This window comes from Thermococcus sp. 21S9 (assembly GCF_012027635.1).
Lineage (GTDB): Archaea > Methanobacteriota_B > Thermococci > Thermococcales > Thermococcaceae > Thermococcus.
Genome location: NZ_SNUS01000001.1, coordinates 1,144,599 through 1,201,451, shown reverse-complemented (window position 1 = coordinate 1,201,451; position 56,853 = coordinate 1,144,599). Strand labels below are relative to the sequence as shown.

The 56,853-nt window shown below is 54.8% G+C and carries 53 protein-coding genes and 4 tRNA genes (2 of these 57 running past the window's edge); 25 read left to right on the top strand and 32 right to left on the bottom strand.

The genetic code is table 11. The features are described from left to right. Positions 1–1,055 carry the 5' portion of a cell division protein FtsZ gene (gene ftsZ, locus E3E28_RS06835; RefSeq protein ID WP_042688716.1) on the bottom strand. The gene continues 67 nt to the left of window position 1, outside the view, so the window shows 1,055 of its 1,122 coding nt (coding positions 1–1,055); the start codon lies at positions 1,053–1,055; the stop codon falls past the left edge of the window. A gap of 115 nt (positions 1,056–1,170) precedes the next feature. Further along, positions 1,171–1,989 carry a D-aminoacyl-tRNA deacylase gene (locus E3E28_RS06830; protein WP_167915286.1) on the bottom strand — a complete coding sequence of 273 codons (819 nt, stop codon included), beginning with the start codon at positions 1,987–1,989 and terminating at the stop codon, positions 1,171–1,173. A gap of 228 nt (positions 1,990–2,217) precedes the next feature. Here E3E28_RS06830 and E3E28_RS06825 point away from each other — a divergent pair, with 228 nt between their 5' ends. From E3E28_RS06825 to E3E28_RS06815, 3 genes are all read left to right on the top strand, one after another. Further along, positions 2,218–3,255, top strand: a complete 1,038-nt coding sequence (locus E3E28_RS06825; RefSeq protein WP_167914517.1) for a TAXI family TRAP transporter solute-binding subunit — start codon at positions 2,218–2,220, stop codon at positions 3,253–3,255. A gap of 74 nt (positions 3,256–3,329) precedes the next feature. Then, entirely contained in the window at positions 3,330–3,707 is a 378-nt protein-coding gene (locus E3E28_RS06820) for a DUF1850 domain-containing protein (RefSeq protein WP_342764476.1), read from the top strand. A 2-nt stretch (positions 3,708–3,709) separates the two neighbouring features. Then, positions 3,710–5,989, top strand: coding sequence for a TRAP transporter fused permease subunit (locus tag E3E28_RS06815; protein WP_240921660.1), 2,280 nt, complete (start codon positions 3,710–3,712; stop codon positions 5,987–5,989). Here E3E28_RS06815 and E3E28_RS06810 read toward each other — a convergent pair. Together E3E28_RS06810 and E3E28_RS06805 are read right to left on the bottom strand one after the other, a co-directional pair. Beyond that, entirely contained in the window at positions 5,980–6,156 is a 177-nt protein-coding gene (locus E3E28_RS06810) for a class III signal peptide (protein WP_167915283.1), read from the bottom strand. The genes E3E28_RS06815 and E3E28_RS06810 overlap by 10 nt on opposite strands. Before the next feature lie 69 nt (positions 6,157–6,225). Continuing rightward, positions 6,226–7,434, bottom strand: a complete 1,209-nt coding sequence (locus E3E28_RS06805; protein WP_167914516.1) for a hypothetical protein — start codon at positions 7,432–7,434, stop codon at positions 6,226–6,228. A gap of 58 nt (positions 7,435–7,492) precedes the next feature. Here E3E28_RS06805 and E3E28_RS06800 point away from each other — a divergent pair, with 58 nt between their 5' ends. Together E3E28_RS06800 and E3E28_RS06795 are read left to right on the top strand one after the other, a co-directional pair. Further along, positions 7,493–8,086 carry an RNA ligase partner protein gene (locus tag E3E28_RS06800; protein WP_167728999.1) on the top strand — a complete coding sequence of 198 codons (594 nt, stop codon included), beginning with the start codon at positions 7,493–7,495 and terminating at the stop codon, positions 8,084–8,086. Between the two features lie 31 nt (positions 8,087–8,117). After that, positions 8,118–8,194 (top strand) — tRNA-Thr (locus tag E3E28_RS06795). Between the two features lie 560 nt (positions 8,195–8,754). Here E3E28_RS06795 and E3E28_RS06790 read toward each other — a convergent pair. The 5 genes from E3E28_RS06790 to psmB form a co-directional block, all read right to left on the bottom strand. Beyond that, positions 8,755–8,842 (bottom strand) — tRNA-Leu (locus E3E28_RS06790). A 52-nt stretch (positions 8,843–8,894) separates the two neighbouring features. Continuing rightward, positions 8,895–9,584 carry a ribose-5-phosphate isomerase RpiA gene (gene rpiA, locus E3E28_RS06785; RefSeq protein ID WP_167914515.1) on the bottom strand — a complete coding sequence of 230 codons (690 nt, stop codon included), beginning with the start codon at positions 9,582–9,584 and terminating at the stop codon, positions 8,895–8,897. A 4-nt stretch (positions 9,585–9,588) separates the two neighbouring features. Further along, positions 9,589–9,960, bottom strand: coding sequence for a hypothetical protein (locus E3E28_RS06780; RefSeq protein WP_167914514.1), 372 nt, complete (start codon positions 9,958–9,960; stop codon positions 9,589–9,591). Between the two features lie 74 nt (positions 9,961–10,034). After that, on the bottom strand, positions 10,035–11,981 hold the full coding sequence (locus E3E28_RS06775) for a beta-CASP ribonuclease aCPSF1 (protein ID WP_099209908.1): 1,947 nt from the start codon (positions 11,979–11,981) through the stop codon (positions 10,035–10,037). Between the two features lie 10 nt (positions 11,982–11,991). Continuing rightward, entirely contained in the window at positions 11,992–12,600 is a 609-nt protein-coding gene (psmB, locus tag E3E28_RS06770; protein ID WP_042693020.1) for an archaeal proteasome endopeptidase complex subunit beta, read from the bottom strand. Between the two features lie 102 nt (positions 12,601–12,702). Here psmB and E3E28_RS06765 point away from each other — a divergent pair, with 102 nt between their 5' ends. Next, positions 12,703–13,869 carry an AAA family ATPase gene (locus tag E3E28_RS06765; RefSeq protein ID WP_167915282.1) on the top strand — a complete coding sequence of 389 codons (1,167 nt, stop codon included), beginning with the start codon at positions 12,703–12,705 and terminating at the stop codon, positions 13,867–13,869. Between the two features lie 86 nt (positions 13,870–13,955). On the opposite strand, the gene gdhA is transcribed toward E3E28_RS06765, so the two are convergent. Then, complete coding sequence (gdhA, locus tag E3E28_RS06760; protein ID WP_167915281.1) at positions 13,956–15,218, bottom strand: glutamate dehydrogenase; 1,263 nt, start codon at positions 15,216–15,218, stop codon at positions 13,956–13,958. Between the two features lie 597 nt (positions 15,219–15,815). Here gdhA and E3E28_RS06755 point away from each other — a divergent pair. Next, positions 15,816–17,375, top strand: coding sequence for a sodium-dependent transporter (locus E3E28_RS06755; RefSeq protein WP_167914513.1), 1,560 nt, complete (start codon positions 15,816–15,818; stop codon positions 17,373–17,375). Between the two features lie 154 nt (positions 17,376–17,529). Further along, on the top strand, positions 17,530–18,264 hold the full coding sequence (locus E3E28_RS06750; RefSeq protein ID WP_167914512.1) for an alpha-glucosidase: 735 nt from the start codon (positions 17,530–17,532) through the stop codon (positions 18,262–18,264). Here the strand turns inward: E3E28_RS06750 and E3E28_RS06745 are convergent. Further along, positions 18,261–20,366, bottom strand: a complete 2,106-nt coding sequence (locus E3E28_RS06745; RefSeq protein WP_167915280.1) for a 1,4-alpha-glucan branching protein — start codon at positions 20,364–20,366, stop codon at positions 18,261–18,263. The genes E3E28_RS06750 and E3E28_RS06745 overlap by 4 nt on opposite strands. Before the next feature lie 125 nt (positions 20,367–20,491). Between E3E28_RS06745 and E3E28_RS06740 the strand changes: the two genes are divergently transcribed. Together E3E28_RS06740 and rqcH are read left to right on the top strand one after the other, a co-directional pair. Then, on the top strand, positions 20,492–20,752 hold the full coding sequence (locus E3E28_RS06740; RefSeq protein ID WP_167914511.1) for a hypothetical protein: 261 nt from the start codon (positions 20,492–20,494) through the stop codon (positions 20,750–20,752). A 39-nt stretch (positions 20,753–20,791) separates the two neighbouring features. Further along, positions 20,792–22,744 carry a ribosome rescue protein RqcH gene (gene rqcH / locus E3E28_RS06735; protein WP_167914510.1) on the top strand — a complete coding sequence of 651 codons (1,953 nt, stop codon included), beginning with the start codon at positions 20,792–20,794 and terminating at the stop codon, positions 22,742–22,744. Here rqcH and nikR read toward each other — a convergent pair. Next, positions 22,741–23,157, bottom strand: a complete 417-nt coding sequence (gene nikR / locus E3E28_RS06730) for a nickel-responsive transcriptional regulator NikR (protein WP_099209899.1) — start codon at positions 23,155–23,157, stop codon at positions 22,741–22,743. The two genes, rqcH and nikR, sit on opposite strands and share 4 nt — an antisense overlap. An 81-nt stretch (positions 23,158–23,238) precedes the next feature. On the opposite strand from nikR, the gene E3E28_RS06725 reads away from it, so the two are divergent. The 5 genes from E3E28_RS06725 (at position 23,239) to E3E28_RS06705 (ending at position 27,885) form a co-directional block, all read left to right on the top strand. Next, complete coding sequence (locus tag E3E28_RS06725) at positions 23,239–23,682, top strand: hypothetical protein (protein ID WP_167914509.1); 444 nt, start codon at positions 23,239–23,241, stop codon at positions 23,680–23,682. Between the two features lie 9 nt (positions 23,683–23,691). After that, entirely contained in the window at positions 23,692–24,468 is a 777-nt protein-coding gene (locus tag E3E28_RS06720; RefSeq protein ID WP_167914508.1) for a hypothetical protein, read from the top strand. Continuing rightward, positions 24,468–25,250, top strand: a complete 783-nt coding sequence (locus tag E3E28_RS06715; RefSeq protein WP_167914507.1) for a hypothetical protein — start codon at positions 24,468–24,470, stop codon at positions 25,248–25,250. Before E3E28_RS06720 ends, E3E28_RS06715 begins: the two co-directional genes overlap by 1 nt. A gap of 315 nt (positions 25,251–25,565) precedes the next feature. Next, on the top strand, positions 25,566–26,900 hold the full coding sequence (locus E3E28_RS06710; RefSeq protein WP_167914506.1) for a TrpB-like pyridoxal phosphate-dependent enzyme: 1,335 nt from the start codon (positions 25,566–25,568) through the stop codon (positions 26,898–26,900). Positions 26,901–27,021: 121 nt separating this feature from the next. Beyond that, entirely contained in the window at positions 27,022–27,885 is an 864-nt protein-coding gene (locus E3E28_RS06705; protein ID WP_167914505.1) for a hypothetical protein, read from the top strand. Between the two features lie 9 nt (positions 27,886–27,894). Here the strand turns inward: E3E28_RS06705 and E3E28_RS06700 are convergent, their stop codons facing one another. The 4 genes from E3E28_RS06700 to E3E28_RS06685 all read right to left on the bottom strand — a co-directional run bounded on the left by E3E28_RS06700 (position 27,895) and on the right by E3E28_RS06685 (position 30,722). Continuing rightward, the gene (locus tag E3E28_RS06700; RefSeq protein ID WP_167915279.1) at positions 27,895–28,896 is read right to left on the bottom strand and encodes a TIGR00341 family protein; all 1,002 of its coding nucleotides are present in this window, start codon (positions 28,894–28,896) and stop codon (positions 27,895–27,897) included. A gap of 9 nt (positions 28,897–28,905) precedes the next feature. Then, positions 28,906–29,553, bottom strand: coding sequence for a Ribonuclease P protein component 3 (locus E3E28_RS06695; protein ID WP_167914504.1), 648 nt, complete (start codon positions 29,551–29,553; stop codon positions 28,906–28,908). After that, a complete protein-coding gene (locus E3E28_RS06690; protein ID WP_167914503.1) occupies positions 29,550–30,008 on the bottom strand; it encodes an RNA-binding protein in 459 nt (152 codons plus the stop codon). The genes E3E28_RS06695 and E3E28_RS06690 overlap by 4 nt, the downstream gene beginning before the upstream one ends. A gap of 129 nt (positions 30,009–30,137) precedes the next feature. Then, positions 30,138–30,722 carry a 50S ribosomal protein L15e gene (locus E3E28_RS06685; protein WP_167914502.1) on the bottom strand — a complete coding sequence of 195 codons (585 nt, stop codon included), beginning with the start codon at positions 30,720–30,722 and terminating at the stop codon, positions 30,138–30,140. Positions 30,723–30,838: 116 nt separating this feature from the next. Between E3E28_RS06685 and E3E28_RS06680 the strand changes: the two genes are divergently transcribed. After that, a complete protein-coding gene (locus E3E28_RS06680) occupies positions 30,839–31,468 on the top strand; it encodes a phosphatase PAP2 family protein (RefSeq protein ID WP_167914501.1) in 630 nt (209 codons plus the stop codon). 31 nt (positions 31,469–31,499) lie between these two features. Then, positions 31,500–32,567, top strand: coding sequence for a Xaa-Pro peptidase family protein (locus E3E28_RS06675; RefSeq protein WP_167914500.1), 1,068 nt, complete (start codon positions 31,500–31,502; stop codon positions 32,565–32,567). A gap of 29 nt (positions 32,568–32,596) precedes the next feature. Here the strand turns inward: E3E28_RS06675 and E3E28_RS06670 are convergent, their stop codons facing one another. Then, positions 32,597–33,613 carry a DUF835 domain-containing protein gene (locus tag E3E28_RS06670; RefSeq protein WP_240921658.1) on the bottom strand — a complete coding sequence of 339 codons (1,017 nt, stop codon included), beginning with the start codon at positions 33,611–33,613 and terminating at the stop codon, positions 32,597–32,599. 193 nt (positions 33,614–33,806) lie between these two features. On the opposite strand from E3E28_RS06670, the gene leuS reads away from it, so the two are divergent. Then, entirely contained in the window at positions 33,807–36,704 is a 2,898-nt protein-coding gene (gene leuS, locus E3E28_RS06665) for a leucine--tRNA ligase (protein WP_167914499.1), read from the top strand. Here leuS and E3E28_RS06660 read toward each other — a convergent pair. Then, entirely contained in the window at positions 36,692–37,075 is a 384-nt protein-coding gene (locus E3E28_RS06660; RefSeq protein ID WP_167914498.1) for a hypothetical protein, read from the bottom strand. The two genes, leuS and E3E28_RS06660, sit on opposite strands and share 13 nt — an antisense overlap. Before the next feature lie 205 nt (positions 37,076–37,280). On the opposite strand from E3E28_RS06660, the gene E3E28_RS06655 reads away from it, so the two are divergent. Then, positions 37,281–37,994 carry a class I SAM-dependent methyltransferase gene (locus E3E28_RS06655; RefSeq protein WP_240921657.1) on the top strand — a complete coding sequence of 238 codons (714 nt, stop codon included), beginning with the start codon at positions 37,281–37,283 and terminating at the stop codon, positions 37,992–37,994. Between the two features lies 1 nt (position 37,995). Here the strand turns inward: E3E28_RS06655 and E3E28_RS06650 are convergent, their stop codons facing one another. The 8 genes from E3E28_RS06650 to E3E28_RS06615 form a co-directional block, all read right to left on the bottom strand. Continuing rightward, positions 37,996–39,027, bottom strand: coding sequence for a polyprenyl synthetase family protein (locus tag E3E28_RS06650; RefSeq protein ID WP_167914497.1), 1,032 nt, complete (start codon positions 39,025–39,027; stop codon positions 37,996–37,998). 67 nt (positions 39,028–39,094) lie between these two features. After that, positions 39,095–40,438, bottom strand: coding sequence for an RNase J family beta-CASP ribonuclease (locus tag E3E28_RS06645; RefSeq protein ID WP_167915276.1), 1,344 nt, complete (start codon positions 40,436–40,438; stop codon positions 39,095–39,097). Between the two features lie 999 nt (positions 40,439–41,437). Continuing rightward, positions 41,438–42,559 carry a type 2 isopentenyl-diphosphate Delta-isomerase gene (fni, locus tag E3E28_RS06640; RefSeq protein WP_167915275.1) on the bottom strand — a complete coding sequence of 374 codons (1,122 nt, stop codon included), beginning with the start codon at positions 42,557–42,559 and terminating at the stop codon, positions 41,438–41,440. Between the two features lie 33 nt (positions 42,560–42,592). After that, the gene (locus E3E28_RS06635; protein WP_167914496.1) at positions 42,593–43,387 is read right to left on the bottom strand and encodes an isopentenyl phosphate kinase; all 795 of its coding nucleotides are present in this window, start codon (positions 43,385–43,387) and stop codon (positions 42,593–42,595) included. Beyond that, on the bottom strand, positions 43,384–44,388 hold the full coding sequence (locus E3E28_RS06630; protein WP_167914495.1) for a mevalonate kinase: 1,005 nt from the start codon (positions 44,386–44,388) through the stop codon (positions 43,384–43,386). Before E3E28_RS06630 ends, E3E28_RS06635 begins: the two co-directional genes overlap by 4 nt. A gap of 22 nt (positions 44,389–44,410) precedes the next feature. Beyond that, on the bottom strand, positions 44,411–44,686 hold the full coding sequence (locus E3E28_RS06625; protein ID WP_167914494.1) for a nucleotidyltransferase family protein: 276 nt from the start codon (positions 44,684–44,686) through the stop codon (positions 44,411–44,413). A gap of 31 nt (positions 44,687–44,717) precedes the next feature. Next, positions 44,718–45,593 (bottom strand): MEMO1 family protein, encoded by an 876-nt coding sequence (locus E3E28_RS06620; RefSeq protein WP_167915274.1) that lies wholly within the window; start codon positions 45,591–45,593, stop codon positions 44,718–44,720. A gap of 34 nt (positions 45,594–45,627) precedes the next feature. Further along, the gene (locus E3E28_RS06615; protein ID WP_167914493.1) at positions 45,628–46,680 is read right to left on the bottom strand and encodes a pyridoxal-phosphate dependent enzyme; all 1,053 of its coding nucleotides are present in this window, start codon (positions 46,678–46,680) and stop codon (positions 45,628–45,630) included. Positions 46,681–46,743: 63 nt separating this feature from the next. On the opposite strand from E3E28_RS06615, the gene udp reads away from it, so the two are divergent. Beyond that, complete coding sequence (udp, locus tag E3E28_RS06610) at positions 46,744–47,577, top strand: uridine phosphorylase (protein WP_167914492.1); 834 nt, start codon at positions 46,744–46,746, stop codon at positions 47,575–47,577. A 1-nt stretch (position 47,578) separates the two neighbouring features. Next, positions 47,579–48,649, top strand: coding sequence for a hypothetical protein (locus E3E28_RS06605; protein ID WP_167914491.1), 1,071 nt, complete (start codon positions 47,579–47,581; stop codon positions 48,647–48,649). Positions 48,650–48,725: 76 nt separating this feature from the next. Here E3E28_RS06605 and E3E28_RS06600 read toward each other — a convergent pair. Then, positions 48,726–48,802 (bottom strand) — tRNA-Gly (locus E3E28_RS06600). 101 nt (positions 48,803–48,903) lie between these two features. On the opposite strand from E3E28_RS06600, the gene E3E28_RS06595 reads away from it, so the two are divergent. Then, positions 48,904–48,981, top strand: a tRNA-Arg gene (locus E3E28_RS06595). A 634-nt stretch (positions 48,982–49,615) separates the two neighbouring features. Here the strand turns inward: E3E28_RS06595 and E3E28_RS06590 are convergent. The 5 genes from E3E28_RS06590 to E3E28_RS06570 all read right to left on the bottom strand — a co-directional run bounded on the left by E3E28_RS06590 (position 49,616) and on the right by E3E28_RS06570 (position 54,429). Beyond that, positions 49,616–50,959: an FAD-dependent oxidoreductase gene (locus E3E28_RS06590; RefSeq protein WP_240921723.1), complete on the bottom strand. Its 1,344-nt coding sequence runs from the start codon at positions 50,957–50,959 to the stop codon at positions 49,616–49,618. 98 nt (positions 50,960–51,057) lie between these two features. Further along, positions 51,058–51,861 (bottom strand): S-methyl-5'-thioadenosine phosphorylase, encoded by an 804-nt coding sequence (gene mtnP / locus E3E28_RS06585; protein WP_167914490.1) that lies wholly within the window; start codon positions 51,859–51,861, stop codon positions 51,058–51,060. A 42-nt stretch (positions 51,862–51,903) separates the two neighbouring features. Next, a complete protein-coding gene (locus E3E28_RS06580; protein WP_167914489.1) occupies positions 51,904–53,205 on the bottom strand; it encodes a hypothetical protein in 1,302 nt (433 codons plus the stop codon). A gap of 80 nt (positions 53,206–53,285) precedes the next feature. Then, on the bottom strand, positions 53,286–53,495 hold the full coding sequence (locus tag E3E28_RS06575) for a hypothetical protein (protein WP_167914488.1): 210 nt from the start codon (positions 53,493–53,495) through the stop codon (positions 53,286–53,288). A 79-nt stretch (positions 53,496–53,574) separates the two neighbouring features. Next, the gene (locus E3E28_RS06570; protein ID WP_167914487.1) at positions 53,575–54,429 is read right to left on the bottom strand and encodes a damage-control phosphatase; all 855 of its coding nucleotides are present in this window, start codon (positions 54,427–54,429) and stop codon (positions 53,575–53,577) included. A 412-nt stretch (positions 54,430–54,841) separates the two neighbouring features. Between E3E28_RS06570 and E3E28_RS06565 the strand changes: the two genes are divergently transcribed. The 3 genes in view from E3E28_RS06565 to E3E28_RS06555 are tightly spaced (at most 4 nt apart) and all read left to right on the top strand, a layout consistent with a single transcriptional unit that may run on beyond the window. Further along, entirely contained in the window at positions 54,842–56,188 is a 1,347-nt protein-coding gene (locus E3E28_RS06565) for a signal recognition particle protein Srp54 (RefSeq protein ID WP_167914486.1), read from the top strand. Next, the gene (locus tag E3E28_RS06560; RefSeq protein WP_167914485.1) at positions 56,185–56,424 is read left to right on the top strand and encodes an Lrp/AsnC family transcriptional regulator; all 240 of its coding nucleotides are present in this window, start codon (positions 56,185–56,187) and stop codon (positions 56,422–56,424) included. The genes E3E28_RS06565 and E3E28_RS06560 overlap by 4 nt, the downstream gene beginning before the upstream one ends. Positions 56,425–56,428: 4 nt before the next feature. Further along, a protein-coding gene (locus E3E28_RS06555) for a YkgJ family cysteine cluster protein (RefSeq protein WP_167914484.1) crosses the window boundary here: on the top strand, positions 56,429–56,853 show its 5' portion. 61 nt of this gene lie beyond the right edge of the window; 425 of the gene's 486 nt are visible here — the first part of the coding sequence; its start codon is at positions 56,429–56,431; its stop codon lies beyond the right edge, outside the window.

Sequence of the window (56,853 nt, the reverse complement as noted above, 5' to 3'; positions counted from 1 at the left end):
TCTTCGGCAACGGCGTACGGCGAGCTAACGCCGGTGACAACGAGGAGGATTCTAATCATCTTGCCGAGCTCCTCGTCGAGCTGGATACCCCAGATGACTTGCGCCTCGGGGTCGAGCTTGCTGGTGACGAGCTCAATAATCTGCTGGGCCTCCTCGAGCTTGACGTCGCTTCCGCTGATGCTTATCAGAGCGCCCTTGGCACCGCTGATGTCAACGTCAAGGAGCGGGCTGTTGAGTGCCTGCTGTGCAGCTTCCAGGGCGCGCTTCTCGCTGTCGCTCTCGCCGATACCTATCATAGCAACACCGCCGTCCTTCATGACGGCCCTTACATCGTTGAAGTCGAGGTTAACGAGACCGGGCTTGGTGATGAGCTCGGTGATGCCCTTGACGGCCTGGACGAGTATCTCGTCTGCGACCTTGAAGGCCATGTGAATCGGCAGGTTCGGGGCAACCTCCATGAGCTTGTCATTCGGAATCACGATAACGGTGTCGGTGTTCTTCCTGAGCCTTTCAAGACCATACTCAGCGTTCTTTATGCGCCTTATGCCCTCAACGGTGAATGGAAGGGTAACCACTGCAACTGTGAGCGCACCCATCTTCTTGGCTATCTCCGCTACGACCGGCGCGGCACCGGTTCCGGTTCCTCCACCGAGACCGCAGGTGATGAAGACCATGTCTGCGCCTTCGAGAGCCTCTCTGATTTCCCTCTCGCTCTCCTTTGCGGCTTCCTCACCCATCTTGGGGTTGTTGCCTGCACCAAGGCCCCTGGTAAGCTCTTTTCCGATGAGTATCTTCTTGTGGGCCCTAATCTTGAGAAGGTCCTGCGCATCGGTGTTGATTGCGATTATCTTAGCGCCCTCGATTCCAACCTGCATCATCCTGTTAACGGTGTTACAACCGGCACCGCCGACACCGACAACGTATATCTTGGCCTGAATCTGCTCAAGGAGCTTCTTAAGCTCCTCATCTATGTCCGACTGGGGCTGAACCTCCGGAACGGCCTTGGGTTGGGCCGCCGAGGTTCTCTCAATGGCGTCCTCAATCAGCTTCAGCATCTTTTCACCCTCCGAAGAGTTTGACACCCTTTGGAGTTTGTATGGGAGTGGTATATAAACTTAGCTAACCCGAAACTGAACTTAACTGGCCCGTAGTCTCTTTAAAGGTTTCGGCTCAGTCCCTGATGAACTCAAGGCCGAGCTCCTCCGCCAGCGACCTCGCGAGTTGCCTCGTCTCACCCTTGCTTCCCTTCCAGTCAACGTATATCGCCTCAACTTTCTCGGCGGTTCTCTCGATGGCCTTCAGGAACATCTCCCTGGAGAGGGGATGGGCGTACTTCGGGGCTATGTGGCCGAAGGCGATATCCGTTTCGAGGGCGCGCTTCGTCTGCTTCGGTGCGTAGTGACCACCACCTATTCCAAGGGCAACCTTGAACTTAGCTTTTTCGTAGTTCTCGAGGACGTAAACGATTGTCTCAGCTATTATCTCGCCCGCCCTGTCGTTGGCCCACTCCTCCTCGCTGGAGCCAATCTCTATGAAGAAGCTCGGAACCTCGAGCTCGCTCGGCCCGTGGTGAGTTGCCTCATAGCAGACGGTCCAGCCAAGGTCGTTCAGCTCGTTCATCTTAAGGAGAGCAAGCTTCATGGCACTCGGCAGTGCTATCGCTAAACTCTCGTCTTTCCCGCCGTACATGGCCTTTCCCCAGTTGCCGGTCACGTGAGTCGTTAGGGCAGGCAACTTCTGCTTGCTTGAATGCCTGGAGGCGAAGGCTATTATCTCCGGCCTAAAGCCGAGCTGGCGCTCTATGGCCTTGTCAAGGTTATCGTAGTAAATCATCTCGTCATTGGTTGTGAGTATCAGCGTTTCCCCGTTCCTGTAAACGGGATTATCGTCGAAGACCATGTCGGTTTCATTGAACCCGAAGTTCTCGATGAGCTTCTCCATTATGTTCATCGAAGCCCTGTCGATTTTCGTAGTCATGATGACTTTCATGGCTTCCACCGGAGCCAGGTTGGAGGGGAGGTTATAAAACGTTATGGCGATAGCCATAGAAGTGTTCAAATTAATAGGGCACTTGGCCGAAAATTGAGTAATCAAAATAAAACATTCCTCGCATGTTTTTCGAAGTTGTAACGCAAACTATTTAAAAAGAGAAAGTACACTAATAGACTAATATGGCCATATAGCCATATTGTGCACATTGATGTGGAGGTGAGTGGATTGAAGAGGTTAACAACACTGGCCCTTGTGGCCGTTTTGGTTCTCTCGATGTTTGTTGCCGGGTGTATCGGCGGACAGACCAGCACCACGACAGGTACCCAATCCGGTACTTCTGAGACATCTCCAGCCACATACAGTGGCACGATAACAATCTACACCGGAGGAACCAGCGGAGTTTACTATCCACTGGGCTCCAAGTACGCGGAACTCCTTAACAAGGCTGGCATAAAGGCCAAGGCCGTCACGAGCGGTGCGAGCGTTTCCAACGCCAAGGCAATCGGAGACGGCAACGCCCAGGCAGCAATTATGCAGAACGACGTAGCTTACTACGCCTACAACGGCCTTTACATGTTCGAGGGCAAGCCCATAAAGAACCTCCGCGGTGTTGCGGCGCTCTATCCAGAGACCGTCCAGTTCGTAGTTAAGGCTGACAGCGACATAAAGAGCCTCCAGGACCTCGCCGGCAAGAAGGTCGCCATAGGAGCTCCCGGAAGTGGAACCGCCGTTGCGGCGGAGCAGATTCTCAAGGCCGCTGGGGTTTGGGACAAGATTCAGAAGGTTAACCAGGACTTCAGCCAGGCCGCCCAGGCCCTCAAGCTCGGCCAGATTGACGCAGCGGTCATAGTTTCCGGAGCTCCGACCCCAGCCATCACCCAGATAGCCGTTACGACTCCGGTAAGGGTCGTTCCAATTTCAGATGACGTTCTCAACAAGCTCAAGAGCGAGGGCTACATCTTCTACGTCAGGCAGGTTCTCCCGAAGGACACCTACAAGGGAATGACCGAGGACACCCCAACGCTGGCCGTCAAGGCAATCCTCGTCGTCAGCGCCGACCTTCCAGAGAGCGTCGTCTACGAGATGACGAAGGTCCTCTTCGACAACGTTGACCAGCTCCGCGCAGTCCACCAGAAGGCCAAGTACATAAGCCTCGACACGGCCCTCGACGGTATGAGCATACCGCTCCACCCAGGTGCCTACAAGTACTACGAGGAGAAAGGCCTCAACGTCCCCGACAACATCAAGCCACCGAGCGGGTGAGGGTCTTGAAAAGGACCCTTTTCTTTTTTGCCATCATACTCCTTGCCACAGCCGTTTTTCCTGTTAATTCCCTGGTGATAACGACTAAGTCATCCTCGTACGTTTATCACCTCGGTGAGGTCTGGCTCAGGATTGAGTACAACCACAGTGTGGAGCACAGCGAGGTAATCGAGGTAATCGAGGTCAACTCGAGCGGGATGTTCGTCAGGAAGATGCTCTGGAAGGACTTCGGGGCCGGCCTTCCGGAGGATATCCAGGGCAGGGAGGGCGACTATTACTACAAGGTCATCGACCAGCCCCTCGGGAAGAGCCTCGACTACTGGTTCATACCCTTCAACCGGCCCCAAATTATCGTGAACAATGAGTCCGTAATCAGGCCACCGACCCCTGGACTCGTCCATTTTCGGGTTGAGAAGTGCCCCCTGATTCTCACAGCCATAGGGAGGTGTTAACTTTGGAGGAGAAGCATGTGGATGTTGAGGAACTTGAGGAGGTAATAAGCAGGACGAGAAAACTGCCCCCCAAGCTTGAAATGGTCGTGACGATATCGGCGGTGCTCATCGGAATATACGAGATTCTCTTCATCTTCAACTTCAACGGAGCCCTCTACGACATGCTTTCCCGCGTTGGAATAAAGCTCAATTTCCTGCTCTACACGCTCCAGAGCCAGCAGGGAGAGGCCTTCGTTCTGGCGATGATTCTCATCATAGCCTATCTCCTCTACCCGTTCCGGCGCTCTGAGAGGTTCAAGAAAGTTGGACCAATCGACTATCTGTTCATAGCCCTGAGCCTAATAACGATGTTCTACCTGTTCTTCAGGTATCCGAGCTACGCCGAAACAGCAACGGTCTACCCAAGGGATATCCTCTTTGCCCTGCTGGCAATCTTCGTCGTCCTTGAAGCCACGAGAAGGGTGATAGGCTGGGTTCTCCCTCTGGTCGTCATAGTGTTCCTCGGCTACGCCCTACACAACATCAACTTCAACTGGATGGTCTTCACTGAGCATATGTACCTTGCCAGCGAGGGAATCTTCGCGACACCGCTCTACGTCATGACGATTTACGTCTTCGCCTTCATATTCTTCGGTGCTTTCCTGCTCAAGATAGGCATAAGCGACTACATAACCGAGTTCATGATAAGCCTCTTCGGCTCCCGCCCCGGAGGCCCGGCCAAAGCTGCCGTCATAGCGAGTGGCCTGATGGGAACCGTCAGCGGTTCGAGCGTCGCCAACGTCCTCACCACTGGAACCTTCACGATACCGCTCATGAAAAAGGCCGGCTATCCGCCGGAAATAGCTGGAGCGGTTGAGCCGGTGGCATCCACCGGTGGCCAGCTCATGCCCCCGATAATGGGTGCGGCGGCATTTATAATGGCGGAGTTCCTTGGAGTGCCCTACAACAAGATAATCATCGCTGCGGTTATTCCTGCCCTCGTTTACTACTCCGGTGTTTACCTCTTCATAGACCGGGAAACTAAGAGGCTCGGCCTCAAGGGCATGCCGAAGGAGCACTTCAAGCCGATACGCTACTTCCTGAGGAAGAGCTACATCCTCCTGCCGATAGCGGTCATAACCGTCGCTCTGGTCTGGGGAATTCCGGCCCACATCGCGGCAATCTCCTCACTGGGCATCGCAATCTGGGTCGCTTGGATTTCCAAGGACGAGATTAAGGGCAATGAAGCGCTCTATGTGGCGATAGTCCTGGTCGGAACATTCATAATGTTCGCGGGCAAAGGCTATCCCCTTCTCGTCGCCCTAACGGCCCTCCTCTTCGTCCTCGGTGTGCTGAAGAAAGAGGTGGAGTTTAACGAGAAGTTCTACATAACGGCACTGTTTCTGCTCTTCATAGCCTTCAACCAAGCAATCGGCATGAGCAAGGAGAACCTTCTCTTCCTTACGGGAATCTTCGGAATAATCTTCTCGCTAATCGTCGGGGCGATATCGAAGACGCGCGATGGAAAGGAGATGTTCTCGGCGACCTACGAGTCGATGATTGAGGCAGGAAAGACGAGCACAGCGGTTATGCTCGCGGCCGCGAGTGCCGGCCTGATACAGGGTTCACTCACTATAACGGGCCTTGCGAACTCCCTTGGTTACCGTCTGGCAGAGCTCACGGGCGGAAACCTCTGGCTTCTGCTCATAGTTACGATGATTTTCAGCCTAATCCTTGGAATGGGCGTCCCGACAACGGCAAACTACATCATAACATCGCTCGTCATGGCGCCGGCAATTTACCAGGCGGTGAGCTCCGTCTACCCATACAACCAGCCGGTTCCGGGCTTCGGAACTGCCATAGCACTCCTCGCGGCACACTTCTTCGTGTTCTACTTCGGAATACTCGCTGACATAACACCCCCTGTGGCGCTTGCCAGCTACGCGGGTTCGGCACTTGCCGGCGGTGACTTCTGGAAGACGGCCCTCAACGCGGTTCGCTACGCAGTTGCAGGGTACATAGGGCCCTATATTTACTTCACGCACCCAGAAATGTTCCTAATAACTGTCAAGGACTGGACACCAACGATGGTTGGAACGGTGCTCTACGACCTGTTCGCCACGATACTCGTGCTCTACCTGCTATCAATCGGCTTCACGGGCTGGCTCAAAGGACACCTCAAGAAGTACTACAGAATAGCGGTAATCGTGGTGGCCTTCATCGCGGCCTCACTCCATCCAATACCCGTCGCGCTGGGACTCGGACTGCTCGCGCTGGGAATGCTCGGAAAGGTTCAGGAGTGATTTCCTGTCATGTTTTGGAGTATTTCTATTATTTCTTTATTTGTTCTATTGACGTTATCCGCGGCGGTTTGAACCGTTCTGTGCAGGAGTCTGACGGCAATGAGCACCATAGTCAGCGCGAGAGCTATCATGAACAGATACTCAATCGCGGCCTGGGCAGGCCTCATAACACTCACCTCCAGGCGGGGTATGTCTTTGGAGAATATAACCTTTTGGTAAAGAAATCAAAATTAAAATCAATAAAGCATGACCTCAAAGCCCAATTCACTGAGCAAGTCTGCCAGTTCCTCAGGGTCAATATACGCCAGCAGATGGTGGTTTCCGAGCGTTCCATCGAGGAACTCAGGGGCGTCATCAATCCTGAGCTTCACCTGTGTCCTGCACCTGTTCTCAAGGTGCTCGTTCCCGGCAACCTCCACCCCGGCAACAACCGCGCGCCTTCCGCGGAGCTTGAAGAGGCTCGCCTTTCCCCGGGGGAACTCGACGTCAACGCCAACACCTATACCACTCTCGAAGTGGCTCCTCAGCCGGTAGCGCCAGAGCAGGGGCGCGGTGCAGTGGGCGATTACCACGTGGTTTTCCCCGAAGTCCGCGACGTTGCCCATGAAGGCGGGCTTATCGAAGTACTTCCTTACAATGTACATCCCAAGGAGAGAGTTCAGCTCACCCTCACAGCCGGCAGGAATTCCTTCCGCATTGAACATCGCGAGGGCAAGACAGGGTGTCGCGTTGAGCTTGCCTATAAGGTCGAAACAGCCTATCGTAAAGCCGTCGAGCCTGTAATCGTGCAGGATTTTCTTGATTGCAAGGTATATCTTTCCAGCCTTTGTTAAGGCATCTTTTCCGGGTTCCTTCACCTCGCTCGCCCGCTCGAAGATTTCCTCAACGACCTTCCAGCCGTCCTCATCGCTTACCCTATCGTAGTACTCGTAGAACTTCTTGAGGCTAATCCTCGTGTAGGGGAGCTCGAACTTCTCGTTGACGAGCCAGGGAGAAACTCTGCCGATGAGGCCGAGCCTGGCCCTGAGGAATGGCTCAAGGGTTTCGAGGGAGTCTTCGTATGCGAGCAGAGCGGCCTTGAGCTCGTTCATGTCCTTGACAAGAGTCGAGGGGACGAGCCGCTCACGCAGGAACTCCCTGATTTCAATTCCAGCGGCGAGGGAGTTGTTGAAGGGGTCGCCGAAGATTACGGTGGGCCTTCTGAAGACGAAGAACTCCTTGAGGAATCCCTCAGTTCCACCCGTTAAGGGATAGAGGATTATGGCGTCAACCTCGTTGAAGTTGAGCTCCTCCTTGGCCTCCCGAAAGTCCGCCTTTGAACTCAGCATGAAACCGCCGACGACGTCGAAGTCCCCGGCGAGAGCTGTAATGAACTCGGAGGCCTTCTTCTCAAACGACTTAGGATTCGCGAGTTCGCTAACCCCAAAGGCAACGCCAACCTTCATGCTTCCACCCAACCTTTTAAAGCTCCGACCCTAAATAACCTTGTGGTGGCCGATGACGCTGAGGTTCGTCCTCGACACGAGCATATTCGTCAACCCTGAAATCCGAAAGGACTTCGGCGATAACCCAACCGAGGCCATGAGGACATTTCTGGGCTACGCCGAGAAGCTCTTCGGGAAGGTGGAGTTCTACATGCCACCGGGCATCTATCGCGAGGTTATGCACTTCGTTGACGAGGAGCTGAAGCCGGAGATAGAGCTCTACATCATCAAGAAGCCTCCAAACCTGCACGACCTCAAGATTCCGGCCTTCGTCGTTTACGAGCTCATAGACGACATAAGGAGACGGGTTGACAAGGGGCTTAGGGTTGCTGAAAAGGCAGTTCGAGAAAGCGTCGTCGAGACGGACAACGTGGACAAGATAATCCAGAAGCTCCGGAGGAACTACCGCAAGGCCCTTCGAGAGGGAATCGTTGACAGCAAGGAGGACTTCGAGCTAATCCTTCTCGCCAAGGAGCTGGACGCGACGATAGTTTCTGCGGACGTTGGAATACTAACCTGGGCGCAGAAGATGGGCATCAAGTGGATTGATGCTTCTGCCTTCAAGGACGTCCTCGAGGGTCTTGTCGAGAAGCTTGGAGGGAAAAATTTATAAAGGCTCCCTCCATCGTATCAACGTCAACAGCGCCCCGGTGGCTCAGCCTGGTGGAGCGGCCGCTTGGTAAGCGGCAGGTCGCGGGTTCAAACCCCGCCCGGGGCTCCATTACAGCCCTTTCTGACGAAAGCGCTGGCGGAAAGTGTTGTGCCTTTTTAAAAGTGCAAGTTCTAGATGGGTTTTCTGTCGAACTTGCTTAACTTTTGGTGTTTTACTCCAAGAAGGCGCCCTGTGGGCGCCGATAAAAATGTGAAACTGCCTGAAAAATGTTTGTTTGAGGGATTAACCCCGTTCTAATGTTACAGTTGATTAGTGCACGACTGTTTTTCTGGTCTTTGGTGAGAAGGGCGCTCCTTTCGCCAGCCTTTCCCAAAGGCTGTTGCAAAGTTTCATTAAAGTTTGTGATTCTTTTTATAGAAGCTCTGTTGGGAGTGTTTGCGCTTTTAAGGGCTTTTGTAGGTTGTGAATTCTCCGGATTTTGAGAGCTCTCAAGAGGGTTTGCTTTTCTCGCGCTCCGGAGGAGTGCTTTTTAGAGAAACTCCTCTAAATAGCTCCTTTGAAGAGAATTCCTTGAGAGTACTGCCACTTAAGAGTGCAAACTCCGTAGAATTGCATTCTTGGAGAAGAATCACGAGCCTTGGTCAAACTTCGCGCAGGCGAAGTTTGTGTGGTGCGGGGGCGGGGATTCGAACCCCGGAACCCCTACGGGAGTGGATCTTGAGTCCACCGCCTTTGACCAGGCTCGGCAACCCCCGCGCTCGCGGGACTCCCGAAGAAGTGAAAAAGGGCTGAGTTTATAAACCTTGCTTCAGCGCTCCATCCTCTTGACCCCGTCCTTCGTGCCGACGAGAACGAGGTCGGCTATGTCCGCGAAGATGCCGTTCTCGACGACGCCGGGGATGTTGTTGAGCTCTATCTCAAGGTCGAGCGGGTCCTCTATGCGGTGGAACTTGGCGTCGAGTATGAAGTTGCCGTTGTCCGTAACGACGGGCCCGTCCTTCTTCTCGGCCATCCTCAGTTCAGCGGTGGCGTTGAAGACCTCTATTTCCTCCGCGATTGCGCGCCATGCAACCGGAATCACCTCGATGGGAACGGGCATCTTCTGACCGAGCCACTCGACGAGCTTGGTCTCGTCAACGAGGACAACGAACATTCCGGCCCTGTACTCGATGATTTTCTCCATGGTGAGGGCCCCGCCACGCCCCTTGATGAGGTTCATCTGCGGGTCAACCTCGTCGGCTCCATCAACCGCTATGTCTATCGCGTCAACCTCGTCGAGGCTCACAACCGGAACGCCGGCTTCAAGGGCCAAAAGCCTCGCTTGGTATGAGGTGGGAACGCCGTAGACCTCTTCGAGCTCCCCATCCATGATGAGCTTACCAAGGTAGCGGATGAAGTAGGCGGTCGTAGAGCCGGTACCGAGACCAATGACCATCTCGTCCTCGATGAGGTTGAGGGCCTCCTTGGCGACGGCCTTCTTCATTTCCTCAACGTTCATGAAATCACCCCGTCACGTTGGTCACGTTAAACACGCATTTAATCCCAGCCGTTCCGTTGTGAACGACCTGGTAGAGGAGGCTCTGGTTGGAGTAGCAAACCGGCTGGAAGTTGATGGCCACCGAGTACGTCAGCATCGTGAAGTAGAGCCAGAACAACAGCCAGCCCCAGAAGGCCTTCCTGAGTATAGCCCTCTCGTCCGGAACATCCGGCGGGAGCTCCTTAATCAGCGCCATCACGAACTTGTCCACGAGGAAGTAGAGCAGGAAACCTATTATCCAGGCGCTCCTGTTGTAGTACGCCAGCAGTCCGCTGATTATCCCGGTGATAATGCCCCATATGTAGACCGCGAACGAGAACTTGTACTCTATCTTCACGTCCTCCCACCTAAGGGGCTCTTGTGGGAGAGATTTAAAACGTTATCGAAAAGAGGAAGGGCTCAGCGAGCCCATCACTTGAGCCTTATGGCGTCGAGGTTGTTGGGCGCGCGCGTTGATATACCGAACTTCCTGTGTATGCTGGAGCTGAGGTCGAGGCACTTGTGGGCCTCGCCGTGGACGGTGATTATACGCTCTGGCCTCGGCCTGACGCGGGCGACGTAGCTTATGAGCTCCCTCCTGTCCGCGTGGCCCGAGAAGCCGTCTATCGTGTGGACCTCCATGTTGACCTGAACGACCTCGGTCCTGCCGTCCTCGCCGATGAGCGGTATCTCGCGTAAACCTCTCTGCACCTGCCTTCCGAGCGTGCCCTCGGCCTGGTAGCTGACGAAGATGATGCTGTTCTTCGGGTCGGGGGCGAGCTGTTTGAAGTACTCGACGCTCGGTCCGCCGACGAGCATGCCCGAAGTGGCTATGATTATGGCCGGCTCTCCGCTGTCGATGATGTCCTGCCTCTCGCGCGAGTTGGCGACGCTCTTGAATATCGGGTTGAGGAACGGGTTGTAGCCCTCGTGGAATATCTGCTCGCGGAGGCTCTTGCTGAGGTACTCCGGGTAGGCTGTGTGAATTGCCGTTGCCTCCCAAATCATTCCGTCGAGGTAAATCGGAACCTCTATTCCCCCGACGCGCGCGTACTCCTCGAGAACCATCATTATCTCCTGGGCCCTACCGACTGCCATCGCCGGAATCAGGACTTTTCCACCGCGCTTGATTGTCTCTCTTATGACCTCTATGAGCTTCTTCTCCGCCTCTTCCCTCGGCATCTGGTAGTCGTTGCTTCCGCCGTAGGTGGACTCCATGACGAGGGTCTCAAGGCGCGGGAACCGGTTCACTGCTGGCTCGAAGAGCCTGGTCGGAATGAACTTGAAATCGCCGGTTACCGCTATGTTGTGGAGTCCGTTGCCTATGTGGAGGTGGACTATCGCCGAACCGAGTATATGCCCGGCGTTGTGGAGGGTCAGCCTTATGTCAGGGGCTATGTCGCGGACTTCTCCATAGTCGAGGGTTATGGTGTGCTTTATGACCTCCTTTATGTCCCTCGGCCTGTACAGGGGCTCGACGCCGTTCATGTGCTGAATCTCAATGAAGTCCTGCTGAAGGAGGGTCATCAAATCCCTCGTCGGTGGCGTTGTGTAAATCGGCCCGTCGAAGAGCTTGTAGCGGAAGAGATACGGTAGCATTCCACTGTGGTCGAGGTGGGCGTGGGTTATGATTATCGCGTCGAGAAGGCCCTCGTCGAGGACGTAGCGAAATTCTGGAGCGTCGAAGTGCGGAAACGCTTTGAGAGGGTCCCTCATAGCGGCTATGTTCACACCGAAGTCAACGAGGACGTAGCTCTCGTCGGTCTGAACGAGGAGCGCGCTCCTTCCAACCTCGCGGAAGCCACCCAGGCCGGTAATCCTAATCCACCTGCTCTTGTACTCGGACTTGCGGTAGATGTTCCTGCCGACCTGCCGGAGGAACTTCCTCCTGTCCTTGCTCTCGGTCTGGAGAATCTGCCTTATCGAGTAAATCGTCTGGCTCTGGAGAGGGGGAGTTCTAACGACCCTCGGCGCCCAGTGAACCTTCTGGGTAATCAGGCGAAGCGTCTCGCCGTTCTTTCCGATGACGAGGCCGGGCTTCTTGGCCTCTATGAGAACCTCGCCGACAGAGGGGTCGAAGCTTATGTTCGTTATCTCCGCCTCCTTCGGGACGAGCTCCTTAATCATCTCCTCGGCCTTCTCGGGCGGAATCAGGATGTCCGGGTCGGGGCGGACGCTTATCCTCTTCTTCAGAACCTTCGCGAGGTTCCTGATGAGGTCGCCGTCCTTCATTATCGCCTCGGGGTTCTTGGTGTAGATGACGAGCTCCGGTCCCTCGAACTCGACGTCGGTTATCCTCGCGTTCGGCGGAACCATCTGGGCTATGACCTCGCGAATCTCCTTGAGTATCTCGTCAACGTAGGTTTCCCTCCGAATCAACGCCACCACCTCAGAACAGCGCTTTGAGTTCCTCCTCGCTCCACTCGCGGTAGCCGTCCTCCGTTACCGTCACGAGTGTAACCCCACCCCCGGTGAAAACGTCCCTGCGGGTGGAAGCCTTTATCGCCTTAAGGGCGAGCCTTATTCCATCCTCCAGTGAGAGGTCATCGCGGTAGTTCTCCTCAAGGATTGAGAAGGCGAACTCCATTCCTGAACCGGCGGCGGTGAACTTGTCCTCGGTGACGCCACCGGCCATGTCTATCGAGTAGAGGCCCGGCTTCTCATCGTAGCCGGCTATGAGAAACCAGCCGAAATAGGGCATGAAGCGGTTTCCGTGAAGGATGTTCGACGTAAGAGTTGCAAGGGCTCTGACGCTCATCTCCCTGCCGACCCTCGCGCGGTAGAGCTTTGCCTCGGCTCTTAGAAGTCTGACGAGGCTCAGTATGTCCCCAACGCTCCCCGCTCCTGCCAGGGCGAGGTGCTCGTCTATCTGGAAGACCTTCGTGACTCCCTCAGAAAGCACCATGTTGCCGAGCGATGCCCTTCTGTCTGCCGCTAAAACTACACCGTCCTTGCAAACTACGCCGACGGTAGTGGTTCCCTTTAGGTTCTCAGTCAACTACAACACCCCTGGAGTTGGTTTTTAGAATAGAAGAACCTCTGAACCCCGCTTAGAGAAAGAGTATTTAAAGGTTTCGCCCCACTCCCTTGGGTGGTTGTCATGGCAAAGGAGGTAATCCTTCTAACCGGCCCGCCCCTCAACGGGCGCGATGAATACCTGAGCGAGGCCCTTGAAAAGGCCAACGGGGAGAGCTACGCCTACTATCACGTCTTCGAATACCTCCGAGAGGTCGGAAAGGAGAGGGGGGTTAAGATAACCCGCAAGAACGTCCTTGACTTCGCGATAAACCACCAAGACCTGATGAACGAGATTCGCGACGAGGCCTTCGAGAGAATAAGGCGGGAGATAGACGAGAGCGACAAGGCTTTCCACCTCGTTTCGACGCCGAGCCTCTTCCGCTGGGGGAGCGGGAGCGTTATAGGCTTCACCCTCAGCAACCTCAAGCTCCTCAAACCTGATAGAGTCATCATCGTTCTCGACGACGTGCTCTCGGTCAGGAGGAGGATAATCAACGACCGGGAGTGGTTCGAGCGCTTCGGCAACGACCCGGACAACATAAAGCTCACCACCCTCGTCATGTGGCGTGAAGACGCCATAAACCACGTGAAAACCCTGGTTCACGAGCTCAAGAAGGAGGGAATAAACGTCCGCTACGTCCTCCAGTTCGGTATAAGGCACCCACCGGAGGTCTTCCTCGACCTGCTGTTCAGGGAGAGGGAGAAGCCCCTCGTCTACCTCAGCTACCCGATGACCGGCCACGAAGAGGAGTACTACCACCGCGTTAGAGGCTTCTACGACAAGCTGAGCGAGCACTTTACCGTTCTCGACCCCGGGGCTTTAGACGACTGGTGGGTCGTAGCTGAGTACGACAACCAGGTTGCCAAGAACCCGAACGTGAAGAAAATCAGGATAAAGCACCTCCTCGACGGGAACGAGGTTGATGAGCTCGAGAGGGGGGACATAGAGCAGGCAACGGAGATACTGAGGAGACAGCTCGTGGAGCGTGATTTTAACCTCGTCGATGTCAGCAGGGCCATAGCGGTCTACCACTACGCCGAGGGCGTTTCAGCGGGAGTCGTCAGCGAGATGGCAGAGGCATACAGGACGCTTGCTGCCATATACCTCTACTACCCCTTCAAGAGGAGGCCCAGCCCGTTCATGGAGTTCTACGGCATGCAGAACCCGTCGAGGCGGACGATGTTCAGGGACGAGGACGAGATGATTAGAGCAATGGTGGAGGAGAAGGACTACTGGACGAAGGGCTGACATTCCTTTTTAGTTTCTTCTTAAACCAACAAACCTGCTTTCAAGAACCTGCGGGAGAATTGAGAAGGAAAGGAAGGGAGAAGAAATCACTTCTTGACCCATCCGCGCCACTTCATGGCGTCGTAGACCCTCTGGACGGCGACGACGTAGGCCGCGTCCCTCATGTTGATGCTCTTGTCCTTGTGGGTGTTGTAAACGTCCCAGAAGGCCTTGGTCATCTTCTTGTCGAGCTTGGCCCTGGTGGTCTCGACGTCCCAGTAGTCGCCGGTTATGTTCTGGACCCACTCGAAGTAGCTGACGGTGACACCACCGGCGTTACAGAGGAAGTCCGGTATGACGAGGACGCCCTTCTCGTAGAGTATCTCGTCGGCCTCCGGGGTGGTCGGACCGTTGGCGAGCTCGGCGACAATCTTGGCCTTAATCTTGTCGGCGTTGTCCTTGGTGATGACGCCCTCGATGGCGCTCGGGGCGAGGACGTCGACCTCAAGCTCAAGGAGCTCCTCGTTGGTGATGTTCTGGGCTCCTGGGAAGTCCTTAACTGAGCCGTGCTCCCTCTTCCACTTGAGAACCTCGTCGGCGTTGAGTCCGTCCGGGTTGTAGATACCGCCCTTGCTGTCGCTGACGGCGACGACCTTCATGCCGTACTCCTCGCTCATTATCTTGGCCATGTAGTAACCAGCGTTACCGTAGCCCTGGATGGCGATGGTCTTGCCCTTGAGGTCGTCCCAGCCGACGGCCTTCGCGGCCTCGCGGACGGTGTAGCTGGCACCCCTCGCGGTAGCGTCCATCCTCGCGACGATACCGCCGACTCCGGGTGGCTTACCGGTGATGATTCCGAAGCTCGGAACCTTCCTCCTGCTGATGGCCTCGTACTCGTCCATCATCCAGGCCATAATCTGAGGGTTGGTGTAAACGTCAGGAGCCGGAATGTCGGTGTAGGGGCTGATGATGTCGTAAATGGCCCTTATGTAACCGCGGGCGAGCCTCTCCTTCTCCCTGTCGGAGAGCTCCTTCGGGTTGACGATGATACCACCCTTACCGCCACCGTACGGGAGGTCAACGACGGCGGTCTTCCAGGTCATCCAGGCGGCGAGGGCCTTAACGGTGCTAAGGGTCTCAGCCGGGTGCCACCTTATACCACCCTTGGTCGGACCGCGAGCCCAGTTGTACTGAACACGGAAACCGGTGAAGACCTTGACAGAACCGTCGTCCATCTCAAGGGGAATGCTAACTTCCAGAATCCTCATGGGCTTCTTGAGGAACTCAAGGGCCTCTTCACTTATGTCCATAAACTGGGCAGCCCTTTCGAGCTGCTTAACGGCCATCTCAAACGGGTCAATCTCGACCATCTCTATCACCTCAGTTTCGGTAATCTGCGAGGTACTCTTAGGCATTTGCATATATAAACCTTTCGGCAAAGAAGGCAGGAGAAGGCTTAGTTTGCAACAAAAAGTTAGCATCTCAAATTTTCGAAGAAATAAAAAGCGCTCCCGAAATTTTTAGCCAAAAAGAGGGATGTGCATCCAAGATTTTATGAACATTGGTGAACATTGAGGTGCAACGGTGAAGAAAAGTTCGAAAGCCCTCAGCGAGAAGTCGGTCATCATCCCGTCAGCTCACTCTCGTTCCAATCATCGGGCGGGTCTGTCTTGAGCGTCACCATTAAAAACCCTTTCGTGAATAACATTTCATACTTTTCTTTGTCACATTGGCAGTTCGATTCTAAAACCTTTTGTCATAATGACCCCTAAAACCCGCCGTTGAGCGGACACGTCTGAAAAAATGACAATGAAAGGATTTCGAGTTATTTTACGGAAAAGTAAATCGTCTTTCGTCGAAAAACGGGCTCAAAAAGCTTTTTAAACAATGAAAACCCTTATACATAGTGCCCCCAATGTGGGCACCTCACCCTGGTATAATACAGCCTTGATTGGAGGTGGTTAAAAGTGGAGCAGCAGAGGGACCAATGGGCGACCAAGATTGGTTTAATTTTGGCCATGGCTGGAAACGCGGTCGGCCTTGGTAACTTCGTAAGGTTCCCAACCCAGGTCGCCCAGAACGGTGGCGGCGCCTTCATGGTGCCGTATTTCATAGCGCTGTTCTTCCTCGGTATCCCAGTGATGTGGATTGAGTGGGTGGCAGGTCGTTACGGTGGCAAGTATGGCCACGGTACCCTCGGACCAACTTACTACCTCATGGCAAGGGAGAGCGTCAAGCCGAGAAGCGCCCTCTGGTGGGGCGTCATAAGCGGTATGCTCGCGTTCTCGCTGACCCTGCTCCTGAACAGCTACTACCTGCACCTCATCGGCTGGTCAGCGGCCTACTCCTGGTTCAGCATAACCGGAGCGTACTTTGGTAAGAACACTGGTGACTTCTTCGTCCAGTACCTCAGCAACCACACGGAGGTCATGTTCTTCTGGGGCATCACCGTGATTCTCCTGGCGATAGCTGTCGGCCAGGGTGTCAGCAAGGGTATCGAGAGATGGGTCAAGATAATGATGCCACTCCTGTACGTCTTCGCCATCATAATGGTCGGATACATATTCGTTCTCGGTTCGCCGGTCGACCCGAACTGGAGCACCATAGACGGCTTCAAGTTCATCTGGAGCCCGAACTGGGCTTACCTGAAGGAGCACTTCGCGGCGGTCATGCTCGCTGCGACGGGACAAATCTTCTTCACCCTCTCTCTGGGTATGGGTATCATCCAGAACTACGCCAGCTACCTTGGCCCCAAGGATGACGTCGCCCTCTCGGGTATAGCCACCGTCTCACTCAACGAGTTCGCCGAGGTTGTCCTCGGTGGTTCAATAGCCATACCCCTCGCCACCGCCTACGCCCCGAAGATTGTCCCGCCCGACGTCCTTGCAAAGGGCAAGACCGAGGTGCTCTCCTGGATTGGACACAAGTTCGGACTTGGATTCTCATATACGAGCCTGCCAAACGCCTTCGTCAGCATGGGTGACGCAGGAAGAATCTTCGGTGCACTCTGGTTCCTCCTGCTCTGGTTCGCAGGATTCACGTCGGCAATAGCCATGTACAACTACGTCGTCGCACTGCTCGAAGAGGACCTTGGCATAAAGAGGAAGGTCGGAACCTGGGTCACCTTCATAATCTACCTCATCGCAGGACTGCCCGTCATTTACATCAGCGGTTACATGGACCAGGTCGACGCCTGGGTAAGCTTCCAGCTGACCCTGCTGGCTCTGTTTGACATCATCGTTGCAGTGTACCTCTTCAAGCCCGACAACTTCTGGAAGGAGCTCCACGAGGGAGCCTGGATGAAGGTTCCAGAGTGGTACAAGCCAATAATCCTCTACATCGCACCAATACTCCTCCTGATACCGCTGTTCGGAATGGCCAAGAGCCTCATTGGAACCACCCTTGAGTGGCCGGCAAGGATTGCAATAATCATCATGTGGGCCCTTGGATTCATCGAGAGCTACTACTCCATCAAGAAGAAGTACGGCGAGGAGCTCGAGAAGAACGAGGTTATCATAAAGGTCTGAGGTGGTGACGATGGGAAGCTGGGTAATCTATATGCTCTTTGCCTGGTTTGTTATTTTTGCACTGATGTACTGGAGCATTGGAAAGCTCCTCCAGGCCGAGAAGGCACAAGGGTCTTAAGGCCCTTCTTTCTTTTCAAATTTTGGAGGTGTAACCGTGAAGAGCAAGGATATTCTGCTCGACACAGCGGAGGTTCTTGAATCCACCCTCGATAGAATAGACAGGCTCACAGTTCTCACGGAGAAGGAGAAGGCCAGAGTGAAGGAGAAAATCAGGGAGGCCGTGGAGAACTTCAAGAAACTCGCAGAGGAAGCCGAGAAGGACAACGTTGAACTCGCGGAGTTCTTCTACAAGAAGGCTAAGGAATTCAAGCTCATGAGCACCGACAAGGCAATAGAAAAGGAGGGCAAGAAGAACTACCTGAAGATGGCCGACAAGATTCTCCTATACTCACGCTCCGCGGAGTACGACTTTAAGCCGGAAAAGCTGGCGGAGCTCAAAAAGGCTTACAGGAAATACCTCTTTGGAATGACGGCGTATTTTATACTCAGCGGATTCTACCTCAACCAGTTCCTGGCCATAACGGCCCTGATTCTTGCGGTCCCGATTATACTCTCAATGCTATCCCTCCAGAGGAGGGGCCACCTCGGGCTTCTGCTGGCGTATTCGGCGATGCCAATTCCGATTGTAACGGGAATGAGCGCCATTTCATACGGCCTGAAGGCACTTGCAAGCCCAGAAAAAATAGCAGAGATTATGCAGAAGACCCACTGGAGCGCAGGAACCGTTAAGGCATACCTGGCATTTCTCGTCCTCCTCGCGGCGGTCGAGCTCTACCTCATCGGAAGCGCCATCGTTGGCCTCTACAAGCACAGGCACGCGTTCCTCTAAAGTTGCTCCACGAACCTTCTCAACCTTTTTATTGAAACCCCGCTCTTCCTCGCGAGCTCCTCAAGGTCCGCGCGAAGTAAATCTTCGGGCGTCTTTATCCCGGCCCTGTTAAGCCTCGCGAGGGTTTTGGGCCCTATGCCCTTGACGTCTATGAGACGTTTAATCTTCGGCGCGCGTTTCTTCTCGGTTTCTGGCTTCCCGGGCTTCTTTTTAGTTTTCTCTACCCTCTTCGTCAGCCTCGTGTCAATCCTCTTCGAGAGGGGAACCTTCGGCCTCCTCCTCTTCATGAAGGCGAGCGAACTCGCGTAGAACCTCTCTGCCCGTTCTTCCCTCTGTTCTCCGGCATCTGAAATTCCAACGACATTTTCTCGGGCACTGTTTCCGCTCCCTGTCTCTTCAGCACGTTTCCTGGCAGAAACTTCATTCTCATCTGGAGTTTCTGAGGTGGACTCATCCTCAGGCGGAACCTTCGGTGGCTCAACGAACTCCTCCAGTTCTGGAGGGCTGTCGCTGGCGTAGTGAGCAACTACCACCGGCCTGAAGGGGTTGTCGCGCTCCTCAAGCTCCTCGAGGAGTGAAACGTCCATCTCGCCGGTGTTGAAGTATTTGACGACCTCGTTGGCGAGCCTGTGGAAGTCCCTGCTGTGGAGCAGAACGCGCCTCTCGGCGTAGGCCTCCGCCTGGCCCGTCGTTATGAGGAACTGCCAGTCGCTCGCTTCAAGGATTAGAAGCTCCCTCGCGAGCTGTTCTATCGCCCTGTCGCCGAGCTTATCCTTCCCGTAAAAACGGCTCGCCAGCGCGACCATACGCTCCTCCGCGCGGTAGATTTCCTCCCACGTCCACTCGGTTTCCTCGTTCCACCACGTTGAATGGTCCGCGTTGGCGCCCCACGAGCCCTCGGGAAGTTCAACCTCAAGCCTCTCTCCAGAGTATTTTGAGAGAAAGGCCGAAAGCGTCGTCGTTTTGATTCCCCTCTCAGCAAGAAGCTCAAGAACCCTGCCAAGCCACTTAACACCCTCGTACCACCAGTGGCCGAAGAGCTCGGTGTCGTAGGGGGCAACGATTATCCCCTTCTCACCGGTTTCCCCCTCGAACCTCGCGAGCAGGTTCTCGACGAGGGAAACGAAGTGCCTCGCGTGCTCTTCAACCCGCTCAAGGGCCTTCTCGGGGTCGTAGAAGTCCTTCTCACCCAAATCAACGTCTTTACCTGTTACGCGCCAGTACTGGTTACCGCTCCGCTCGGCCTTCCTGTGGAACTCCCGGTAATGGAAGTCGCCGGGGTAGCCGTAGTGGGCGCTCCAGACCTGATGTCCCGTCTCGCGGTTCCTGCCGAAGACCGCAACGTTTGACCCCTTAACCCAGTAGGGCCTGAGCGTCGCGAGAGAACCGGTAGGAACCGGGGCGCCATAGGAGTCGCTCACCGGTCCGTTGTCAATGAGGTTGCTCTCGACGAAGAAGTACTTGATTCCAAACTCCTCGAGGAACTTCTCTATCCCCTTCCTCTCGACCTTTCTTCCGCCCGGGAGCTCCCACTCGCCGGAAGGCCGGTAGGCGCACTCGGAAACCCACATTCCACGAGGTCTCCTTCCGAAGTGCTTCTCGTAGGTTGCTATTCCGTTGGCTATCTGGGAGCGTATTGACTCATCTCTCAGGAGAAGGGGCAGGTAGGCGTGCGTCGCGGGGGAGGTTATGATTTCAAGGTAACCCTCCTCCTGAAGCTCCCGGAACTTGCCGATTACGTCGCCGTTTATGGCCTTCCAGTAGGAGTAAACGCGCTCGAAGTGACGGAGGACTTCTTTAACGGGCTTCTCGGGGTATTTGCCAGATTCAAGGTCTTCCCGGGTTCTTTCGATTTTCCTCAAGAGATACTTCTCGAACTCGGCCTTGACGTAGTCGTCGGCCAGCTGTTCCATCAGGACGGGCGTTATGTTCACGACGAGCTGGAAGTTGAGGGAGCCCCTCAAGCGCTCGAACTCCATGAGCAGGGGTAGGTAACTCTCGCTCATCGCCTCGTAGAGCCACTCCTCGCCGAAGGGCCACTTGCCGTGCTTTCTAACGTAGGGTAGGTGAGTGTGAAGGACGAACGTCAGGTAGCCCCTCATCTGTATCACCGGAGGTGTTTACGCTTCATCGTATTTAACCTTATTCGGAACAGACCTGTCACCGTGACCAGTAATGTGCATGGAAAACGTTTTATCCTCCGGTTCCAACTGTGTATGGTGATTGCATGGGGGCGATGGACATAGCAGGAACGGAGAGCGGGTTCATTGCGGGTGCCCTGGCGGTTGTTTTGCTTGGTGCGATACTGAACGTGATTGCATCGCCGATGGACGCCTTCACCAAGCTCGCGTACGTGCTCTACGACATAGGACTCGTCGGTCTGTCCTTCGGACTGCTGAGCGAGGCCGTCGAGGGGGAGAAAAGCGACGCGGTAAGGGCATCCCTCGCGATTGCTGGAGCTCTCGTTCTGCTCGCGCTCAGGGTTTAACCTTTTAACTCCACATCTCTACTCTTTTCGGGTGGGAGAATGAAGGAAGAGATGAGTAGTGTTGATATTCGCTACGTTGTGCGGGAACTCCAGTGGCTCGTTGGCTCTCGCGTGGACAAGGTTTACCACGACGGCGACGAGATAAGGATTAAGCTCCGCACGAAGGAGGGGAGAGCTGATTTAATCCTCCAGGCAGGAAAGAGGTTCCATCTCACGAGCTACGTCAAGGAGGCGCCGAAACAGCCTTCAAGCTTCACGATGCTTCTCAGAAAGCACCTGAGCGGAGGGTTCATCGACGCGATAGAGCAACATCAGTTCGACAGGATTGTAAAGATTAGGGTTGGCGACTACACGCTCATCGGCGAGCTCTTCAGGAGGGGCAACATCGTTCTGGTTGATTCCGAGAACCGGATTGTTGCCGCTTTGAGGTACGAGGAGTACAAGGACAGGGCGATAAAGCCCAAGGCAGAATACAAGTTCCCACCAGCCCGTGAGAACCCGCTGGAGGTCAGCTTCGAGCGCTTCCTTGAGCTTGTGCGGGAGAACGAGGAGCTTGAGCTCGTCAGGGCCTTAGCGAGGAAGCTCAACATGGGCGGGATGTACGCGGAGGAGATTTCAATAAGGGCCGGCTTCGAGAAGACGACGCCGGTGAAAGAGCTGAGTGATGAGGATTTGAGGAAGGTCTACGAGGCGATGATGAGAACTTTCAACGACGAGCCGAGGCCGAACATCGTCTACAAGGACGGCAACATGCACGACGTCGTTCCAATCGAGCTGAAAATCTACGAGGGGCTTGAAAAGAAGTACTTCCCCACCTTCAGCGAGGCCCTCGACGAGTACTTCGGTAAGCTCACAATCGAGAAGGCCAAAATCGAGAGGACGAGAAAGCTCGAAAACAAGAAGAGACAGTTGCTGGCGACGCTGAGGAAGCAGGAGGAGATGCTGAAGGGCTTCGAGAGGGCCATGAACGAGAACCAGGAGATAGGGGATTTAATCTACGCGAACTACGCCCTCATAGAGAGGCTTTTGGACGAGTTCAGGAAGGCAACGGAAAAGCTCGGCTGGGAGGAGTTCAAAAGGAGAATAGAGGCGGGCAAAAAAGAGGGCAACAGAGTTGCGCTCATGGTGAAGGCCATTGACCCGAAGGAGAAAGCCGTAACGATTGAGCTGGAAGGAAAGAAGGTCAAGCTCTACCTCAACAAAAGCATAGGCGAGAACGCCGAGCTCTACTACGAGAAGGCCAAGAAGTTCAAGCACAAGTACGAGGGAGCGCTCAAAGCCTACGAGGACACGAAGCGCAAGCTCGACGAGGTCGAGAAGCTCATCGAGGAGGAGATGAAGAAGGAACTTAACGTCAAGAAAATCGAGAGGAGAAAGAAGAAGTGGTTCGAGAAGTTCCGCTGGTTCGTTTCGAGCGAGGGCTTTCTTGTCTTGGCGGGAAAAGATGCAGGAACGAACGAGGTTCTCATAAAGAGGCACATGACCGAGAACGACCTCTACTGCCACGCCGACGTTTACGGCGCTCCCCACGTCGTCATCAAGGACGGGCAAAAGGCTGGAGAGAAGACCATCTTTGAGGCCTGCCAGTTCGCGGTTTCGATGAGCAGAGCGTGGAGTCAGGGGCTGTATGGAGCGGACGCCTACTGGGCCTATCCAAATCAGGTGACGAAGCAAGCTCCCAGCGGTGAGTACCTCGGCAAGGGCGCCTTCATGGTCTACGGGAAGAGGAACTGGCTTCGCGGGCTTCCGCTGAAGTTAGCCGTCGGCGTGATAAACTACGAAGGGGAAGACTACGTCGTCTGCGCGCCCGTTGACGCGATTAAGGCCCACACGAACAGGTACATCGTCATAAGACCCGGCAGGCTCAAGAAGGGCGAGCTCGTCAAGAAGATTCGCGGAATCCTTGAGAAGTGGGGCTACAAGGTTCGTGAGGAGGATTTGAACGCGATTCTGCCTCCGGGAGGTGGAGAAATAGTGGAGGTGGTGGGTTAAACCAGCTCCTTCCCGGTTCCGGTCATGACGAGCTTGCCGTGCTTCACTCCCTTGAGGCTCAGTAGCCTGTCCGCTATCTCTTTTATCCTGCTCGCCTTTCCCTTGACGATGACGACCTCGAGGCAGTTGTGCTCGTCCATGTGGACGTGAATGCTGGAGACGATTTCTTCAAGGTACTCGTGTTGCAGGTCGAGGAGTTCCTTGACGACGTCCGCCTCGTCGTGGTTGTAGAGCATCGTTATCGTCCCCGCGACTTCGGTATCGCCGGTCTCCCACTCGTGCCTGATTATGAAGTCCCTCATGAGGTCCCTTATCGCCTCGCTCCTGTTGACGTAGCCCTTCTCCTCGATTATCCTGTCGAACTTTTCGAGCAACTCCTCGGGTACGGAGACGCCGAAACGAACCACCTTCATAACACCACCAAGTGAGATGATGGCACGGAAGTTATAAATCTGTTCCAAAAGTCTTTTATCCGAACCGGAGTAGGTTCGAGCATGAGGGACGAGCTTTACTCGATAGCGCGAAGGGAGTTCGCGGAGGATTTAATCTTCGAGATTGGAGAAAAGCCGGTTACGCTCTCAATAAAGGGCCTCCTCATAGCGAGGGCAGAGAGGGAGGGCTACAACTTCTCCTTCTTCGAGGTGACCGAAACTGAAACCGCCCTGGCGGTCCAGATGAAGGGGTTCATCGTCTACATAGCAATCGAGAGCGACGAGGAGCTCGACGACGAGGAATATGCGGAGGTCGGTAAGGCCCTGCTCGAACACCTGACCCCGAAGATTGCCCTGCTCGTGACGAAGGCCGAGAAGGACTACCCTGGAAAGGCGGACATCCTCCTCGACGACGGCATGTCGCCTGAGCTGAAGGAGTTCTTCTACTCGCTCCTCGTGAAGCACAGGCAGGGAAGGAGCCCCTACGAGCAAACCGAGGTCGCGTGAGGTGTTGGAATGAAGGGAACGCATAGGATTCTGGCAATCATAGTTATCGCGCTCATAGCCGTTGGCGTCGTAAACTACCTGCCCAGGAACGGGGAGAACGGGGGAGGAAGCGTTAAACCTGCGGAAAAACCCGTCCTCTGGAACCTCACCGACCCGCCGGTTCTCCAAACCGTGAGCTGGGAAAGGAACGGGAACATCGAGGTGACGACGCTTTCCAGGGACGTCGAGGAAAAGCTCGACTACCAGCTCAGGGCCCTCGGCTATTATCCGGTCTACGCCAACTGGAGCAACTGCAGATGGACAATCTGGAACGGGAGAAAGGCATACTACGTTGGGGAAACGGAGGAGGGCGTTTTAGTGGCACGCGGAGACCTGAAGGCGGTCGTCGAGTGGGTGAACGAGACTTCAAAGTGCGGAAAGCCCGGATGGAAAACGACTGTCATCGGCCCCAGTCCTCAAAAAGCCCTCTCCTACACCGTCTCGCTGATTGGTGATGCCCTGGAGAAAGACGGCGTAATCGTCGTTCCTTCGGAGTGGGACGAAAAAATCCCCTGGAACCTCGCCAACTACAGTGTAGAGGCGGGGAAGGTGAAAATACTGATTCTAATCTACGCAACGGACGAACAGCTTGAGTACGCGAGGTCTCTCTTTGAGGGAAAAACGCTCTGCCTCTCCACCCTTGGTTATCGGGCGCTTGTGGTGCTTGAGGGTCCCACATGGGACGTCTCGAAGGCCTACGACTCCATTGAGAGCGTTGCCAATACAAGAGGAGCCTCCTGCAGGTGATGGAGATGAACAAGAAGATAATCGGAGCCGTTGTCGCAGTCCTGATTCTGGCCGGGTTCATTTACTGGGAGTATTACTACATACCGCCAGTTCCCAAGCCCGAGATGTGGGGTTACAACGACCCACCAGCCCTCATCAACATGAGCTGGAAAACCCTGGGGCAGGTGGAAGTAATAAACGAGAGCATCCCCAACGCGGGAGAACTGTACGGAAAAACGCTCGCCGAACTCCCGGAGGTAGGGTACTCAATGGTCTCCGGGAACTGGAGCAATGAGGCCTGCCAGTGGAGCTACTGGACGAGCAGAACAAAGGCCTACTACATAGCATACAACGGAACACGGTTTCTGGCAATCCGCGGAAAGCCCGAGGACGTCCTGAACGCCACTGAGGAATACTGGTTATGCGGAAAACCGCTCGACTCGAACCCCCTGCCATCTCCGAGCCCCTGGAAGGTAGCCGAGGCTATGGCAATTTCCCTCGGAAACAAGTTCATGGAGAACAACGTCACAATCTCCCCAGCCAACTGGACGGGACCGCTTCCCGACTGGTATCTCGCCAAGTTTTCCTTCAGGGTCAACATCGGAGACGGCGTTGAAGTCTTAATCCTGGTGTACTCAAGCGAGGACCAGGTCAAGTACGCGGAGTACGTTATGAAGAAAAAGGACAGGAGCATAAAGTTCCTGAGAAACGACGGCGGTGACTACTACGCCCTGATAGCCCTGAAGGGAAGGAAAGCAGACGTTGACAAGGCCATTGAGATAATCCAGAAACCCGGAAGCTGACGATTCTTCAATTTTCTGCCCTGTCCCTTTTCACAATTTTGTCAGAAATCCAAGGAAACACACAAAAAGCATATAAACGAGGTATGGTTCTTTGCTACGATGCGCCATGATGGTCAGGAGTGATTGTTTTTGGCTTTGAAGGTCGCTTCTCGAGCCCCGGCATAGCAGTTAGGCGGGATTGTTTTTGGCGCTGAGCTGAGGAGGGATTGCTTTTGGCAGTCCTGAATATCCAAACCCGGGGTTAGTTCTCACGCTTTTATTCCCTCACCCTTTGGGACGTTCTTTCTCAAACAAATCGATGGAGGAGGTGTTAGAATGAAAGCCGTTCTGCCCGATTCGAAGATACCGAAGAGGTGGTACAACATACTGCCGGACCTCCCGGAGCCGTTAGCTCCGCCCCTCGACCCGGAAACCGACGAGCCGATGAGGCCGGAGAAGCTGTTGAGGATTTTCGCGGAGGAGCTGGTAAAGCAGGAAATGAGCACGGAAAGGTACATCGAGATTCCGAAGAAGGTCCGTGAGCTCTACGCCAAGATAGGTCGTCCAACACCGCTCTTCAGGGCGACGAACCTTGAAAAGGCCCTTGGCACGCCGGCGAGGATTTACTTCAAGTACGAGGGAGCAACGGTAACGGGGAGCCACAAAATAAACACCGCCCTGGCCCAGGCCTACTACGCGAAGGAGCAGGGAATAGAGAGGCTCGTTACCGAGACCGGAGCAGGTCAGTGGGGAACCGCCTTGAGCCTGGCCGGTGCCCTGCTCGGGTTAAAAGTTCGCGTTTACATGGCGCGCGCCAGCTACTTCCAGAAGCCCTACAGGAAGACGATAATGCGCCTCTACGGTGCCGAAATCTACCCCAGTCCAAGCGACAGGACGGAAATCGGGAGGAAGTTCCTGAGCGAGGACCCGAACCATCCCGGAGGCCTTGGAATAGCGATAAGCGAGGCGATTGAAGACGTTTTAAGGGACGAGAAGGCAAGATACGCCCTAGGGAGCGTTCTCAACCACGTGCTCATGCACCAGACTGTTATAGGGCTTGAGGCCATTGAACAGATGAAGGAGTTTGAAGAGCCCGATGTGATAATCGGATGCGTCGGCGGTGGAAGCAACTTCGCGGGACTGGCATACCCCTTCGTGAGGGACGTCCTGAGCGGTAAAAACGAATACGAGTTCATAGCGGTCGAGCCGAAAGCGGCTCCGAGCATGACGCGCGGGGTTTACAAATACGACTTCGGCGACTCCGGCGGTTACACTCCAAAGATGAAGATGCACACACTCGGCCACACCTACTACGTCCCGCCGATTCACGCTGGAGGACTTCGCTACCACGGCTTAGCCCCAACGCTGAGCGTTCTGATAAATCACGGCATCGTCAAGCCAGTCGCTTACCACCAGAACGAGGTCTTCCAGGCGGCGGAGCTGTTCGCGAAGACCGAGGGCATAATCCCAGCACCGGAGAGCGCCCACGCGATAAAGGGCGTCATAGACAGAGCTTTGAAAGCGAAGGAGGAAGGGAAGGAGGAGGTCATACTCTTCAACCTGAGCGGTCACGGTCTACTCGACCTGAAGGGCTACGAGGATTACCTGGACGGAAAACTCGAGGACTACGAACCGGACTACTTCCCGGCGCTTGGAAAACCCGCAGAATGAACAAAATTGAGCTTGTTTTCATTTTATTTCATTGAGGAACAGATAGAAACAGCGTTGAATTTTTCAGTGCCCAGAAAACTTAAATCTACATTGTTACATATAAATTTTATGGTGATGCCCCATGGGAGACGAACCGCCCTCGCGGTCTGTTGAGATGGAGTTTCTCAGGGCTTTTCTGAACTCGAGGAACGAAACCGAGTTCTCCAGAAACGTTGGTGTTGCCCTTGAAAGTTTCGCTTCTACCGTTGAAGAACTCTCCGGGGTCGAGGGCAGGGCTCCCAGGGTCCGGGCAGTCGAGGACTGGAAGAAGATACCCCACAGTGACAGACACTACTGGCTACCCCTGAGTGAGGTAGACGCCAGAAGGGGAATTCACTACGTATTCGGTCCCGCCCTCCGGGACATAATGAGGAGCCCAAAGCTTGGCCCGTTCTACATGGTGAGCTGGGAACTCCTTCTTGGAACCGTTCTGGCATCCTTAGGGCACACTGCCCCAGAGGGTCCCCTTGGAACTCTCCTCGCGGGGGCCATCGCGTCACTTGCCCTTGTATTCAACGGAATCGAAAACGAAATGTCCGCGGTTGATTACCTCGACAAACTCCAGATGACGGCATCGACCCTCCTTGACACTGCCCTTCGGAACAGCGCGGAGTGGGCACCTGAGAGAACAGATTTTTACATTAGAGCGTCCTACCAGCTTACATTTGACGCCGTCTCGCTCTGGACGGCACTGACTATGAAGACCGTAACATACGGCCTCGTCAGCGAAAAGACCGTTGCAAGGGAGGTCGTTGACTTCCTGCTAAAAGACCCCGAGGTGAACGTTGGAACATTCCATCTCCGAGGAACTGATATGGCGAGTCTCATTGACTACAGGCGCGGAAGGGACCTGGCCGAAATGGTGAACCAAGTCACGGGCGCCGTTCTGCTTGCGAGCTCGTATCCCAGGCTCGACGACAGGGACAGCTGGAGGATGTTCCGCTGAACCCGGTTCTCATTTTATTATCTCCAGCAGGACGAGAAAGAGTAGCATAATACCCAGAACGGCAACTGTCCTCCTCGTGTAGAGCTTCGCGGACCGCTTCTCGTAGTAGCTCCTCGGCGAAACGTTGAGGATGTATAGGCCGAGTAGGGAACCTATGAGCAGGCCGAGGACGTTCTCGACGGTGAGGCGGAGCGAGCCGAAGAAGATGCCCCACCATCCCATCGCGAGCGAGATTCCCACAACGGTTGTCGGGGGCACGAGGGCGGCCGCTATCGAGACTCCCGCAAGAATCTCCGGGATTCTGCTCACTATCGCCACCACGCCAGCGTAGCCAAGGAGAACCGCGAGGAGGATGTAGACGACCCCTGAATCTCCTCTGATGAGGATTTCCCTCGTCGGCTCGGCCGGCATGAGGTCGAAGAGCCTCAGGAGGAGTGAGACAAGGAGGGCGGAGGTGAATATAACCGTCAGGAGCTTGAGAATCGAGGAGACGGCGGTGAGGGCGTCTCTTCCGCGCCCCATGACGACGTTGAGCGAGAAGCCATAGAGGGGGCCGAGTATTGGCGAGAGGAGCATCGCCGAGATAATCATGACGATGTTGTTGCCAATCAGGCCGAAGAGGGCAACCATGGAGGCAACGGCCCCGAGGGTCAGCTGAATCGGGTCAACCCTTGCCTGGGAGTTGGCGCTCTCGATGAGGCCCTCGATGTCGGCGATACTCCACCTGCCCCGGAACCTTTCAAGGGACCTGACGGCGGAGGAGTAGCGCACCGACCGCCCGCTGACCTGCGACCAGATTATCGAGGCGTGGCCCTTCCTCATGTCAACGACCTTAACGAGCTCGTCAACGAGGTCGTTTATCACGAAGTCGGGAGCGAAGGCCGTGACCTTGAGGGCGCTCTTCCCATTGGCCTTCACTTCCTCGGTGTAGAAGGGAACGCCCCACTTTTTCAGGGTCTCCTCAAGCTTTTCCCGCTCGTCAAGCCCGCAGGTGACCTCGACCTTCAGCACCGCCAACACCTACTCGAGTTTGCCGAGAATCCGCCTCGGGTGGAAGTTCAGGCTTGCCCTCGCCTCCGGAATCTCCATTCCGATGTTTATCCCGAGGCTCATCAAGTCCCTAGGAGAACGAACCTCCCATTTACTTTCGGCGGAGCTCGTGATGAAGCGCGGAACGCGGTACTTCCTGACGAGCTCCCAGACCTTGGCCATGAAGCGGAGCGTTAGGGCCCTCTCGTAGGGGTTCGCCCTCAAGAGCGGTGAGAGGGAAAACCCTATCGCGACGCCCCTCCTGCCGGCCATTCCAGCCAGCGTGTGGTCGAAGCCGTAGTCCTTCCTCCCGAGCCAGGGGCTTATCAGGGCGTCAACCTTTGCCTCGATGGCCATCCTGTTGACCCTCATGTCACCTCCCTGAACGTAGAGCAGAGCTCTGAGGTTCCTGGCCTTGAAAGCCCTTATCAGGCTCGGCTTTCTCGTTACGAGCAGAACCGCGACCTTCCCGTAGGTTCTTCTGAGTTCTCGGAGTTCCTCCTTAAGCGAGTCCCAGTCCGGCTCATTGTCGAGAACGAGCTTTTTGGTGAAGACTACTTCGTCGAACCACTCATTAGCTAACTCGTAGGCCTCCGCGCTCCTGACGTCCATCTCGACGAAGTAGTCCCTCCCGCTCATTCCTTCTCCTCCAGCCACTCCCTCACTGCCTTCACGACGGTCTCCTTTCTCATCGGGAAGGCCTTGACCTTAATTCTAACCTGTATTACGTCGGCTCCCTCGTCAACCTCGACCTCACCGAGGTAAGCCTTCTGCTTGTTGAAGCGGACGTAGAGCGTTCCCTCGTCGTCGACCTTCTCGTCGAGGTTCTCAAGGATATAGCGCCTCGCGTTCTCGTCGAGGAGCCCTTTGAAGTGCTTGAGAAAAGTTCTCACTGCCCGGCTCCTCTTTATCTCGACGTTGACGACCTTAATCGGGTTGCCGAAGAAGCCAGTGGTTTCCTCGATATCAAAGTGAACGTCCTCGTCGTCTATCTCCTCGGGAATGAAGGTTCCTATCGCCTCTAAGACCTTGTCCTCGTCCTCGGTCGCGTGAATGAAGGTTGTAAGCCTGACGTGGTGCGCCCTGAGCGTCATCTTCTCCCACCCGAACTCCTTTGGAGGAGGGATTTAAAAAGGTGAGTGCAGTCACCCTCTCGTTATCTCCCAGAAACGGCAGTAACAGTTTATTGAGAACTGTTAAACTGAAGAGAAAAGGGAAGGAAATCACTTGGTCTTGCCCTTGTTGGCCCTCACGCTGGGCCTGACTTTCTCAGCGCCCTTGCCCTTGTTCCTCAGGCCGCGGCCCTTCTTGCCGGCGCTCGTGAGACCGCGGAAGACGCGACCCTTGTGGGGCTTGAGGGCTATCCAGGCTATCTTCGGGTCGCTCTTTATGACAGGGTGGTGCGGGTCGACCATTATGACCTCGAACCACTTGTACATTCCGTCCTCGCCGACCCAGTAGGAGTTGAGGACCTCAAGGTTCGGGAACTTTCTCGCGGCCTTCTCCTCGGCTATCCACTGGAGGCTCTTCTTCGGTGAGTACTTGACCATACCCATCTTGCTCGGCTTCCTTCCGCCCTTCCACCTGGGCCTCTTCCTTCCACCGCGCCTGACCCTAACGCGAACGACGACGTAGCCCTGCTTGGCCTGGTAGCCGAGCGAGCGAGCACGGTCGAGCCTCGTCGGCCTCTCAACGCGAACGACGACCGGCTCTCTCCTCCACTTTATCATTCTCTTCTTGAGGAGCTCTCCCACGTAGCTCTTCTTGGGGCTCTTCCAGGCTTCCCTTATGTACTTGTACATTCCCATTTCAATTCCCTCCCACGTTTGTGGTTCTCCGCAGAGCGGAACATCCCGCGGGCGAACCCGCTTAGTCGGTCGAGTTTCGAGGGTTGGTTTTTAAGGGTTGCGGAGGACTAACGTCGATGACGGGAAAACGGTTGAGGCTCATCCTCCTCTTCCTCGTGGTTTACCTCTCCTGGGACGCCTATGCCCTGGTCTATCCATTCATCGGGCGCTGGAGCGCCGACGTTACCCGTTCCCTCCTTCAATTGCCCTTAACATCTTACCGCTTCGAGTATTCCCTCGTGAGCTGGACGGTCTCCCACCGCTTCCTTCACGCATTCATGAGAGCGGTTTATAGGGCCGGATTCGCGGGTAGCTTCTGGCTCCCGGCGCTCTACCTAACCTTCACCGACCCAGAGCGGGCAAAGAGACTCGCCTTCAGGTTCGCCCTCGGCTTTGGAATCCTGGCCCTGTCCTTTCTGATATTGCACGTCCACGCGCCCCACGTGGTCTACGACCTCCCTGGGCGCTACGCGCCCAACGACTGGACCGCTCGGCCCGAGTTCGTTCTCCCATCTCCTCACTGTACGCTGGCCTTCATCGGCCTGCTCTCGGTTCTGGAAGTTAAGAGGAAGGAAAACATCCCGCTTGCAGTTTTCCTCGCGCTCGTCCCAATCTCGACGGTTCTCCTCGGTGAACACTGGGTCTGGGACGCGGTGGCGGGCTTTCTCGTGGCGCTCGTCGCGGTGGGGCTTGAGAAAAGGGTTTAAGGTCAGCCCAAGAAATAACCTTGGTGGTGGCATGAGAATCGAAAAGCTCGCGAAGCTGATGAAGGAGAGGGGATTCGATGGAGCGCTCGTCAGTCCGGGCTCAAACTTCTACTACTTAACTGGCATAAGAATCCACGAGGCAGGGGAGAGACCAACGATTCTGGCTTTAAACGCCGACGGAGAGTTTCACCTCCTCGTTCCGAGCCTCTACGAGAATGTCCTGAGTGACGTGCCCGTTACCTTCTGGCGCGACGGCGAGAACCCCTACGCAAAACTCGCAACGATTGCCCACGAGCTCGGTATAAGCGACGGCAAAATCCTTATCGAGAACACCATGCGCGCGGACTGGCTCATCGAGATTGGCAGGACGGTAAGGATGAGGCCCTATCCCCTGGGCATCGTTATTAGGGAGCTCAGGATGAGGAAGGACCCAGAGGAGATAAGGCTCATGGAGAAAGCGGCGAAGGTCGTTGATGAGGTCTTCGAAGAAATCCTGAGCTGGGATTTGGTCGGGATGACCGAGAGGGAGCTGGCTTTGAAGATAGAGCTCGCGATAAGGGAGCGCTCGGATGGGATTTCCTTCGAGCCGATAGTCGCTTCCGGTGAGAACGGGGCGAATCCACACCACGAGCCAGGCAACAGGAAGCTGAGGAAGGGTGAGGTGGTGATACTCGACTACGGGGCGAGGTGGAAGGGCTACTGCTCCGACATAACGAGGACGATAGCCCTCGGAGAGCCCGACGAGAGACTCGTGAAGATTTATGAAATCGTTTGGGAGGCGCAGGAGAGGGCCTTTCAGGCCGTTCGGGAGGGCGTGAAGGCTAAGGAAATCGACGGAACCGCGAGGAGAACCATAGAAGAGGCCGGTTATGGGGAGTACTTCACCCACAGAACCGGCCACGGGTTGGGCCTGGATGTCCATGAGGAACCCTACATTGGACCCGACGGAGAGGTCGTCCTCGAGAACGGCATGACCTTCACGATAGAGCCCGGAATCTACGTCCCTGGGCTCGGAGGGGTGAGAATAGAGGACGACGTCGTCGTGGAGGGAAGGGGAAGAAGGTTAACAGGCGCAAGGCGAGACTTAATCGTCCTCTAAGTCTCCGTTAGTTTTATTTTGGACCGGAGCTAAACCTTCCCATCACTCAACTTTTCGATAAGGCGTCTCGTGTGGGCGTCAATTGAGTCGCCGACGGCAACGAATACAACACCCTCATGCACTATCGCATGGTCCCGCACATCCCCAAGGAACTTTAGGACCGTAAGCTTATCATTGTAAAGGAACAGGAAATCAAGGCAGTCGATAATTACAAGGCCCCTCCCACCACTCTTCTCAGCCTCAACCAGGTACTGGACTATGATATGCCTCAGCCTCTCAAGCGCTGTAGGGGGGATGGAATTCTCGAAGGGAACCGCGGAAATCCGGAAGACTGACCAGTTCTCGGGGAACTCTCCCTCCTCCCTTGTTATGAGCAGAACGGGAGAATCCATGTACTTCTCGAAGAGGGATTTAAGCTTCCGACTGTCAACTATGACGAGCCCCGTGACGTCCACCTCGGGAACGCTTCCACCTTTGAAGAGCCCCATGCTCGTAACCCGGATTGTTGCTATCGAGAACACGAGCGCCCCGAGGGTCATCAGCCCGAGCCCCAGGAGGGTTCCGCGAAGTGCCTTATAGGCTAGAAAGACGACCGCAACGGGAACGACCGAGATTGAGAGAAGGGGCCTGCGGAAGGCGCGGTAGGCGATGTAAGCGGTGACGAGTAACATAATGCCCGAGTCGTTGGCGATGCCACCAATCCCCTTGGGTATGGAGTATCCAAAGACCTCCAGGAAGCGGTAGATAACGTGAGATATCGGGGTCAGCATGTAGAAGGCGAAGAGGTAAGTTTTGGTCGGGTGCATCTCCTTTATGAGGAGAACAACGTACAGGGAAACTCCAAGGGCGAAGAAGTACAGAAACGCCTCGGCAACGGCCTGGTCAACGAAGAGCCTGATGAAAACGTGGACGAAGAGAAAAGCCCAGCCCAACGATGCAGAGAATAGCGCAAGCGACCTCTCACGCAGTGCCCGGATGAGCAGGTATCCAGACGTCACAAGGCTGACCGCGAGCATTACTGACTCAATTTCCACGACCTGAGGCATGGTTCGAACTCAACGTTACCCCTTAAGAGTTTTAGGGCCCAAAAACCTTAAATACCCAAAGCCGTTACTCGCACCGATGCCGATGAGGGGGGAGTGTCTTCTCCACTGGAATCACATCGGTGCCTGATTTCATCGATAACCCCCCTATTCTTGACTCCCGCTCTTTTGGAAAAACCTTGAGGAGGTTTTGGACATGAAAGTTGACTTCAAGGCCATTGAGGAGAAGTGGCAGAAGCGCTGGCTTGAGGAGAGAGTTTTCGAACCCGACAGAAACGCGAAGCCCAAGGAGAAGAAGTTCTACATAACGGTCGCCTTCCCGTACCTTTCCGGCCACCTCCACGTCGGCCACGCGAGAACCTACACGATTCCCGACGTCATAGCTCGCTTTAAGCGCATGCAGGGCTACAACGTGCTCTTTCCGATGGCGTGGCACATCACCGGCGCGCCGATAGTCGGAATCGCCGAGCGTATAAAGAACCGCGACCCCAAGACGATACACATCTACCGCGACGTCTACAAGGTGCCCGAGGAGATACTCTGGAAGTTCGAGGACCCCAAGGAAATCGTCAAGTACTTCATGAAGGCCGCGAAGGAGACCTTCATAAGGGCCGGCTTCAGCGTGGACTGGACAAGGGAATTCCACACCACCTCTCTGTTCCCGCCCTTCAGCAAGTTCATAGAGTGGCAGTTCTGGACGCTCAAGGACATGGGACTGGTGGTTAAGGGCGCGCATCGCGTCCGCTGGGACCCGGTAGTCGGAACTCCCCTCGGCGACCACGACATAATGGAAGGTGAAGACGTTCAGATTCTCGAATACGTGATAATCAAGTTCATCCTCGAGGAGAACGGTGAGAAAATCTACCTCCCGGCCGCGACGCTCAGACCGGAGACCGTCTATGGAGTAACCAACATGTGGCTCAACCCCAACGCCACCTACGTCAAAGCCAAAGTCAGGCGCGGTGACAGGGAAGAGACCTGGATAATCAGCAAGGAAGCGGCCTACAAGCTCTCATTCCAGGACAGAGAGATAGAGGTCATCGAGGAGTTCAAGGGCGAGAAGCTCATAGGAAAATACGTAAAGAACCCGGTAACGGGCGACGAGGTCATCATTCTGCCGGCGGAGTTCGTTGACCCGGACAACGCGACTGGAGTAGTAATGAGCGTTCCAGCGCATGCCCCCTTCGACCACATAGCCCTCGAAGACCTCAAGAAGGAAACCGAACTGCTCCTCAAGTTCGACATAGACCCGCGCGTCTTGGAGGACATCACCTACATCTCGCTGATAGAGCTTGAGGGCTACGGCGAGTTCCCGGCCGTTGAGGAAGTCGAGAGGCTCGGCGTGAAGAGCCAGAAGGACAAAGAAAAGCTCGAGGAAGCGACGAAGAACATCTACAAGGCCGAGTACCACAAGGGGCGCTTCAAGATTGAGCCTTACAAAGGCAAGCCAGTTCAGGAGGTAAAGGACCTCATAGCCAAGGAGCTGATGGAGAAGGGCATTGCCGAGATAATGTACGAGTTCGCGGAGAAGCCCGTCATCTCGCGCTTCGGCAACCAGGCCGTCATCAAGATAATCCACGACCAGTGGTTCATAGACTACGGAAACCCCGAGTGGAAAGAGAAGGCGAGAGAAGCTTTGGCAAACATGACGATTTACCCCGAGAGCAGGCGCGCGCAGTTCGAGGCGGTTATAGACTGGCTCGACAAGAAGGCCTGTGCCAGAAAGGTCGGCCTCGGAACGCCCCTGCCCTGGGACCCGGAGTGGGTCATCGAGAGCCTGAGCGACTCAACCATCTACATGGCCTACTACACGATAAGCAGGCACATAAACAAGCTCCGCGAGGAGGGCAGACTCGACCCCGAGAAGCTCACGAGGGAGTTCTTCGACTACATCTTCCGCGAGGACTTCAGCGAGGAGCGCGAGAAGGAGCTTGAGGAGAAGACCGGAATCCCGGCGGAGACAACCCACGAGATGAAGGAGGAGTTCGAGTACTGGTACCCGCTCGACTGGCGCTGTTCAGCTAAGGACCTCATTCCGAACCACCTGACGTTCTTCATATTCAACCACACGGCTATATTCAGGCGCGAGCACTGGCCGAAGGGAATCGCTGTAAACGGCTTCGGAACGCTCGAGGGCCAGAAGATGAGCAAGAGCAAGGGCAACGTGCTGAACTTCATAGATGCCATAGAGGAGAATGGGGCAGACGTCGTCAGGCTCTACATAATGGGTCTCGCCGAGCACGACAGCGACTTCGACTGGCGCAGGAAGGAGGTCGGAAAGCTCCGCAGGCAGGTCGAGCGCTTCTACGAGCTGATAAGCGAGTTCTCAAGCTACGAGGCCGAGGAAGCCGAGCTCAAGAACATCGACCGCTGGATGCTCCACCGCCTTAACAAGGCCATCGAGGGAACCACCAAAGCCCTTGAGGAGTTCAGGACGAGGACGGCAGTTCAGTGGGCGTTCTACACCGTTCTAAACGACCTGCGCTGGTACATGCGCAGAACCGAGGGAAGGGACGACAAGGCCAAGCGCTACGTGCTGAGAAAGCTCGCGGAAATCTGGGTCAGGCTCATGGCGCCGTTCACGCCACACATCAGCGAAGAACTCTGGGAGAAGCTTGGAGGAGAGGGCTTCGTCAGCCTCGCCCCCTGGCCCGAGCCCGTCCCCGAGTGGTGGGACGAGACGGTAGAGGCGGAAGAGGAGTTCGTTAAGGCCTTCATCGAGGACGTCAAGGAGATAATCCGCGTTGCGAAGATAGAGAACCCAAGCAGGGTCTACGTCTACACTGCCCCAGAGTGGAAGTGGAGGGTCGTTGAGGTCGTCGCCGAGAAGAGGGACTTCAAGTCGGCGATGGGGGAGCTGATGAAGGACCCGGAGATGAGGAAGCACGGCAAGGCGGTCAGCAAGCTGATACAGCGCCTTATAAAGGAGCGGGCCTTCGAGGTCAAGAGGATAGACGAGGAGAAAGCTTTGAGGGAAGCGAAGGATTTCATAGAGAAGGAACTTGGCGTCGAGCTGATAATCAACCCCGATGAAGATAAGGGAGGAAAGAAGAAGCAGGCGATGCCGTTGAAACCGGCGGTTTATGTTGAGTGAAGGGTATCGGTTTTGCAATTTTTCCCGATTTCCTTTTCTACATAACCTCCAAGAAAACCCAGAAAGAGACTACCAACCGGCCAGTAACCTAAGAGGAAGAGAACCGGGATACATGAAACCAATGCATAGAGGGCAAACCTCGGCAAACCTCCATTTAGGGTGGAGAGTGTTCCACGCTGGAACACGGAAACGCCCAAGAGCGCGATGGTAATTGATGCAATCGCTTCCCAAGCGCCGTTGTTAATTCCCAGCCAGCTACTCGACCAACCAACCAGGGTGTAGATGAGCGCACTCGCCACAGTTCCCAGAAGGAATACTAGAAAAACGTCCCCGAAGAAGGTCAACATATCATTTGTCGACAGGCTTTTCATCGAAACCACCTAAAAATTTCGGGTTACTATTAATACTCCCTCAACTTATAAAACCTTTTCTCCGAAAACGCCTTAAAGAGAAGCCTGTTAGCCCTTTTCGGTGTTTTCCATGCCTGTTAGCGAGGAAACATTTAAGAGAGAAGTTCTTTCAAAAATCCCACCCCGGAACGAGCCACCGCTTCCTTCGGATTGGCTCCATGTCGAAATGCTCGAACGCTTCCGCGTCCTCCGCTTCGCGCCTATCCGGGAGGGAATGAACGTCCTTGAAGTGGGATGTGGCGCCCATGCCTTAACCACCGTTCCCCTCGCTTATCTCGTTGGTGAGACCGGCCGTGTCGTTGCGGTTGACCGCTCCCGCTGGCGCTTCTTCGAGGAGGTAACATCATCTGCCGGCGTAAAGCACAGGATAATACCGCTCAAGCTCGACGCACGGGAGTTGCCGTTTCCGTTCAGAACCTTCGACTTGGCGGTTCTCGTTCACGGAGTCAGGAGCCTGAAGAACGAAGAGACGATGGTTAAAGCCATATCAGAGATGCTCCGTGTCTCGGAGCGGGTATTCATCGCGGAGAGCCTTCCAGTGGCGAACAACGAGCGACAGAGGACACACCTCGAGCTCTACAACCTGCGCGAGGAAATCTTTGAGGCGCTGTTCGGCGAGAAGGACGACCTCCACTACCCGACGCTTGAAAAGCTCATCGAACTCGTTGAGCAGGCAGGGGGAGATGTAATCAAGAGAGGGACGTTCGAGCCCGAGTTGCCACACTACCTCGCCTACATTCCCAGGGAGTATGTGGAGAAGGTAGAAGACGAGGAAAAGCGCGCCGAGCTTTTGAGAAGGTGGGGGAGAGCCTATGAAAATTGGAAGGCCGGGGCGGAGCATCCTCCTGTGGGGTGGCTGATTGTACAAAAGGGAGAGTGAATCAGAACTCCCTCTCGACAAGGAACTCGGCGAGGAGTTCAAGGTCTTTCCTCGCCTCGCTCTCGGGGAGAACCTTTAGCGCCTCGTTGGCTTCCTTCACGAGGTTCTTGGCGTACTGAGCGGCGTAGTCTATGCTACCGTACTTCCTGAGGAGTTCGATAGCCTTCGCTACCTCTTCCTTTACCCTCTCGTCGTGGATAAGCGCGTCGCCCTTGGCGTCGCCGGCGTACTTTCCAAAAACCTTCATGAACTCGGCCTTGTCCTCCTCGCTCGCGTGCTGGAAGAAGTGGCTGACTATGAGCGTCTTCTTGCCCTTCCTTATGTCGCTTCCGACGGGCTTTCCAAGCTTCTCCTCGTCGGCAATCAAATCGAGCACGTCGTCCCATATCTGGAAGGCTATCCCCACGTTCCTTCCCCACTTCGAGAGGGCCCGGATGTACTCCTCATTGTCGGTGCCGACGATTGCGCCTATCGTTGCCGAGCCGTCGAAGAGCGCCCCCGTCTTTCCGCTAATCATCCTGAGGTACTCGTCAACCGTTACCTCGTCCCTCGTCTCGAACTCTATGTCGAGCGCCTGACCCTCGCAGAGCTCGTTTGAGGTCTTCACGAGAACATCAAGGATTCTCGCCTTCTTCTCGGGGCTTACCTCAGCCCTGGCTATCGCTTCGAAGGCCTTTGAAAACAGCAAATCGCCAGCCAAGATAGCCATGTTGACGCCCCAGACCTTGTGAACGGTCGGCCTTCCGCGCCTCAGCTCGTCCATGTCCATTATGTCGTCGTGGACGAGGGAGTAGTTGTGAATGAACTCCACCGCGGCCGCTGGATAGAGCGCCTTCTCAGGGTCACCGCCAACTGCTTCCGTTGCTCTGAGAACGACGAAAGGGCGAACCCTTTTGCCACCTGCGAGCGGATAGTGACGCGCGGCATCGTAGAGGTTCTTGGGCTCCCTCTCAGGGATGAGCTCGAAGATTTTCTCGTCGACGACCTTAGCCTTGGTTTTAACCCTGCTAAAGAGTTCATCATACTTCCCCATGTTACCACCCCGTGAGTGATGAAAGCAATCAAAGGAAAAATGGGACAAGTCTTTATCAGCTTTGCCCTCACGGAATCTCGACGACGTAGCCGTTCCTTGACACGAAGACGTCCCTTCCAATCATGTAGCCCTCTTCCTCGGCCAGCTCTGCGTAGTGGGTGAGCATCCTGAACTCGCCGTGGGCCGGGACGATGTTCTCGGGGTTGAGGAGCCTTATGAGGTAGCGGTGGTCTTCCCTGCTCGCGTGGCCGGAAACGTGGAGGTCCTTAATCATTCTCACGCCACGCATCTTGAGCTTGGTCTCGAGCTTGTAGCGCTGGGCGTAGTTGAGCGGGTTCGGTATCGTTCCAGCTGAAAAGACGACGGTGTCGTCCTTTCCGATGTCGTAGAGCTCGCCGTCCGCCATTCTGGTCAATACCGCTCCGGGTTCGCCCTGATGGCCGGTAACTATGAGTAGATAGTTCTCCCTCGCCTGAGAAACCTCTTTAAGGACCTTCCTGACGGCGTTGGGGCTCCTGACGGCCCTTGCTCCCTTCATCTTTATGAGGCCGAGCTGTTTCGCTATGCCCGTGTACTTCGCGAGGGAGCGACCAACGAGAACCGCCTGCCTGCCCATCTTGCTGGCTATCCAGATGAGCTCCTGAAGGCGGAAGATGTGGCTCGCGAAGGTCGTCGCTATCAATCCCTTCTCGTCCATGCCCTCGTAGAGGAAGAAGTCCTCGAGAAGCATTTGAGCCACTGCCTCGCTCGGCGTCTTCGTGGGTTCGGCAACGCGCGTTGATTCCGCTATGAGAACCTTGACGCCCTCCTTCCCGAGCTCCTTCAGCCTTTTGTAGTCGGGCCTCTCGCCGAGCGGGTTGTTGTTGTCGAACTTGAAGTCACCGGTGTGGAGAACGACGCCTTCCGGTGTGTGTATCGCCACCATGGAAGCCTGCGGAATCGAGTGGGTCATGCGAATGAACTCAATCGCGAGGTTCTCGCTCACCTGGACTATCTCGCCGTAGTTCGTCTCGTACATCGGGTTCTTGACCTCGAAGTACTCCTCGCTCTTGACCTCGCCCTTGGCGAGCTTAATCGTGTAGGGTGTTCCGTAGACGGGTGTATCCGGGTAGTGCGGGGCGAGCTTGGCTATCGCGCCGATGTGGTCGAGGTGGCCGTGGGTGAGCGTAATCGCGACGACCTTCTTGTTCCGGCTCTTCCACAGGATTCTATCGTCCGGAATCGCGCCGAGCTTCTGGAGTTCCTTGTCGGAGAACTTCTGAATGCTCGTGTCCTCGTGAATCATGACTCTGTCGAGCATTATGCCCATGTCGATTATCACGACTTCCTCCTTCCTGCCGTCGGAGTAGCCAACGGCCGTCATGTTCTTACCGACTTCCTCGTAACCGCTGATTGTGTAGACCTTTATCATCTCAATCATCCTCCCGCCCCGGGCCCCTCCTGAGGCGCGGGGCTGCGTTGGACATTACTCTGAACGAGGGTTTAAAAAGGTGTGCATTTTAGGATTCGTCAATCTCATAAAGTTCAAAACATGAAATTTCATCCCAGGGGATATAATTGAGTACTCGTGGAGTATCTGAAAAATATGGAAAATGTAAGACAACCATCACGTTTTTATCAGTATACGGTGGAACTACTTGTCCGAGAATTTCACGCCCATTTTTTAGAACAACTTTCACCTTTGGGGGACTTATATGACCATGCAGTATAAGACTATATCCTGCCATTCCCAATATAGAACTTCTCAATCTTAAGTAATCCCGTAGGATATACATGAAAAACAATGCCAGAAACAAAATAGTTATCACAATACTGTATATATAAGAAGCGTCTCTGAATTGTAAGTATAAAGCATAAAGTCCCAGTGCGTACAGGATCATGCCAGAGATGATAATGACAGAAAACAATTCCATCAGTATCTCAACTAATTGGTACAAAAGTTTCTCATGGAATGACATAAGTGGAGCTTTAGATGGATATCTCCGTAAGGATCTTCTATAATATAGTTTAATAGTTTAAAAAATAACCATAGATACATCATCAAGATAGCAATGTAACTCACAAAGTTAATGCCCTTGTCACTATTAATAAAAAACTCCAGTAGGAACCCCTGAAAATCATCAACTCCTGAACTTTTGATGTAGTGTATGATGTAAAACATTACAGCAACTACAACGCCAAGAGGGGCTGTTAGCAGAATAATCCGCTCTCTCGAATTAGGTTTACCAAACAAAACGTTATACATTTTATTCTCAAGAGACTTTAAAGTTCTCTGGTAGATTATGGAACTACTAAGAGCATTCCGGCGTATTATAAGACGGCTATTTTTAATGTCTTTATAAGAGCCATAAAGACCAACTATAATAACCAAAAATCGAGAAATCTCCACTGGGGAGATATCCAACAATAATCACCCCCTAATTTTTAGGTATGTTGGCAGGTCAATCCTCTGCTCGAGCCACTCCCTCGTGAAGCCCGTGATGACGAGCGGGACCCTCCTCAGCTCCTCGACGTTTTTGGCACCAACGAGGAACATCGAGTTCCTTATCTCCTCGATGTAGCGCCTCAGGATTTTGATGACGCCCTCGACGTCGCCCTTCACAGCGGGCTTGAGGAGGGGTAACGCCACCCCCGCAAATGTCGCGCCCATCGCGAGGGCTTTGGCCATCGTTATCCCGTCGCGCATTCCTCCCGTTGCTATAATCGGCAGGTCAGTCGAATAGCGAACCTCGGCGACGCTTATAGCGGTCTTAATCCCCCAGTCCCAGAAGCGGAGCGCGAGGTTCCTTCCGAGCTCGTCCTTTGCGCGGTAGTACTCGACCGCGCTCCAGCTTGTCCCTCCGAGACCACCCACGTCTATCGCATCGATTCCAATGCTCTCCAGTCTAATCGCGACCTCCCTGGAAACCCCCGCTCCTGTTTCCTTCGCTATTATCGGGTAGGGAAACTCCGCCTTGAGTTCAGCCAAAGCTTTGAGAACACCCCTGTACTGCGTGTCCCCCTCGGGCTGGACGCTCTCCTGCAGGGGGTTCATGTGTATCGCCAGAGCGTCCGCCTGAATCGTCTCGACGGCCTTTAAAGCCTCCTCTATGCCGTAGCGCTCCGGGATGGTTTCGGAGAACTGCGGTGCCCCAAGGTTGCCGACGAGGAAGACGTCCGGAGCTACATCTCTAACGTAGTAGCTCTCCCAGGTTTCAGGTTTCCTTATCATCGCCCTCTGACTGCCGACGCCCATCGGTATGTTGAGCTCCTGCGCCGCCTTCGCGAGGGTCTTGTTTATCCTTCCGGCGAGCTGGGAACCCTTCGTTCCACCGGTCATTCCCGCTATGAAAATCGGGTAGTCAAAGCGCCTCCCGAGGAACTCGACGCTCAAATCGATTTCATCCTTGTCAATCTCGGGCAGACTCATGTGGACGAAGTGCACGTCCTCAAAACCGTTGGAAACGTGAGCCTGAACGTTCCTCTTGAGGCAGTGCTCTATGTGCTCGAACTTCCTGATGATGGTCAGCTCCTCCCTATCAAACTCCTCCATTCCAACCACCGCCAAAACTTCTCAGGAGGATTATTAGGCTTTTGGAATCCTCGTCCCGAAGCCGTCGCCCTTTATCGCACCTTCCAACCTGCCAGGGACGAGGCCGTTGACGAACCAGACCTCCGCGAAACGCGCTATCTCCTTCGCTTCCCTTAGCTTGTTTATTATTCCTCCCGTTACATCGGTTCCTGCAGACCCAGCGAGACGCTTTATGAGGTTGTCTATTTCATCCGGGGAAAGTTCAAAGAGTAGGGTCCCCTCGCCCGGTTTTCCGTCGTAGATTCCGTCGACGCTCATCAGGAAAATTACCTTCCTCGGCCTGAAGAGCTTGGTGAGGTAGGTAACTATCTGGTCGCCGGAGAGTATATCAACGCCCCGAGCGAGGTCAACTGCCACATCTCCGAAAAGGACGGGGATGAACCCCGTTTCAATCAGCTTCCTCACGGGCTCAACATCACCGTAGACAACCTTGTTGGAATCCATGAGGAACACAGAGGAACTCGAGACGGAGACCGCGGGGAGGCCTCTCTCAATGAAGGCTTCAACGATTTTCATGCTCGCCCGCAACATGGCGTGGTGGGTTAGAGAGAAACCCTTCTTGCGCCAGAAAAGGTTTTCCTCTGATAACCCAAGGAGTCCGTCCCGGATTCTGTATTCCTTGGCATAGTGGTGACCAAAGCTCCCGCCACCGTGAACTATTATGAAGTCCTCCTCGGGATAGAATCTCTTAATCTCCTCCGCTATTGAACGGACAACGTTCTCCCTGAAGTTCTCGGGCTCACCGGATTTGTCGCTGAAGACGCTTCCGCCGAGCTTGACGATTATCACGGAATCACCTCCTCTATCCTAAGGCCTTCCCTGCTTATCTCGGTTATCATCGGCGTTCCACCCGCTATCGTTATCGCAGTGGCTACCTCGCTCTGTTTCTCCGGAGCGAGGGCGTACATACAGCCACCTCCACCGGCCCCGGTTATCTTGGCCCCCAAAGCCCCGGCGGTTCTCGCTGCATAGACCAGCTCACTGAGTTTTTTCGTCGAAACGCCGAGGGCATCAAGGAGGCCGTGGTTGATGTTCATCAGCCTTCCAAGCCTCTCGAAGCGAAGGCTCTCGTCGAGGTCTGAAAGGAGAACCTCCCGGGCCTTCTCCACTATCTTGCCCATCGCAACGAGGACGGGCTCGACTATCTCCGGCATCTCCTCGTAGGTCCTCCTCACCATCGCTACGAGTTCCTTTGTTGAACCGCTGGAGCCCGTGTAACCGACAACTATGGGAAGCTCAGTGAAGGGGAGGTGCTCGAAGTTTCCCTTCTCGTAGTGAATAAAGCCACCTATCGCCGAGACCGTCGGGTCGATACCGCTCGATGCTCCTTGAACGAGGAGTTCAACCCTGTGGCCGAGCTTTCCGATTTCCTCGTTGGTCAGCTCGAGACCGAGGAGCTTTGAAACCGCGCCGATTGTGGCAACCGCTACGGCGGCAGATGAACCGAGGCCAGCCCCAACTGGAATCTGAGACGTTATCGAGACGGTGATGCCCCTTCCGTTCTTTCCAGCCTCGTCCTTCACGAGCTCTATCGCCTGGCGGACGTAGCTGAGGACCTCTGCGGCTTTCCCGTAATCGCTCTCGAAGTAAATCTCGTCCTCCGAGAAGGAAACTGTCAAACCGGGAACCCGTATGTCCTTGGCCTCTATCCTGATTGCTCCCCTGTCGTTGAACTCGGCCCATACGTAGGTTCTCAGGTTTATCGCGGCGGCAATCGCGGGCTTTCCATAGACAACGCTGTGCTCGCCGAAGAGGATAATTTTAGCAGGGGCAGATGCCAGAACCCTCATCTTTGACCCTCCAGGAGTTTCTTCATGCGTATTTCACCTCTTCCAGAATCCTTTCTTTGAGGCGCTTTTTTAGAGCGTTTTTCGTTACGAGGTCAACCTTAACCCCGAGGAGCCCCTCAAGGTATTCCTGAAGGCGAACGAACGTTATCAACCCAACGGGCCTTTCAGACTCCACGAGGATATCAACGTCGCTGTCCCTCCTCACCTCCCCCCTCGCGTGGGAGCCGAAGAGAATGACGAACTTCACCCTGTCACCGCCGAGCTGGAGGATTTTTCTCACGGCATCGTCGATGTTCATGGTAGAAAATAGGAGGGGAACTATTAAAACTTCACTTCCTCATCACGATGCTCGCGTAGCCAACGACCGCCTCGGTGCTCCTGCTGACCTCGTAGCTCGTCGTGTAGTGCAAAAGCTCCGCCTCAAGCGCCCCGGCGAGACGGGAGTAAACGATGGCAGTCCCAACGGCCCCGGGCCCGCACATCGTGTGCCTCATCTCGCGGAGCTCTCTAAACAGGCCGTCAACGTCGAAGTCAAGGATTCTCCTTATCAGCCTGAAGTCCCACTCCTTTATCCTGTGCGGGAGCTCGTCGGCCCTCGCTCTGAAGGGCACGTAGCCGTAGGCCGGGCCGTAGTGCATGAAGTCGGTGCTCGCTATGACCACGACGTCCCTGCCGAGTTCCTCGCTCGCCTCGAATATCGCCTTTCCGAGGGCCCTTGAAACCTCCTCGTCCTGAATGCCGAGGGTTATCGGGACGATTTTGACTTTTTTACCCGCGAGCTCGGCAAGGTACTGAATGAAGGGCACCTGAACCTCGATGGAATGCTCGTACCTGTGCGCGAGTTCGTCCAAGTCCGCTATGCCCGAGAGCTTCGCTATCGCCTTGGACATCTCGGCATCGACCTCGATGCTCCCGAGTGGTGTCAGCCATTCTCCCTCAGGATAGACCGCTATCGGCGAGCCGAGGCCTGTATGGTTCGGCCCGAGGATTACGAAGGTCTCCGGCAGGCCGTCCTCGAAGATGGCCTTGTATGTTCTCGATGCTGTGTAGCCCGAAAAGACGTAGCCGGCGTGGGGTGCGACTCCGGCTGTTATCCTTCTCTCGCTACCCTCCTCGCCAAGGTCGCTGAAGAACTCCCCCAGCATCTCGATGAGCGTCTCGTCAGATGGATAGAAGCTTCCCGCGACTGCAGGGTACCTTATCATCGCCACCACCTCCGGAGTTAGTTGGCGCAAGAGTTTAAATACCTTGGGTTAGTTTAAGTCCAGACCCCGTCAGAGGCAAAACAACGAGTTCACCTTTTTCAACCAGGTCCGTTTCAATGAGCTTCCACAGCGCGGAGAGAACAACGGCGGACGTTGGCTCGACCAGAAAGCCATGCCTCTTAAGCCAGCTGAGCGCGCCCATCGTTTCAAGCTCGTCAACGCTCACGCAGAGCCCGTCGGTTTCTTTCAGAGCCTTTCTCATCTCGTCGAGCCTCGGCGGTTCGGGAATGGCTATCCCTTCAGCGAGGATGTTTTTCACTGCCGAGCGCTCGCAGAGGCTCTCGTAGCCGGAAGCCTGAACCGCGACGAGCCTTGGAAGTCTATCAATCTCCCCCATCGATTTTAGTTCGGAGAAACCCTTCCAGAGGCCGAGAAAGAGGGCTCCACTTCCGGTCGGGGCAAGAACCCAGTCGGGAACTCCGAGTTGCTCGTAGATTTCAAAGGCCACCGTCTTGGTGCCCTCCAGGAAGTAGGGGTTGAGCCAGTGGGAGACGTAGGTGATTCCGCTCCGCTCGGAGAACTCGACCGCGCGCTCGTGGACGGCCATTCTGTCTCCGTCAACGTAATGAACAACAGCACCGAGCCCCTGGAGGAGCGAGAGCTTGCCGGGGCTCGTATCGTAGGAGACGAAGGCATGAACGCGGATTCCGTTTGCAAGGCCGTAGAGTGCGAAGCTCAGCGCGACGTTCCCGGAGCTGTCAAGGACGACCTCTGTGATGCCCTCATTGAGCAACTTTGAAACCGTAACCCAGGTGCCCCTGTCCTTGAAGGACCCGCTCGGCTGGAGGTAGTCAAGCTTAAAGAAGGCCTTAACACCGTTGATTTCGAGCCCGCTTACAGGTGTAATCGCTGGAACCGGGATGACTCTCCCGTTAACGGGCAGATGCCTGCGGTAGCGTCTCACGTCGAGGAACGGCTCCGGTGTGAATGCCTTTAAGTTACTCTCGACGAGGAGCGTTCCCCCGCAGTCGCAGGTAAGGCGAAAGGTTTCCGGGTATGTCCTCCCGCATCGGGAACAGCGTAGCATAGCATCACCTTTTTTAGGGATGGTGTGGAATAAAAGACATCGAAACTTAAAAAGGTGGTTGCCATGGGTGAGAAGTTCATTTCAGCCGAAAGGCCACAAACCGAGGAAGGCTACCAGTACCACATAGCCTGCAAGCCAGGTGACGTTGCGCGCTACGTTCTCCTGCCGGGCGACCCGGAGAGAGTGCCGAAGATAAGCTCCCTCTGGGATGAAGCGAGGGAGATAGCCTTTCACAGGGAGTACAGAACGCACACCGGCAAATACAAGGGCGTTCCAATAAGCGTCACCTCGACGGGAATAGGCGGGCCCTCGACCGCTATCGCCATCGAGGAGCTCGCGGCGATAGGCGCTGACACGTTCATAAGGGTTGGTTCAACTGGTGCAATCCAGCCGGGAATGGAAATAGGCGACCTGATTATAGCCAAGGCGGCGGTGAGGCTCGAAGGAACCTCAAAGCAGTACGTCCGCGTCGAGTATCCAGCCGTTGCGGACCTTGAGGTGACTTTGGCTCTTATCGAGGCGGCCGAAACCCTTGGAGTTAGATACCACATCGGCATCACGGCCTCGACGGACAGCTTCTACCTTGGCCAGGGCAGACCGGGTCTGAACGGCTACTTCCCGAGCTTCGCGAGGAACATAGTGGACGACCTCAGACAGGCGAGGGTAACGAACTTTGAAATGGAGGCGGCCACTCTCTACACCCTCGCCAACATCTACGGGCTTAGGGCCGGTTGCGTCTGTGCAGTGTTTGCGAACCGCGTTACGAACGAGTTCGGAAAGGCCGGTGAGAAGGAAGCCGCGATGGTGGCAAGCGAGGCCGTGAAGATACTCGCCGAGTGGGACGAGGAGAAAGAGAGGAAAGGAAAGAAGGTATGGTTCCCCGGGCTGAGGGGTTGAGATGGACGAGAGGCTGTTACTCGTCAGGCAACTCCTCAGCGAAGGGGACGTTGCGGGGGCAGAGGGGGAAGCAAGGAAGATAGAAGACCCCTACTGGCGCTCCTATGCACTAAGATGGGTCGCAGAAGCCCTCGCGGATGAACCGGAGAGGGCCCTCGAGGTGGCACTGTCCATTGAAGAACCCTCGGTTAGGGACGAGGCGCTTCGCTCCCTGGCCTACATTTTTTCCAAGAATGAAAAGTTCAAAGAGGCCCTGGAAACCGCGAGGAAGATTGGAAACTCATTCCTGAGGAAGAAAGCCTTTAGGGCGGTTAGCAACTTCCTGGCGAGGGCCATAGCGACCAAGGGCGTTGAGATTCGATTGAGCGACCTGAAACTCGATGAGAGGGACCTTGAGGACCTCAAACCCCTCCCATACGGAATCATCTACAAGGACGGCAAGCTGATGCCCGGCTCGGTGCTCCACAGGATTAAGGGGGAAGTCATGAGCGGGGTAGTGGACAGGTCAGCGGAGGGTCCAAAGAGGGAACCGCCGAAGCCGGTTTTTGAAAGCGAGGAGTCAGAGCCCGAGGACTACGTGTTCGAATACATCAGAAAGCTCATTGAGGAGGGTGAACTTGAAGAAGCCGAGAAGCTCGCAAAGGGGCTTCCCGAGCCCTTCAGGAGCTTTTACCTTGAGGAAATTGGCGTTAGGCTTCTTGAAACAGGAGACACGGCCAGGGCAGAGGAAATATTTCGGGAGCTTGAAGTTTCGGATGTCCTGGGGTCGCTCCTGGCCAGAAAAAACCTCGACAAGCCTGAGTTAGTTCTGAAGTACCTCGAAAAGACCCATAACCCTGCAACGAGGCTGATGGTGGCCTATGAGGTTACCAAGGAGAGGGGAGTTGACACGGAGTTCCTACGAAACGCGCTGATATGGGCAACTGACGAATGGAAGAGGGGCAGGATTCTGAAGTTCCTCGCCTTTGAGATGCTCGAGGAGGCCAAAGAAAAGGGCGACGAACGGCTGAGGAGGATTTCCAGGGAGCTCTTTGAGCTTGGAAAAAGTGTTGAAAACTCCAGTGAGAACTAACTGATGTTCTTTTCTTATGTATCAAGAGAGCAGACAGAGAGAACTTGTTTTGAGATGAAGCCCCAGAAGAAGTTTGTGGTGCGGTGGCCGGGATTTGAACCCGGGCCAGCGGCGTGGCAGGCCGCTGTCCTAGCCAGGCTAGACTACCACCGCACAGGCCCGATACTAACTCATCCGGGGAGCATTTATAAATTTTTCGGTCTCTGGGAAAGGTTAAATTTATAAAGCGTTTCCGAGAAGGGTTAGCGGGCAGTGCCCCGGTGGCCTAGTCTGGATAGGGCGCGAGGCTGCGGACCTCGAGGTCCGGGGTTCAAATCCCCGCCGGGGCGCCATCGAAACTTTGCCTTCGCAAAGTTTCATCAAAGTTGGTAGCCCCTTTTGGAAAGCGATATTTCAGGTGAGTTTTTCTCATTGACTTGTCGTCTTGAGCGTGAGAACCTCTCCAATTGTTCCTTTTGCAGAGGTTTACTTTTAGAATCGACGCCCGAAGGGCGTCAAGGGAGAGTAAACCCTCATGTAGGGTGCTGTTTTTGTGGTCTCCAGTTGGAAAGAGCGATTTTGTGAGTAAAATCGATTTTATTGGGGTCCTCAGCGAGGAGCTACTAACTTTTGGTGAAGCCTTTCCCAAAAGCTTGCTTGTGAGTGTTTCACTCTTCAAACGGCGTCCTTTGGACGCCAAAAGCAAAGTTGAAACTGCTTTGAAATGGTTATTCAAGAGATAAACCCTTCTTAAAGTTGCCTTTAGTTAGTGCACGGCTAATCTCTGCTCATTTAATAAAAAGGATACTGTTTTGGTCAAGCTTTCACAAAGCTTGCTCGCCTGCGCGACGTTGAGCTTTGCTCGACGCAAGGGACAAGAGTCCCGCAGAGTTTGACCAAGGTTCGTGATTCTTCTCCAAGAATACAATAGAATACAATATTAAAAGGCAGTACACCATTTGTGAAAAAAGGAAATTCAAAGAAAACTCACGTCCTCAGCTTCGCCAGCGCGTCCTCGGCCGCCTGAAGTATCTGGTAGCCGACGGGCGAGGCCGTCAGAAGCGGGTGGGTCGCTATCTGGAGGGTGTAGAGCTCGCTCGCCGTGAGCCTCTTCTGTATCGCAAGGGCGAGGATGTTTATCATCTCGCCGACGCTTTTGCCACCGGCTATCTGGGCTCCAAGTATCGCACCCCTGTCGCGGGAGAAGATGAGCTTTACAGTTACCATCGAGGTGTCCGGGAACTTCGCCGGGTGCCTGTCCGGACCCCTGCCGTAGCCCACGATGACCTCAAATCCTTCCTTCTTTGCCTGCTCCTCCGTCAAACCGGCCGCCGCGAGGGTGAGGCCCGCTATATGGGTCGAGTAGGCACCTATCGTCCTCCTGTTTTCCCTGACAATCTGGAGCTTGAAGAGATTCGCCCCTGCAATCCTCGCCTCGAAGGTGGCCGTAGAGGCGAGCATGAGCTGGTAGGGCTTGCCCGTGAAGAAGTCCCTGTGCTCCACGCAGTCTCCAACCGCAAAGATGTCGGGGTGAGACGTCCTCATGTACTCGTCGGTCCAGACCCCGTAGCGCGTAACCTTGAGGCCGGCCTTAACGGCCAGCTCGACGTTGGGCCGGTAACCTGTGGAGAGGATTACCAAATCGGCCGAGATTTCCCTTCCGTCGAGGAGCTTGACTTTTTCCACCTTCCCGTTCCTGGCGAAGCCCTCAACCTGTCCGTAGGCAATGTTTATTCCTGCTTCCTTCAGCCTCTCTTCGACCATCTCGCTGAACTCAGGGTCGAAGGAACTCCGTAGCAGTCTGCTCCTGACGACCAGAGTCACGTCCTTGCCGAGCTTCCTTATCTCGTCGCCAACTTCAAGGGCTATGAAACCACCGCCGACGATGACGATTTTCTCGGCTTCCTCAACCCTCTCGCGGAGCTTCGTGAGGTACTCGTAGTCCTTGGGAACGGTGTATATTCCCTCGAGGTCAATGCCCGGAAAGTCGGGCTTTGCAGGCTTCGAGCCCGTTGCCAGGACCAGCTTCTCCCAGGCTATCTCCTTTCCGGACCTGGTCCTGACGACCTTCCTCTTCGGGTCGATGTCTGTAACTTCGTCCGTCAGGATATCGACGCCGAGGGGCTCAAGGAACTTCTCAACTGGCAGTACGTCATCGTCAACGCTCTTCAGGGTTCCAAAGATGTAGGGAATTCCGCAGGGAATCATGCCCACCTTTTCCCTCTTGATGACGAGGACGCTCTTGTCCGGATAGAACTTCTTGGCCGAGATGGCCGTTGTGATACCTCCCGCGGAGGCTCCGATAATCACGACGTCGTACTTCATTCGCATCACCAGGAGAATTAGGTCGCCCTACTATTAAACACTTTCCTTAACTTTCGGTTCGCAACGTAAGCACTTTTCGGGGGAGAAATGGAGAGAAGAGAACATCACTCGCCCGTTGCGCCCTTGAGGGCATCCTTGCACGGACAGCGACGCTCCTTGGGAATGTGCTCCACTGCCTTCATGAGGAGGAGCTTTATCTCCTCGCCCTTCTTCGCCATGAGCTCGACGACCTCGGTGTGGGTGAGCTTCTCCTTGCTGATTCCCGCGGCATAGTTGGTGACTATGGCAACGCTCGCGTAGCACATCTCGAGCTCCCTCGCGAGGACCGCTTCCGGACACTGGGTCATGCCAACGACGTCGGCGCCGAGTATCTTGAGCGCCCTTATCTCGGCCCTCGTCTCAAACCTCGGCCCCTCCATGCAGGCGTATGTTCCGGTGGGATGATAGGTAAAGCCGAGCTCCTTGGAGGCGGTGATGAGGGCCTTCCTGAGCTCCGGGCAGTAGGGGTCTGTGAAGTCAACGTGCGCTACAAACTTCCTGTCGTGGGGGCTGTCCTCGCCGTCGTAGAAGGTGTAGTGCCTCGTCTTCGTGAAGTCCATGAGCTGGTCGAGGATTACGAAGTCGCCAGGCTTCATGTCGAGATTGAGCGAACCGACGGCCGAGGTTGCGAGAATCCTTTCAACACCGAGCTCGTGGAGCGCCCAGATGTTGGCGTGATAGTTTATTTTGTGGGGCGGAACGCTGTGCTTCTCCCCGTGCCTCGGCAAGAACGCTATCTCCTCGCCCTTGTAGGTTCCTATCTTGACCTTTACCGTTCCGTAGGGGGTCCCAACGGTTTCCTCCCTTATATTCTCAAGCAGTTTCGGGTCGTAGACTCCGGAGCCTCCAATAATGGCTATCCTCGGCATGGTATCACCTGAAAAGAGAATTGAGGGGAGGACTTTAAAACGTTAGCTCCCCTCCCAGAGTTTGCGCTGTGCTTCGGCGCGCTCTTCGATGTCCTCCTTAAGCTCTCCTCCCGTTTTGACCTCAAGAATTTTGGCAAGGATTTCGCTGAGGAGCCAAGAGCCCCAGCGCGGGTCCTTCACCTCAAGGGAAGCATCAATGGCCCCGTCAACGTCGTTCTCCTTGAGCTTCTCAACGGCGATGCTTCCGAAGGCCAACGAGCGGAGATAAGGATTGGTGACCTTTGAAGCCAGCTCCCAGGCGTCATCGTAGGCGTGGAGCTTCGAGAGGTAGCGGACTGCCTTGACTATCACCCTCTCGCTGTCGGTTTCAGAGCCTATTCTCTTCACGAGCTCGTAGTACTCCCCGCTCGGCTGTCTCTCAAGGAGGGCATCGAGTATTGTGCTCATTACGAGCTCTTTCTCATCGCCGATTAGCCTATCAATGAGTCTCTCAAGGAGTTCGGGCCTGTCAAGAACCGCCTGAACAAGGGACCTGAGGAGCTCAGAACGAAGCTCGCGTGGAACCTTGGACAGGACGCTTATAACGAAGTCTATTTCTCCCTGTGCGGCGACGCCTATGAGGAAGGAGATGAGAACCTCGAACCCAACTCTGGAAGATATGCTCAGGGCCACGTCAACGAACTTCTCATAGGTCCCCTCTGGAACGTTGGCCTTTTTGAGATGAACTGCAACGGCCTTCATTGCCTCCCCAAGCCAGTACTCGCTCTTGAACTCCGAGAGAACCTTGATGGCACTGCCGAACTCTTCCCTCTTCAGGTGCTCCTTAAGAACCTCATACGCCGCTATGGAATGCCAGGGTTCGTCTTCGATTAGCTCAAGGATGAGCCGGGCCTTACGCAGGTTGCCCTTCTCAATGTAGTGATGGATGACGTGAAGGAGGGTGTCGTTGCGCTTTACGTTGTTCTCAATCTCCTTGGCATAGAAGAAAGCGTCGTCAACACGTCCAAGCTCAAGAAGCCTGTGGACGAGTTCCTCAAGCATTTCATCCCGTAGGGGTTGAGGGAAGGTCTTAATGGACTCGTAAGCCTGAATAAAAGTCTTCGTGGCGCTTTTGGACCCCGTCTTCCCGAGAAATGTAGCGACTTCTATGAGGGCCTTCACGATTAGTATTGGGTTGTCTATCGAGGCAACGGCCTTCAGGGCCCGGGTGAATGCTTCGGCGTAGCGGGGATTTTTGGCCCGGTGCATGTAATATCCTATTCTCGCATACGTAATGGCCCGAAGATAAGGGTCCTTAATACTCCTTGTCAGGTAAAGCACTTCATTGTAAATATCAACCGACATGCTCCCACCAAGTTAGGTAACACAGAATCCTATTTATGATTTCCGGCCAAAGTCAGAAGTGGGTAAGGCAAAAGACGAAATCATCCGAGGTCGTCGTAAACGACTCCAACCACTTCTCCATCGTCAAGGGACACGAAGCTGACCTTGGTCTTCTTTCCGGTTTTGGGGTCAACTACAACGAAATCGGGCTGAAGAAGGTACCTGCTTGACGGCATGCGCCATACGTCCCCGTAGTGGGTCTTCATCTCTCTCAAAAACTTTGAGGGGTCACGCTTAATAACGGTTGCCATAGCCTATCACCGTTACTATGTACCACTTCAAAGTATAAAAGGCTTTCTGATAGACATTCGTTAAAAATAATATCGACAATCAACGAAGAGCAGGGTTAAAGCAGAGGAGGGAGCCTATTGGGACCCCGATTTCCCTCGCGATTGCCGGGCATTTGGCCTTGAGCAGAAAGAAGATTCTGGAGTCCCGAAGTTCACTCAGGGTCTCGAAGTTGGCCTGCCCCTTAGCAATGACGACGTCCGCCGAGCGGAAAACCTCAAGGAACTCCTCTGAAACGTGCTCGATTGGAGTGCCCGGCAGTCTCGAGCCCGTTGAGATGACCTCAGCAATTCCTTCGAAGCCTGCCTCAAGGAGGTCTTCAACGGTTGCATCGTTTATTATCGGGCCGGCCTTACCCGCAACGATTATTTTAAGGTTCGGAAACTCCTCTCTCAGCTTCCCGAGGAATAGCCTGTCGAAGTATATCTCACCGCAGTTGTCAACGAGGTAGAGAAGAACCCCAGCGCGCTTCAGTCTCGTGAAGAGCTCATCGCTGTGGTCTATACGAAGGCTCTCCTCGAGAACCTTTCTGATGTCCTCCTCAAGCTTCTCAGGGTTGTAGCCCGTTGAAAAGTCCACGACGTTTCCGGCTATCGCGAGCTTTAGTGCGGTTTTAAGGTCGGAATCCTCAAAGTGGCCCACAAGTCCCTTTGCCATCTCGTTTGAAAGGCGCTTGTAGTCCCTGAAAGGGTCGTCGTTCCCAATGAACTCGTAGAGGTCGAGGAAGAGCAATCCCCCAACGACTGCAGGAATTGAGTCCTTTGAGAACAGCTCGGAGGCGCGCTTGAGCGAAAACAACATCGCATCCCTGCGGGAATTTTCATCGGTTAAGCTCATCTCGACGATTTTCTGACACTGGTTTATCGCGCAGGCAACGCACTCGTGATGAATCCTCATAGCACCACCGGGGGAAATAGAAAAGACCGCTTAAATACTTCACTGGAGCATCTCGACGTACTCGAGCTCCTCGGGTATGGGCTTCTTTCTCTTCTCCCTCTCACGCGTGAACATGTACTCGTACATGGCTATCGGCCATATCATCTCTCTCACCTCCTTTTCATTCTCTCCAGTATCTACTACGGGTTTTTCGGTTTAAAAAGGTTTTCAGCCCCGATTTCAGCAAGAATGCCGTGTTCAGCGCTATACTCGCTCAAAAAATGCCTCAGGACGGATTTTGAGCCTCAATGAACACTTTTGTTCAAAGAAAAGAGACATATCATCGCTGTTTTTGAAAAATGCGTGCATTTATACAGAGCTTCCCCACCCAACCGTTTATAAACTCCCCAGCCCTCATAGTAACGGTGGTGAGATGGCGTTAGAAAAACTTGGAAAGGCCCTTAACAACGCCCTCAGGAAGCTCGCGCGCTCCGGAACCGTTGACGAGGCGACGATAAAGGAGGTAGTTAGGGACATCCAGAGGGCACTCCTGCAGGCGGACGTCAACGTCAAGCTCGTTCTTCAGCTCACGAAAACGATACAGAAGAGGGCCCTCGAAGAGGAACCGCCGGCGGGCGTCAGCAGGAAGGAGCACATCATCAAGATAGTCTACGAAGAGCTCACGAAGTTCCTAGGAACCGAGGCGAAGCCCCTCGAGATAAAGGAAAAGCCGACCGTTTTGCTCACCGTCGGTATTCAGGGTTCAGGAAAGACGACGAGCGTGGCTAAGCTGGCGAGGCACCTTCAGAAGAGGGGCTACAAGGTCGGTGTCGTATGTTCCGATACCTGGCGTCCCGGAGCGTACCACCAGCTCAGACAGCTCCTCGACCCCTACGGCATAGAGGTCTTCGGCGACCCCAACGAGAAGGACGCGGTCAAGCTCGCAAGGGAAGGGGTTGAGCACTTCCGCGAGAAAGGAGTTGACGTCATAATCGTGGACTCCGCCGGAAGGCACAAGGAGGAGAAGGGCCTCATCGAGGAGATGAGGCAGATAAGCGAGGCCATAAAGCCCCACGAGGTCATACTCGTCATAGACGGAACCATCGGCCAGCAGGCCTACAACCAGGCGCTGGCCTTCAAAGAAGCCACTCCGATAGGCTCGATAATCGTCACGAAGCTCGACGGTTCGGCCAAGGGCGGTGGAGCGCTTTCCGCCGTTGCCGCAACGGGGGCGCCGATTAAGTTCATAGGTGTCGGCGAGAGGATAGACGATTTGGAGCCCTTCGACCCCAAGCGCTTCGTTTCAAGGCTCCTCGGCCTTGGAGACATCCAGGGACTCCTTGAGAAGATTGAAGAGCTTCAGAAACAGCAGGAATTCACCGAGGAAGACGTTGAGAAGTTCCTCAAGGGCAAATTCAACCTCAAGGACATGTACGCCCAGCTCGAGGCGATGCAGAAGATGGGCCCGCTCAAGCAGATACTCCAGATGATTCCAGGCCTTGGCTACTCGCTTCCAGATGACGCGATTAAGGTCGGGGAGGAGAAGCTTAAGAGGTATCGCGTAATAATGGACTCGATGACGGAGGAGGAGCTTGAGCACCCGGAGATAATCAACTACTCCCGCATAAAGAGGATTGCCCGGGGTTCGGGAACGAGCACGTCTGAAGTCAGAGAGCTTTTAAACCAGTACAACCAAATGAAGAAGATGTTCAAGAGCATGAATAAGAGAAAGCTGGCCAAGATGGCCAAGAAGTTCAACTTAGGGGGGTTCGGGGTATGATTGAGGCCTTCGTGTTGGTGGTCGTAAAGCCCGGAAACGAGGAGAAGGTCTACGAGGAGCTCAAGAAGGACCCACGCGTTAAGGAGGCCTACAGGGTTTACGGCGAATACGACATAATACTCCGCGTGGAGGTTCCAAGGATAGAGGACCTTGACAAGTTCCACGACGAAGTCCTCAGAAAGATTCCGGAGATTGAGATGACCGAAACGCTGATTGCGAGCACCTACCGGGGGTGAAGCCTTGAGGTGGGTCGCGACTATTGACCTCGAAACCCTCGAGGTCGAGTCCGACCCTTCCTTCAAATTTAAATGCCTCGAGGAATGCGGAAAGTGTTGTGAAGAACTCGAAATTCCCCTAAGAGATGAGGACATAACGAGAATCGAAGAGCTTGGATACAACACGTGGGAGTTCGTGGATTATGAGAAACTTTTCTATCGGGGGGACAAGTTCCTTGGCTACGCCATAAAGAAGAGGCCCTTCGACGGGGCGTGCGTTTTCCTCGACCCTGAAACAAAGAGGTGCAGGATTTACGCCCACAGACCCCTCGCATGCAGACTCTACCCGTTCATCTTCATCAAACACGGGAAGAAGATGGAGATTTACGTTAAGGAGGACTCATTCTGCCCTGGAATCAATCATCCAGATGGGGAACCGGTTACAAAGGA

Coding starts and splice junctions, on each gene's coding strand:
- E3E28_RS06830 (WP_167915286.1), bottom strand. CDS start 1,989: ATGAAAGTCATCATGACTACGAAAATCGACAGGGCTTCGATGAACATA.
- E3E28_RS06810 (WP_167915283.1), bottom strand. CDS start 6,156: ATGAGGCCTGCCCAGGCCGCGATTGAGTATCTGTTCATGATAGCTCTC.
- E3E28_RS06805 (WP_167914516.1), bottom strand. CDS start 7,434: ATGAAGGTTGGCGTTGCCTTTGGGGTTAGCGAACTCGCGAATCCTAAG.
- rpiA (WP_167914515.1), bottom strand. CDS start 9,584: ATGAACGTTGAGGAAATGAAGAAGGCCGTCGCCAAGGAGGCCCTCAAC.
- E3E28_RS06765 (WP_167915282.1), top strand. CDS start 12,703: ATGGCAAAGGAGGTAATCCTTCTAACCGGCCCGCCCCTCAACGGGCGC.
- gdhA (WP_167915281.1), bottom strand. CDS start 15,218: ATGGTCGAGATTGACCCGTTTGAGATGGCCGTTAAGCAGCTCGAAAGG.
- E3E28_RS06745 (WP_167915280.1), bottom strand. CDS start 20,366: ATGAGGGGCTACCTGACGTTCGTCCTTCACACTCACCTACCCTACGTT.
- E3E28_RS06740 (WP_167914511.1), top strand. CDS start 20,492: ATGGGGGCGATGGACATAGCAGGAACGGAGAGCGGGTTCATTGCGGGT.
- rqcH (WP_167914510.1), top strand. CDS start 20,792: ATGAAGGAAGAGATGAGTAGTGTTGATATTCGCTACGTTGTGCGGGAA.
- nikR (WP_099209899.1), bottom strand. CDS start 23,157: ATGAAGGTGGTTCGTTTCGGCGTCTCCGTACCCGAGGAGTTGCTCGAA.
- E3E28_RS06725 (WP_167914509.1), top strand. CDS start 23,239: ATGAGGGACGAGCTTTACTCGATAGCGCGAAGGGAGTTCGCGGAGGAT.
- E3E28_RS06720 (WP_167914508.1), top strand. CDS start 23,692: ATGAAGGGAACGCATAGGATTCTGGCAATCATAGTTATCGCGCTCATA.
- E3E28_RS06715 (WP_167914507.1), top strand. CDS start 24,468: ATGGAGATGAACAAGAAGATAATCGGAGCCGTTGTCGCAGTCCTGATT.
- E3E28_RS06710 (WP_167914506.1), top strand. CDS start 25,566: ATGAAAGCCGTTCTGCCCGATTCGAAGATACCGAAGAGGTGGTACAAC.
- E3E28_RS06705 (WP_167914505.1), top strand. CDS start 27,022: ATGGGAGACGAACCGCCCTCGCGGTCTGTTGAGATGGAGTTTCTCAGG.
- E3E28_RS06695 (WP_167914504.1), bottom strand. CDS start 29,553: ATGAGCGGGAGGGACTACTTCGTCGAGATGGACGTCAGGAGCGCGGAG.
- E3E28_RS06690 (WP_167914503.1), bottom strand. CDS start 30,008: ATGACGCTCAGGGCGCACCACGTCAGGCTTACAACCTTCATTCACGCG.
- E3E28_RS06685 (WP_167914502.1), bottom strand. CDS start 30,722: ATGGGAATGTACAAGTACATAAGGGAAGCCTGGAAGAGCCCCAAGAAG.
- E3E28_RS06680 (WP_167914501.1), top strand. CDS start 30,839: ATGACGGGAAAACGGTTGAGGCTCATCCTCCTCTTCCTCGTGGTTTAC.
- E3E28_RS06675 (WP_167914500.1), top strand. CDS start 31,500: ATGAGAATCGAAAAGCTCGCGAAGCTGATGAAGGAGAGGGGATTCGAT.
- E3E28_RS06670 (WP_240921658.1), bottom strand. CDS start 33,613: ATGCCTCAGGTCGTGGAAATTGAGTCAGTAATGCTCGCGGTCAGCCTT.
- leuS (WP_167914499.1), top strand. CDS start 33,807: ATGAAAGTTGACTTCAAGGCCATTGAGGAGAAGTGGCAGAAGCGCTGG.
- E3E28_RS06660 (WP_167914498.1), bottom strand. CDS start 37,075: ATGAAAAGCCTGTCGACAAATGATATGTTGACCTTCTTCGGGGACGTT.
- E3E28_RS06655 (WP_240921657.1), top strand. CDS start 37,281: ATGCTCGAACGCTTCCGCGTCCTCCGCTTCGCGCCTATCCGGGAGGGA.
- E3E28_RS06650 (WP_167914497.1), bottom strand. CDS start 39,027: ATGGGGAAGTATGATGAACTCTTTAGCAGGGTTAAAACCAAGGCTAAG.
- E3E28_RS06645 (WP_167915276.1), bottom strand. CDS start 40,438: ATGATAAAGGTCTACACAATCAGCGGTTACGAGGAAGTCGGTAAGAAC.
- fni (WP_167915275.1), bottom strand. CDS start 42,559: ATGGAGGAGTTTGATAGGGAGGAGCTGACCATCATCAGGAAGTTCGAG.
- E3E28_RS06630 (WP_167914495.1), bottom strand. CDS start 44,388: ATGAGGGTTCTGGCATCTGCCCCTGCTAAAATTATCCTCTTCGGCGAG.
- E3E28_RS06625 (WP_167914494.1), bottom strand. CDS start 44,686: ATGAACATCGACGATGCCGTGAGAAAAATCCTCCAGCTCGGCGGTGAC.
- E3E28_RS06620 (WP_167915274.1), bottom strand. CDS start 45,593: ATGATAAGGTACCCTGCAGTCGCGGGAAGCTTCTATCCATCTGACGAG.
- E3E28_RS06615 (WP_167914493.1), bottom strand. CDS start 46,680: ATGCTACGCTGTTCCCGATGCGGGAGGACATACCCGGAAACCTTTCGC.
- udp (WP_167914492.1), top strand. CDS start 46,744: ATGGGTGAGAAGTTCATTTCAGCCGAAAGGCCACAAACCGAGGAAGGC.
- E3E28_RS06605 (WP_167914491.1), top strand. CDS start 47,579: ATGGACGAGAGGCTGTTACTCGTCAGGCAACTCCTCAGCGAAGGGGAC.
- E3E28_RS06590 (WP_240921723.1), bottom strand. CDS start 50,959: ATGCGAATGAAGTACGACGTCGTGATTATCGGAGCCTCCGCGGGAGGT.
- mtnP (WP_167914490.1), bottom strand. CDS start 51,861: ATGCCGAGGATAGCCATTATTGGAGGCTCCGGAGTCTACGACCCGAAA.
- E3E28_RS06580 (WP_167914489.1), bottom strand. CDS start 53,205: ATGTCGGTTGATATTTACAATGAAGTGCTTTACCTGACAAGGAGTATT.
- E3E28_RS06575 (WP_167914488.1), bottom strand. CDS start 53,495: ATGGCAACCGTTATTAAGCGTGACCCCTCAAAGTTTTTGAGAGAGATG.
- E3E28_RS06570 (WP_167914487.1), bottom strand. CDS start 54,429: ATGAGGATTCATCACGAGTGCGTTGCCTGCGCGATAAACCAGTGTCAG.
- E3E28_RS06565 (WP_167914486.1), top strand. CDS start 54,842: ATGGCGTTAGAAAAACTTGGAAAGGCCCTTAACAACGCCCTCAGGAAG.
- E3E28_RS06560 (WP_167914485.1), top strand. CDS start 56,185: ATGATTGAGGCCTTCGTGTTGGTGGTCGTAAAGCCCGGAAACGAGGAG.